The sequence below is a fragment of the Luteibacter sp. SVR4-7G genome, assembly GCF_056755555.1.
This window is the reverse complement of sequence record NZ_JBPGXO010000040.1, coordinates 1-40,628: the sequence shown is the minus strand read 5'-3', so window position 1 is coordinate 40,628 and position 40,628 is coordinate 1. Positions and strand designations below refer to the sequence as shown.

The window sequence follows — 40,628 nt, the reverse complement described above, 5'->3', positions numbered from 1 at the left end:
ATATTAGGCTTCGCGATGGAGCGGGCGCCGCGGGGATCGCGTGCCGTGATCCGTTAAGGAACGAGTCATTCTATGAACGACGTTGCGGCAGGGAACGGCGGTCTTGCGATAGCACTCCTCGAGGACGATCTCATCCTCCGGGACCGCATCCTCGTGCCACAGCTTGCCGAGTACGGCATGGCCGTCGAACCGCTCACGACGGCGGCCGAGCTCTACCAGCGCCTGGAAGAGCGGCATTTCGACATCGTTGTCCTCGACGTCGGCCTGCCCGATGAGGACGGGTTTACCGTGACGCAGCGGCTCCGGATCCTGCGGCCGCCAATGGGTGTGGTGATGCTCACCGGGAGGAACGACACGACCAACCGGGTGCGTGGCCTGAGCGAGGGCGCCGACGCCTACCTGACGAAGCCGGTTGAAATCGATGTGCTGGTTGCGACGATACAGAGCGTGGCCCGGCGCATTCTCCCTGCGGCGGCCTTCACAGACGTGAAGAGGTCCGACTGGTCGCTGGACCCCAAAGGCTGGCGCCTCGTCGGCCCGCACGGGGCCGCCGTCTTGCTGACGAAGTCGGAGCGAAAGTTCGTCGCTTGCCTGCTCGAGCACCGCGATGAAGTGGTCGATCGCGACACGCTTGTGTCCGCGATGACGACCGACGTGTACGATTTCGACCTGCACAGGCTGGACAACCTGCTCCACCGGCTTCGGCGGAAGGTGAAACAAGCGACCGCCACGCCGTTGCCGATCACAGCGGTCCACGGGGAAGGATATGTCTGGATTTCCCGCTCGTAGTACGGGCGGGGCGATCATTGCGGGGGGCAGGGCGATGAGCAACAGACTTTGGCGCTGGCTTCGTGACATTCCCGTCGCCAACGACATCGAACGGCGTAACGGCGCGTTCTTCCAGCTGTTCCTCGTCTATTTCGGCGTGACCCTGTTCACGGCCGAACCGCAGAAGTACTGGAACTCCGACGTCCAGCAATTTCTCCTCGCCAAGGTCTGGGGAAGGATCCTGCCCTGGCCGCGCGCCGGCATGTGGGTCGACATCGGCACCGACGTCGCGATGGCGGCGGTCTGTGTCGTGTGTTTCTGGGTGGTCAGGGAAGGACGGTTTTCCGCGGCCGTCAGATTGTTCCTCTCCTCATTGCTGGGTCTTCTGACCCTCAATTACATGGCCTTCGGGTCCACGTTGGGGACGCACTACTTCAACCTGACGATGATCATCGCCGCCCTGATGCTGGGCCGGCGCGCGCTGTGGATTGTCTTCGCCGCGATCGTGCTGAACTTTACCGTGGGCACCGTCGCGGATTCGTTCGCGCACTTTTACAAGGACGGTAAATTTGTCTTCGATGTCTTCCCTATCGCTTCCGTGGCGTTGAGCCAACTCGTGGTCGCCGCGCTCCTCGACCAGACGGTGAAGGCGCTGCGCGATGCCCTGGCCGAATCGGAGCGGAACGGCGCGAAACTGGCGGCCGAGATCTTGGAACGCGAGAAGACGCAGCAGCAGGTCATTCATCTCGAAAAGATGCGCGCGGTCGGGCAACTCGCCAGCGGCACCGCGCATGACTTCAACAACATCCTCGGTGTCATTCTCGGCTTTGCGCGGGAGCGACGGCGGCCAGGAGCGGGCGCGCCCGGGACCCCCCGCGAACGCGTCTTGTGCGACGCGCTTGAAGGCATCGACGTGGCGGCACGTCGCGGTGCCAGCATCAGCCGCAAGTTGCTGGACTTCAGCCGCGCCGAACCTGCTTCGTCGCAGTCGTTCGATGCCGTGCAGGCGCTGGAAGAGGTCCGGCCGATGCTGCGCCAGCTCCTTCCCGAACCCGTGCGCCTGGTCATCGAGGCACCGCCCGGTGACCTGATCGTCCGGTTCGATCGGGAGCAATTCGAGCTGGCGCTGCTCAACCTGGCGGCCAACGCGCGCGACGCCATGCCCGGAGGAGGCACATGCCGGGTCGAAGTGAGCCTGGAAGAGGGTAACTGGGTACGCGTGGCAATCGGGGACACCGGCGAAGGCATGTCCGAGGAAACGCGGCGCCGGGTGCTCGAACCCTTCTTCACGACCAAGCCACCCGGCGTCGGGACCGGGCTCGGCCTCAGCGTGGTCCACGGTATGGTCGAACGCAGCGGGGGGCGCATGACGATCGCGAGCACCCTGGGGCAGGGGACCACCGTCACCCTGTGGCTCCGAGAGGGTACGCGCGTCCCGTCGGCCCAGGCACCGCGCGAGGACGACGACATACGCGTGCTCCTCGTGGACGACGACGATGTGCTCCGGGGCATCCTTGTGTCCTCACTGGAGGACTATGGCTACCGCGTCGAACCCGCCCGGGACGGCCGCTCCGCACTGCGCTCGGCCGAGGCCATGCAGGAACCCCCGGATGTGATCGTGTGCGACCACCACATGCCCGACATGGACGGGGCGACCGTCATGCGCCGCCTGTGGGAGCGGTTCCCGGATGTCCCCGCCATCCTCATTTCGACCCATGCGCCGGTCGAACAAGGCGGTGGCGCGAGGGCAAGGACGTATCGTCTGCCCAAACCGTTCTCACCGGATCATCTCGCCAGAAAGATTTACGACGTCGTCGGCGGGCACAGGCCGTTATGAACGAAGGCCGCGGCATCCCTGCCGCGGCCCGTTCCCGATCAGAACTTGTAACTCACCTTGAGCGCGCCGGTGTCCGAGTCGAGGTGGTTGGCGGACTCGCCCGAATACTCGAGGCGAACATCCCAGTGGTCGCCCGTCTTCAGGTCCAGGCCGGCCGTCGTCTTCAGGCGCTCCTTCGGCAGGGTGCTGGACTGGCTGAAGTACACCGGCCCCGGCTGGTCGGCCAGCTGCATGTCGGTGCTCAGGCTGCCCTGGTTGTAGAAGGCCCCGCCGACGCCGGCATAGACCTGCAGCGTGGTGTCCTGGCCGATGTCGAACTTGCTGCCGGCTTCCAGCATCGGCGAGGCGCCGAGGACGTTGCTGCTGGATCCCGCCACCTTCATGTCGAAGGCGCCGCCACCCTGTTCCGTGTAGCTGTCCGAGTTGATGTGCGTGGCATGCAGATCGATGTACGGCTTCAGGTACCAGTGGTCGAACGCGAACTGGCGGCTGATGCGCGAGTGGATGCCCCAGTGCGTCACGTCGAACTTGCCCCGCGCGGTGCCACCGATGTCATAGAACGGGGTGTAGCGGGTGGAGCGATAGCTCATCTCCCCACCTTCCAGCGCGGCCGACACCAGCCAGTCGCTCATCTGGCGCTTAGCCACCAGCCCGGCGGTCCAGCCTTCGCCGCTCACGGAGCCCGCTGCCGCCGTGGCGCTCAGGCTCGTGTGGTCGGACGATACCGAGCCACCGACGAACCAGTCGTCAGCCACTTCCTTCTGTCCGCCAAGTTGGAATACCTGGCCGCTCTGGTGATAGCCGAAGCTGTCATTGGCAACATCCTGGTCCGTGCTGTTGCTGATCACGCGGCCCCATGCACAGTCGTGTTCACTTTGCGTCATGTCGCCGTCGAAGCGCGGGCAGCTGTTCATCCGTTCGACGAACGCATTGCTGGTCACCACATGGTTGACGCTGGCCGCCGCCACACCTTCGTTGCCAAGACCCTGCAGGGCAGACAGGTACTGCGTCGCATTGCTCACGGCCGACAGTCGGGCAAAGGTCTGTGCCATCGACTGGCTCACGCCATTCGACCAGACGCCATCCAGGTACGCCGCGCCTGACAGGAGGTTCGCGTTGCCGGCGATCCCTGAGGCCGTCTTCGCGAACCGTGACAGCTGGCTGGCCTGCACCAACAGGTCACCCTCGCCGTCGTAGGACGGCGTGTAATCGAACAGGTAGCTCGAGCCGGTATCGGTCACTTTCGGCAGCGGACCGGCGTAAGAGTTGGCACCCATGATGGCGACGGGTACACCGGGCGCCAGCGACTGCGGCTTCAGCACGACCGACGCATTTGCATTGAAATACAGGCTACCCTGCACATCCAGGTAACCCGCCAACTTGTTGTAGAAGTCGATATTCGTCTGTATCGCGCCCCATTCGGTGAGGCTGCCAGCCAGTGTGCTCGACGAATACATGCTACTGACCGCGCCGTTGACAACGATCGTGCCGAGGTTGATCGCCATGCCCAGATTGCTATACGTACCGGTGGCCCAGGTCCCATCGTTGTTCAAGGAGCCCGTACTGCCGAGGTAGAGGTCGCCAATGAGTGTCCCGCCCGCTTTATTGTTGACGACGCCATAATCCTGCACGTTCACAGCCGTGCCACCCGCATTGGTGATGGTGCCGCTGTTGTTCACCGTGCCATTGCCGTTCGTCGCATAGCCCATCAAGTTGATGGCGGGCGCCGAACTGTTGCCGGCGATCGTCGCATTCGAGTTATTGTAGATCTCTACATCGGTTTGATGGTTCTGCCCCTCGGCATCGACATAGATCGCGCTGGCTCCTTGCCCACTGGCCGACACCGTGCCGGAATTGCTGATGCCGATGCCGCTCGAGTCGCCGATGCCGCCGGCCGTGCCCATCACCAGGTTGCCGACCTGGGTTGGGTCCGCGCTGGACGTAGCCCAGGTGCCCCCGCCGCCGCCGATGCTCTGCGCAAAGATGGCATGCGCGCGTGCGCCCGTGGTGCTGATGGTTCCGACGTTGCCGACGTAGACCCCGCCGCCGTTGCCGGCGCGGCTTCTGTTGTCGTCCCCGTTGGTCGAACCCGGTAGTTGCGCCCACCCACCAGCGTTCGCGAGGTCTCCGCCAAGAATGCCGCCGCCGCCAACGCTTTGCGCCAGCACGCCATAGGCACCGGCGCCTGTCGTCGTGACGGTACCCCACACCGTCACCTGGACCTCGCCGCCATTGCCAGCCATCATCGGTGCGTCGAACGGATTGCTGCCATTGGCTTCGCTGAGGCCGACGATCCAGCCACCTCCACCGCCGATGGACTGGGCAAGAATGCCGTGCGCGTTGCGCCCGGACGTGCTGATCGTGCTGCCGACCCCCGTGGTCACCGTGACCTGGCCCCCGTTTCCGCATGTGTTGTAGGAAATACCGGTTTGGACAGGCGCACAAGCGAACCAGTTGGAATTGCTCACCTCGTTGCTGCCGACCCACACGCGGTGGTCAGCGCCGGTGGGATCGGCGTTCGGATTCGTCACGCCCATGGCCTGCCCCGCCGCGTTGGCGCCGGTCTGCATCACGATGGCCGTACCGCCACTGCCGCCAATGCTCTGCGCCACGATACCGACGGCATCGTTGCCGAGCGTCTCCATGTGGCCTCCGTGGTTGGCCGTGACGTCGCCGCCCGTCCCCAGCGTCAGGACACCGGCGGCGATGCTGATGGGCATTGGCTTGCCATCGGGCGTGTAATTGCTGGCGGTCATGACGGTTTCGCCGCCGCCACCGCCCACCGACTGCGCGTACATGCCGAAGCTGGCGTCGCCTGCGGTCGTCAACATGCCGCTGTTGGTGACCTGGACGGTGCCGCCGTCGCCCGCATTATCGGTACGCGAACCCAGGTTCATCACGAAGTTGGCCGTGTTGCCGCTGCTGGATTGCTGGGCATTGGTAGCAGTGGCTCCGGCGATACCACCGCCGCCGCCGATGCTCTGCGCGACCATGGCCGACGAGGCCGGGCCGCCCGTCTGGATCAGCGTGGTGTTGGTCACCGTTACCGCGCCGCCGTTGCCGGCAGCGGCGGGGCCCTGGTCGCCATTGGTGCCGCCACCTACGTTGAGCTCGGTGCTGACGACGCCGTCGTTGGCGTCGGAACCCGCAGGCGTGTGGCTCGCGGCATAGCTGAGGTAGTCGTTGCCGTAACGCGTGAGCGCGAAGGGATCGACATTCGAGAACGCGCCCGCCGTGAACGTTTCGACGCCACCGAGGGATTGGACGGCGCCCTTGAGTATCGTGCTGGCGGCGAGGTAACCGGACAATGTCAGGTCGGCGCTGGCTGGGCCGGCCGTGCTTCCGGTGCCTGCCTTGCCGCCACCACCGCCGACCGACTGCGCGAGGATGCCTGCCGAGTCGCCACCGAAGGTCACGATGCCGCCGTTGTTAGTGACGTTCACGGCGCCGCCGTTGGCCGCGGCGCTGCTGTTGCCGGTGACCGTGATGGTCTCCTTGATGCTGCCGCCGGCGCCCTTTTCCGTGCCGCCCTGGCTGCTGCCGCCACCGCCACCCACGCTCTGGGCGAAGATGCCGGCGCTGTTGTCGCCCATGGTCAGCATGTTGCCGTTGTTCGTCGCGGTGACCGTGCCGCCGGACGAACCGTTGCCGCCCGTGCCGCCGAGGTTCATGTTCAGCTGTGAGGAGCCGCCCTTGTACGGCCCGAGGAACTCGGTGGTCGCCTTGGCCGTGCCGCCGTTGCCGCCACCGCCACCGATGCTCTGGGCAAAGATGCCGTCGGCGCTGTCGCCGAGCGTCCATATCATAGAGCTCCCGTCGTTCGTCGCGGTGACGTTGCCTGCCTGCGCGGCGCCCCCACCACTACCACCGACGCTGGTGGTGACGGTGAGCGACGGGCCCGTCTGGGCACCGATCGTGAGCGCGCTGGAGTCGCCGCCGTTGCCGCCGCCGTTGGTGATGCTCTGCGCCAGGATGCCGTGCGAGGAGGCGCCAGCCGTCATGATGACTTCGTCGTTCGAGGCCGTGACGTTGCCGCTCGGCGAGCCGTCGCCGCCGTTGCCACCCACCGACGTGTTGATGGTCAGCTGCGGCACCTCGTTGGCGCCCGGCAGCTGGAACACATTGGATACGCTCGACCCACCGTTGCCACCGCCGCCGCTGATGCTCTGCGCCAACACGCCATAGGCATCCGAGCCGTTTGTCAGCAACTGGCCCCGATTCTGTACCGCCACATCACCCGCACTGCCGCCCGTGCCGCCCGAGCCGCCGACTGTGACCTGCACGTTCAGCATGTCGCTCGCGCTCTGCGCCATCGCCGCGCCGCCGTCGCCGCCACCGCCGCCGATCGCCTGCGCAACGATGCCCTTGGCGTGGCCACCCACCGTGTTGACGATGCCGAGGTTCACGACACCCACCTGTTCCATGCCGGGGAGGCCCGCACTGCCGCCACTGCCGCCGTTTCCGCCCACCGTGTAGTTGAACGCGCCCAGGCTGGTGTTCTGCGCCGAACCGCCCGTCCCGCCACCGCCGCCGATCGACTGCGCGACCAGGCCGCTCGAGTTCTGGCCGAGCGTGCTGACGATGAAGCCGGGCAACGTCGGATTGGAGTTCACCGCGGGCATGCCATTGAACAGGTTGACGATGCCCGCCACGCCACCGGCTTCGCCGTTACCGCCGATGGCGACACCGGCAAGCAGGGAGCCGGCGGATACCGCACCGCCTACGCCGCCGCCCCCGCCGATGGATTGGGCGATCACGCCGATGGAGTCGTCGCCGATGGTGGACACGAGGTTGGAGGGCCAGGTGGTGTTGCCGCTGTAACCGAGGTTGACCTGGACGTCGCCCGCTGCACCGCCCATGCCGCCATTGCCGGCCTTCTTGTAGAAGATGCCGCCAGCCCCCGCACCGTTGCCACCCGCGCCACCGACCGATTGCGCCACGATGCCCGCTGCGGCGAAGCCCGTGGTGCTGATGTTGGTAACGTTCTGCACCGTCACGTTGACGTTGCCCGCCGAGCCCGCGGCGCCACCCGAGCCAGCGCGGCTGGTCGTGCCGTCGCCAAGGCCGCCGGCGCCACCCACGCCGCCGAGGCTCTGCGCGAGCACGCCGGCCGCCAGGTCCGCAGCTTCCGCGGTGTTGCCGCTCGTGTCCACGACGACAACGGATCCCGTCGCCGCCGTCGGCGCACCCACGGCGCTGATGGTGCTGGTGAGATCCGAGTCGGCTTGTGCCTGGCCGAGGGATGCAGAAACGTCTCCACCATTGCCGCCAACGCCACCGTCACCGCCGTAGCCTTCACCGACGGTCGAAGTCGCGAGGGTACCGTCGCCGCCCTGGCCGCCTGCCGACTGCACCACCACGGCCGAGCCCTGCGATATCACGGAACCCATGCCGGTCAGGCTGTAATTTGCCGGGCCACCGGCGCCGCCCGCGCCGCCATTGGCACCCTTCATCTTGCCCGCACCCTCGGCACCGTCGGTACCCAGCGGCTCGGCCGCATCGCCACCGTTCGCCTGCAGAAGGACGGCTGTGGTGCCCGCCTGGCTGCCGTTCCAACCCGCCGTGCTCCAGATGTTCCAGTTCTGGGTGAATTGCACGCCGCCCGATGCACCCCCCGCGCCCGGCATGCCGGGGGAACCGAAGCTCGAACGCATCTTGCCGGCGGTGCCGCCCGTGCCGCCGAGGCTACGCAGCCACACCGCCGCATTGGGGTTGCCGGGCGTGGCGACGTTGTTGCTGGAGATCACCGCTTCCTGCATGTTCAGGTTGACCCAGCCGCTGTTACCGCCCGCGCCGCCCGGGCCGGTCGTGTCGCTGGAGTCATAACCCGTGCCGCCCGTACCGCCAATGCTGGCGAAATTGATGCTCGGGTAGATCAGCGTATCGGTGAACTCGAAGATGCCTGTCGCCTGTCCGCCTTGCTGGCCGGTCTGATCGGTGCCCGTCGTACCCACGTTGCTGATGATCCAGGGCGACGTGTCCGGCGCCGGAGCCGACTGTGCCGATGCCGCGGATGCCACGAAGTACCCGGCGGCGCCAACGGCGATCAGGCACGCGCCCACCGCGCGGAACAGCGGCCGGCGCGTCATCCGTTCAAGCGGGGGTGCTCCAGGCAGGTTGCCGGAAATGCGCATAGCCATGATCGAATGCTCCAAGGGGAAGAAAGCTCAAGAGCCATCATCCCGAAAGAGCGTGCGATGCGGTTTCGCTATCGAACGCGGGTTCGCCGGAAGTTCCGGATTCGCACGTTTAGTGTGGCGGTCGTCGCGACCCGTCACATGCCCTGACGGTATGCCGCTCGGATGTGCTACTCCGCCTAGATCGTCACCGAGTTCAAGCAGTACCGACGCTTCGACAGCGAACTGGACCTGAAGGCCTACGCGAAGATCGCTGGCTGGACCCGGCAACGGGTGCATGGATTCAGGGCCATGATCGCCCGCTGGTCTCAGAAAGGCGATCAGTGCCCATTGATTTCGGCCATCCGTGCGGTCCATTGCCTAGCTTCCTCGGAGTCATCGGCAGGGTCCGGGAAGCCGACGAAGAGGATGTGGTCTGGCTCAGTGGAGAAAACACGACCTTCCTCGTAATCCTCCGCGATCGCGATCGCGATCGTCTGTGGGATTCGCTCATCGCCGTTTCCATACACCCAAGCATCACCCCAGCGATGGAAGATGCCTTCCCGCCACGGTTCGCGTTCGCCGCTCTTGAACTTGCACGGTCTTGCCATCGTCGACTCCCCATGAATTGCGGAGCGAAACGAGAATCGCGGAGCGCGCCATAAGTGTAAGCCGTTGTCCTGATTGGTGGGCCCACCAGGACTCGAACCTGGAACCAAAGGATTATGAGTCCTCTGCTCTAACCATTGAGCTATAGGCCCCTGCGCCGGAGGGAGTTTAGCCGATGCGGCCAGTCGTGGCGAAGGGCTTCCAGGCAGCAGGCGCGTTGTAGGAGCGCATCTTATGCGCGACGGCTTTTCGCGCCTGTTTCCGGGGTTGCGCGTGAGATTGGAGGCACGGCGAAAGGCGGTCGCGCGCAGGCGCGCTCCTACAGGTGGCCTGCGGGTTTTCGGAGGGTGGAAAGGAAAACGCCCGCTTGCGCGGGCGTTTCGTCGTACATGTGTCGCGGTCGATCAGTCGATGTCGAGGAACGAGCGCAGCGTTTCCGAGCGGCTCGGGTGGCGCAGCTTGCGCAGGGCCTTGGCTTCGATCTGGCGGATGCGCTCGCGGGTGACGTCGAACTGCTTGCCGACTTCTTCCAGCGTGTGATCCGTGTTCATGTCGATGCCGAAGCGCATGCGCAGCACCTTGGCTTCACGCGGGGTGAGGCCGGCGAGCACGTCGCGCACCGTTTCCATGAGGCCCGTTTCGGTCGCCGACTCGATGGGCGAGCTGGCGTTGGTGTCTTCGATGAAGTCGCCGAGATGCGAGTCTTCGTCGTCGCCGATCGGGGTTTCCATGGAGATCGGTTCCTTCGCGATCTTCAGGACCTTGCGGATCTTGTCTTCCGGCATCTCCATTTCCTTCGCCAGTTCTTCCGGCGTCGGCTCGCGGCCGAACTGCTGGAGCATCTGGCGGGAGATGCGGTTGAGCTTGTTGATCGTCTCGATCATGTGCACCGGAATACGGATGGTGCGGGCCTGGTCGGCGATCGAACGGGTGATGGCCTGGCGGATCCACCACGTGGCGTACGTGGAGAACTTGTAGCCGCGGCGGTATTCGAATTTGTCCACCGCCTTCATCAGGCCGATGTTGCCTTCCTGGATGAGGTCGAGGAACTGCAGGCCGCGGTTCGTGTACTTCTTGGCGATGGAGATCACCAGGCGCAGGTTCGCCTCGACCATTTCCTTCTTGGCGCGGCGGGCCTTCGCCTCGCCCACGGACATGGCGCGGTTGATTTCCTTGATGTCGGTGAGCGGCAGGTACAGGGTGCGCTCGATCTGGGCGAGCTTCTCCTGCTCCGCGTCGATGGCTTCGCGGAAGTTCTTGATGTTCGGCGACCACTTCTGGCGCTTGCGCGACAGCTCGGCGGCCCACTCGAGGTTGCCCTCGTTGGACGGGAAGCTCTTCAGGAACTCGGCGCGCGGCATCTTCACCTGCTTGACGAAGATGTCCATGAGCACGCGCTCGTGGTGACGGATGTCGTTCACCACCTCGCGCAGCTTGCGCACGAAGCTGTCGATCAGGGCCGACGGAAGCTTGAGGTTGAGGAAGGCCTCCGACATCTGCTCGCGGATCTTCGCGACCTTCTTGTCGTTGATCTCGGCCTTGGGTGCGGCCTTCTGGAACTTGGCGTGCAGCGCGCGCAGTTCTTCCATGCGGCGCTTCACTTCTTCCGGATCGGGACCGGTCGGACCGGTATCCTCGTCTTCGGTGGCGGCCACTTCCTCGTCGTCGTCCGCGGCATCGGCGTCGACGTCGACATTGGCGTCGGCTTCGGCCTGGGCGGCGTCGGCGGCTTCTTCCAGGTCGGCGAAGCCGGCCAGGATCTCGCTGAGGCGGCGCTTGCCTTCCACGTGCTGGTCGTATTCCTCGAGCAGCAACTGGATGGTGAGCGGGAAGGAGGCGAGCGCGGTCTGCACCTGGCTCAGGCCTTCCTCGATGCGCTTGGCGATGGCGATCTCGCCCTCGCGGGTCAGCAGCTCGACGGTGCCCATCTCGCGCATGTACATGCGGACGGGGTCGGTGGTGCGGCCCACCTCCGCGTCGACGGCGGAAAGCAGCGCCACGGCTTCCTCGGCCGCGGACTCGTCGTCCGTGCTGACGCCGGGGGCGGCGCCATCGGAAATGGTGTCGGTGTCGGGCGCGGAATCGTGGACCTCGATGCCGACGCCCTTGAGCACCGCCATGATGTCTTCGATCTGCTCCGGATCGACGATGTCGTCGGGCAGGTGGTCGTTGATTTCCGCGTAGGTCAGGTAGCCCTGCTCCAGACCCTTGGAGATGAGCTGTTTGATTTCAGACTGTTGCTCGTGAGCTTTATTAGTCATGCCGACCGCCGCGGGTTACAGGAACCGATCAGTATAGTCATTTGATGATTTTTTGACCAGTTTTCAAGTGGATCGGGCTCGTCGGAGGGACGCAAGAATCGGGCCAGATGGCCGTTGCAGCCGGGGCGGTTCAGCGTGTCGACGAGGAGGATGCGGGGCCGGAGCCCCGAGCAGTGACGCCTCAGCGCACCTCCAGGCGGAAGGTGACCGGACCGTCGTTGATCAGATGGACCTTCATATGGGCACCGAACCGCCCGGTTTCCACCCCCGGGTGCGCCACGCGGGCCAGTTCGACCAGACGGTCGAACCAGCGCCGTCCCTCCTCGGGCGGCGCGGCGGTGGTGAAACTGGGGCGCATGCCCTTCCGGGTATCGGCGGCCAGGGTGAACTGGCTGACCAGGAGCAGGCCGCCGCCAGTATCGGCGAGGGCGAGATTCATCTTCCCCTCGGCATCCGAGAATATCCGGTAGCCGCGCAGACGCTCCAGCATGCGCACGCATTGGGCTTCGCCGTCGCCGGGTTCCACCGCGACCAGGGCGAGCAGCCCCGGGCCGATGGCTCCCACCGTCTCGCCTTCGACCTCGACACGTGCGGATTCGACCCGCTGGATGACTGCAATCATTTTGATCGGATAGCGTCGGTAGCGATGGAGGTCGGTAGCTTACGGGAGGAGCCGGGGTCGGGGGATGGGAAACGGGGGCGCCAGAGCCGTCGTATGCGCGATGGAGCGCCACCACTTCCCATCTCCCATCTCCTAAACTCCCGTCGATGCGTCCCGACATCTACCTCCTTTATCTGCTGCTCAGGCTCGTGAGCCTGTTCCCCCTGCGCACCGTCCATGCGGTGGGCGCCTGGATAGGCCGGCGCTCCCTGCGCGCGAACTCCCGCAGCGCGCGCTACAGCGAGGTCAACCTGCGCCTCACCCGCCCGGAACTGAACGACGCCGAGCGGAACGAACTCCTGCTGCGGACCATGGAGGAGTCAGGCAAGTCGGTCGCCGAAGTCGCCGCCATCTGGGGCGGCGGGGCGGAGAAGTCGCTGGGCCTGGTCCGCGAAGTGGTCGGCGGGGAGCTGTTCGCCGAGGCCCTCGCTTCGGGCAAGGGCGTCATCATCGCGGCGCCCCACCTCGGCTGCTGGGAGTTGCTGAACTACTGGCTGTGCAGCAAGACGCCCATGGCGATCCTCTACCGTCCGCCGCGCATCCACGCCATCGAGGCGCTGTTGCGCAAGGTGCGCGGCAAGCTCGCACCCGAACAGGTCCGGGCGGAAGGCGCCGGCGTGCGCACGCTGTTCAAGCGCCTGGGCGCCGGTGGCACCGTCGGCATCCTCCCGGACCAGAAGCCGCGCGAAGGGGAAGGCGAATTCGCCCCTTTCTTCGGCGTGGACGCGCTCACCATGGTGCTGCTGCCGCGCCTGGCGGCGCGCACCGGTGCGACCGTGCTCTTCAGCTTCGCCGAGCGGCTCCCGCACGGCGAGGGTTTCCGTATCCACGTGCTGCCCGCGCCCGAAGGCATCGACGCCGCCGACCTGCGGACCGCCTGCACGGCGTTGAACCGCGGCGTGGAGCAATGCGTCGAGCGCGCCTTTGCGCAGTACCAGTGGCATTACAAGCGCTACACGGCCCACGACCGGCCGGACCCTTACAAGGTCAACGCGGGCGCGAAAGCCTGTTGAGGAACACGGTCATTTCCTTCGCGGCCTGGATGTCGCCGCGGGAGGTGGCGGTGGCGATGCCGGAACGCCAGGCCTCCGCGGCGCCGGCCTCGTCGTCGATGGCGAGCAAGGCCTTGCCGAGCAGCTTCCACGCCGCCGAGTAGTGGGGGTCGAACTCGATCGCATCGCGGAAGGCCTGTGCCGCATCCGCGTAGGCGCCGTCGCCGAGCAGCGCGTTACCCAGGGAAAAACGCAGCAGGGCCCCGTCGCGGACGCCGCCGAGTTGCGCGCGCAGGCGTTCGACGAGGGGATCGGTCATCTCAGTGCCGTCCGCGTGCGCCAGTAGTCCTGCGGGTAGAGCAGGGTCGGTTGCTTCGGTTCCGGCGGCAGGCGTCCTTCCTGCAAGGCATACAGGGTGGGCGCGTCCCAGATCATCAGCCAGCCGGTGCGCGACGGCTGGATCAGCCGCGCATAGCGGAAGGCGTGGGCCGGCGGATGCTTCGCGTAGGAGATGATGACGCCGTCGGGATGATGGGTGGCGAAGTCGGCGAGGGTGTCGCCGTCGTGCACCACGTTGTCGTCGTCATCGTCCACCTGGGCAGGCATGCCCGGCTCGGGCCGGATCCTCGCGATCGGATGCATCAGGCGTCCGGCGAAATGGTACTGGCCGTTGTACGACACGCCGAGGTTGCCGATCGGGCGGCCCGCGGCATCGGCCTGCGCCAGGAACAGCGACGCCGGCGTCAGGTCGTAGCGATACCACAGGCCGAGGGTGAACAAGGCATTGAGCGCCACGGTGCCGATGAGTCCGGCGAACGCGAGCCGGCGCATCTCGCCACGGCCTCGGAGCAGCAGCAAGGCACCCAGCACGATGAAGATCACGCCGAAGAAGCGCGCATACGGCGCCATGCCCACGAGCCAGATGTTGTCGGGGTAGCGTGTCGGCACCACCGAAGGCATGGCAAACAGCAGGATGGCGAGGACGAACGCGCCGAGCGACAGCGGCCACGTGCCGAGTGCGTAATGCGAGGCCAGCCCCACATGCCGCTCGCGCAGGTCGGCCACCGCGGCCGCTACCAGCATGGTCGCGCCGGCCAGTTCGGGCAGCACGTAGTAGAGCTGCTTGCCGGTGATCAGGGAGAACGTCAGCAGCGTGGGCAGCAGCCAGACCACGAGGAAGCGCATGCCCGGTTCCAGCGGCTGGCGCATGAGCGCGACGAACAGCGGCACCACGACGAGGATGACCAGCAGGTTCCCCGTCCAGGTGGGAATCTGCGTCAGCGAGGACGCAAGGAGCAACAGCAGCGCGATGCCCGCCAGGCCGAGCGTGGCGCCCGTGGCGGAACGCCATGGCCGCCGGAACAGCGCCGTGGGCACGGCCACGATGCCACGCAGCCAGCCGCTCAGCGGGAAGAGGATCACCGGCAGGAACAGCAGGTAGTACCAGGCCGGTCGCGCATGGTTCTGCAGGTCTGCCGCCTTCGTGTCGACCACGCGGCCGGCGGTCTGGGTGAAGAACAGGCGCTGGCGGTACGCTTCGCCTCCTGTTTCAGCGGCGGGCAGGGCCCATGCGAGCAGGATCGCGAAACCGAGCAGCAGGCCGAGCACGCCGAAGCCATACCAGCGCGCCTTGTTCTGCCGAGCCCAGTCGTTCCACAGCGGACCGAACAGGAACGGGAACAGCACGTGCACGACCATCACCGGGCCCTTGGTGAGGAGGCCCGCGCCCACCATCAGGCCGAACAGCCACCAGCGCGGCGACGGACTCCTGGCGGTGGGCGTGAGGCAGAGCAGGGCGGCCAGCACCCAGACCACGAGGAGCACCTCGTACATGATCTGCAGGCCGAACAGGAACGAATAAGCCAGTGCCATCAGCAGCCATGGCGTGGCCCTGGCGACCCAGGGGTGCGCGGGGAACAGCCGCCCGGCGAGTACCGAGGCCAGCACCAGCTGCGTACCGCCGAAGATCACCTCGAGCACGCGCGGCCATACGTCGTTGACGCCGAACACGGCCCAGCCGGCATGGATCATCCAGAACAGCAGCGGTACCTTCTCGCTGTACGGTTCACCGTTGATATGCGGAACCAGCCAGTGGCCATGCGCCCACATCTCCCACGCGACGGCGAGCGTGCGTGTCGAGAACATCGGCATCGGGCCGTGCGCGAAAATGGCGAGCAGGGCCATCGCGGCCCATAGCGGGAGCCAGGGCCACAGGGCGCGAAGGTGTTCCGATCGGGTATAGGCGCTGTTGGACAAGGGCGTCGTCACCGTTAAAGGATCATAAATTCTAGCCGCACGATATCAGAGCAGAGCGTCGATCGCCGCGCGCAATCGCTCCGTGAACCCTGCCTGGTTCGTCTCGTACCAGGCGCGGGCGCCGTTCCCCAGCCGGCGCAGCTCGTCGTCGCTCATGGCGGCCGCGCGTTCGACGCAGGCCTCCAGGGCGGCTTCGTCGAATTGCCACAGCGCCGACGCGTTGAGCGTGCCGCTCCTGTGCGCCGCCACGAGGAGACCGCGCTCCGGCCGCACCAGCTCGTTCATCGGCGGAGCGTCGGTGGCGAGCACGACGGCACCGGCACTCATCGCCTCGACGATGTAATGGCCCCAGCCCTCGGCTTCGGAGAGGCACACATGGAAGGCGTGGGCGTTCTGCAGGCGGCGGATGTCCTCGATGTCGTCCACGTAGGCGACGCGATGGTCGAGGTTGGCGGCGGGTGCCGGCCGGTCGGGCCGGGCCGTGGCCGGCGACTGCAGCACGTGCAAGGTCGGCCACTCCGGATGGCGGCGCCATACGTCGAGCAGGCGTTCCGTGCCCTTCATCTTGCTGGCGCCTGCCAGGTGCAGGAACGTTCGGTCCCGTACGCCGCCTTCGCGGCGGCAGTCGACGCTCTGGAAGCCGATGACGTGCACGGGAAGCCCCTGCGCCGCGAAGGTGTCGCGCGCGACGGCCGTCTTGCAGAGGATCGCGTCGAAGCGGTGCAGCTGCTTGCGGTCGCGGCGCGACAGCCACTCCGGATTCGGTACCAGGGCATTGCGCCGCGCCAGCGGCAGGTACGCCGGGTGCACGTGCTCGAGGGTGATGCCGAGGTCGTACCGCCGCGGACCGCGGCCCGCCAGCCAGCGCAGGTGCATGGCGAACGCCTGCCGCCAGGCGCGCCAGGGCAGCCCGCGGCTGCGCCGCGGCACCGCGGTGATCGATACCGCGTGGCCCAGTTCGCGCAGCGCCGCTTCGAGCAGGCGGATGTCGTGGCTCAGGCCGCGCCCGTTGTCCCAGGCGATCAGGTGGATGCATGCCACGTCAGCGTGCCGGGACCGGCTGCCCGGAGGCGACGAGGACGCGGCCGATGTACACGGCCAATCCCAGGGTCAGGAAGAAGTACAGCGAGTGCGGCATGGCGCGATAGAACACGTTGTCGGTAAGACCGCATAGCGCATACATGCATACGGTGCTGAGTCCCGCGGTCGCCGGCATGGCGACGGCGTTGACGGGGTGCAGCGCGTGTTTGCCGAAGAACACCAGGGCGCCTCCGAACAGGATCATGAGTACCAGCAGCCCCGGGAAACCGCCGGTCACCGCCCACTCCAGGTACTCGCTGTGCGGGTGATCGTAGCGTTCCACCGTCGCGTTGACCTTGCCCTCGGCGATGCGCGCGCGCGCGTAGTCGCCGAACTGGTTGAGGCCCAATCCGCCCAGCGGATGTTCCGTCATGGCCATGGTCGCGGTTCGCCACATCTCGAGCCGCTCGCGCACCGCACCGGTCGCATCCTGCTCGCTGTACGTGGACATCTCCTCGGACACGGCGGCGAAACGGCTCAACACTTCGCCGTGCAAGGTGGCGGCGGCCGCCGCCGCGGTGCCGATGCCCAGCGCGAGGAACAGCAGGCCCTGGCGCCAGCGCCCGTTGCGGTACGACTGGACCAGCACGACGACGACGAACGCGGGAACGAACGCCAGCAACGGGCCGCGGCTCTGCGTCAGCAGGGCGCCATACAGGCCCAGCAACGCCAGGAATCCATGCAGCAGGCGCTCGCCGCGGCCGAGTTCGGTGCGCAGCGCCTGGGCCACCGCGATCAGTGACAGCACCAGGATGAACATGCCGAATTCGATGGCGCCCCACAGGCCGTTGTTGATGCCGTAGACCCGGTCGATGCCTTCGATGTAGTGCTGCTCGAGGCAGATGCCCCCGAGCACGCCCGCGGTCAGGCTGAATCCGATGCGCAGCACCGCCGTGCGCAGCGGCGCGGCGAAGTTGGCCGCGATGACGAGGAAGGCCAGGATGTGCGACATGACGTCGAACTCGCGCATGTCGACGCCATGGGCGAGGACGTTCGCCAGCCAGAAGGCGAAGGCGAGCGCGGCAGGCCCTATGACCCAGGCGGCACGGCGAAACGCCCGGCGGGTTTCCGGGTCCCGGCACAGGGCCCACAGGCCGGCTAGGAAGAGGATGGCGGCAGGGACCGATTTCGCCTTGACCGGGACCGCGAACGTGAGCGGCATGACTGCGATCAGCAGCGAGACGATCCAGATGCGCCACGGGTTGGTTTTTTCGAGCACTCGGCACCTTGCTTCGATCGGGACGGCACGGCGGCCACGCCTGCGGCGGCTGGGCCGCCGGTTGTGCGCGAGGGCATGGTACTTTAACTCACGGCCGATGCCGCTCGGGATCCACCGGCGTAAAGGCCGGAATTCAGCTTTCCCAGGCAAGCCAGGACCGACACCGCCCGATGAAGCTCCTCTTCACGAACTTCCACGAAGGCGATGGCGGAGGTCACACCACGTATATCCTGGGACTGGCGCGCGGGCTCGCCGGCCGGCACCAGGTGCACGTGGCGGCTCCGCCGGATAGCCGGCTGAATCGCGAAGCCCGGGCCATCCCCGGCGTCACGCTGCTCGACCAGCCCTTCCCGAACGGTCTTCGCCGGCTTGCCGCGCGGGCCCATGCGCGGCGCCAGCTTGCGGGCTACCTGCGCAGCGAGCGCTTCGACGTCGTCCACGTGAACGGCTCGGCTGACCATCGCCTGGTCATGTCCGCCGTCCGTGGCCTGCGTCCCCGCCCTGCCATCGTGCTCACCAAGCACAATTCCAAACCCTTGACCGGCATCGGCCATGCCTGGCGCTCGCGCTTCGGCACCGACCAGGTCATCGCGGTGTGCGAGTTCGTGCGCCGCCAGGTCATGGCGTCGCCGTATGCGCGTTGCCGCGTGGCCACGGTGTTCAACGGCGTCGACATCGAGCGCTTCGCTCCGCAGGCGGCCGATCCGTCACGGCGCGCTGGCTGGCTCGAACCAGGGGCGGCGACCCAGCCGCTGCTGATCGGCAGCAACGCAGGCACCGCCGATTACAAGGGCTGGATGGATCTGGTCGAAGCCCTCGCCCTGCTGGCGCCGGACCAGCGTGCCCGCCTGCGTGTCGTGCTGGCCGGAGGCGTGCCTAAGACCGCGGACTTCGCCCGGATGGAGGCCCTGGGCGTTGCGGCGCAGGTGCATTTCGCCGGAAGGCTGGGCGACGTGCGGCCGATGATCGCGGCGCTGGATGCCGGCTTCGTGCTGTCCTGGGACGTGGAGACGATCTCGTTCGCCTGCCGCGAAATGATGGCGATGGGCAAACCCGTGCTGGTCACTGATTACGCAGGCCTGCCGGAGAACATCCGTCCGGGCGACGATGGCTGGATCGTTCCCGCGCGCGATCGCGAGGCGATCGCCGCTGCCTTGCGCCGTCTGCTGGACGAACGCGATGCGCTGCCCGCCATGGGGCGCGCCGCGCGGCAACACGCGGAAGCGGAGTTCGGGATGGAGCGCTTCGTGGATGCCACCGAGGCCGTCTACGCGGCGCTGGTCCGCGACTTCGCGAGCAAGGCGTAGTACATCCCGTCGAGGTCGCCGTCGCCAGGGAGGACCTGCCAACCTACCGCTGCCGGCTGTCCCGCGGGAAGGGCGATGGGCAGGGCCTGCGCATCGCCGTGGCTGGCGAGGAACGCGCCAACGACGCCTTCGTTTTCCCGTCGGAGCAGTGAGCAGGTGACGTAGAGCAGGCGTCCGCCGGGGGCAAGCGTTTCCCAGCACGCGGCGAGGATGCGCTCCTGCTGCGCGACCAGCGCGTCGATATCGGCCGCCCGGCGATGCAGGCGCACGTCGGGGCGCCGGCGGATCACGCCGGTGGCGGAGCAGGGCGCGTCGATCATCACACGGTCGAACGGACGGCCATCCCACCACGCCGACGGATCGCCGGCATCGCCGACGATCACCTCCGCCTCGAGACCGAGGCGCGCGAGGTTCTGCCGGATGCGCGGCGCGCGCTTCGCCTCGAATTCCACCGCGAGCAGGTCGAGCGTCGCCCGCTCCAGCACGTGACACGCCTTGCCACCGGGCGCGGCGCAGGCATCGAGTACGCGCTGGCCGTCGGCCAGTTCGAGGAGGTCCGCGGGAACCTGCGCGGCGCCGTCCTGGACGGCGAACAACCCTTCCTCGAAACCCGGCAGGCGGGTGACGTCGGTGCTGTGCGGAAGGACGAGCGCGTCGGCGAGCCAGGGGTGGAGCTCTACCGTCTGCCCGGCGTCGCGCAGGCGCTCGGCAAGTTCGGCGCGGGTCGTGCGGCGCCGGTTGGCGCGCAGCATGAGCGGCGGTTCCGTGTTGGCGGCGGCCAATATGCCCTCGGCCTCGCCGGGCCAGTCGCGCGCGATGGTTTCGGCGAGCCAGGTCGGATGCGCGTGGCGTGTCGCGGGAACGGCGTCGAGCTCGGCCGACAGCGATTCGCGCTCGCGTTGCCAGCGCCGCAGCACGGCGTTGACCAGGCCTGCGAGACGTGGACGGCGCAACTCGCGCGCCGCCTCGACCGTCGCCGCCACGGCGGCGTAGCCCGGCAACTCGAGGATCTCCAGTTGGACCAGGCCGGTCACCAGCAGTGCGTGGATCGCCGGCTCGTTGCGCCGGATGGGTTTGTCCAGCAGGCGGTCGAGCGCGGCATCGAAACGTGGCCACCAGCGGGCGCCGTCGTTGAGCAGCGCGGTGAGCAAGGCGCGGTCGCGGGAATCGGGAAGACGCGGGAGCGCGCGGTTGGCCACATCGCGCAAGGAATGGCCGGACAGCGCGATCTCGGCCAACGCCTCGGCGGCGAGCGCGCGCACGGAGATGGCGCGGCTCACGAGGCGGCCTGCTTCAGCTCCGGGCGCGCATTGAGATAATCGGCAACGCCGATGCGTCGGCCTCCCGCGCGCTGCACGTCCGTGAGGCGCAGCGCCCCCTCGGCACAGGCTACGTCGATGCCTTCACGCGAAGCCGCCAGGATGCGGCCCGGCTCGGCACCGGCGACGCCGGGTACCGCATGCGCTGACCAGATCCGCAGGCGCTCGCCGGCGATCTCGGCTTCGGCCACCGGCCAGGGATCGAAAGCGCGGACCTTGCGTTCCAGCGAGATGGCCGGCTGCGCGAAGTCGAGGCGGGCTTCGGCTTTGTCGAGCTTGTGCGCGTATTCGACGCCTTCCTCCGGCTGTGCCCGCGGCACGAGCGTTTCGCCCGCCATCGTGCGGCGCAGGCCTTCGGCAAGCGCGTCGGCGCCGAGTAAGGAAAGGCGGTCGTGCAGGCTGCCACCGGTTTCCCCGGCAGCGATCGGCGTGCGCCGTTCGATCAGGACGGGCCCGGTGTCGAGGCCCGCCTCCATCTGCATGAGATCGACGCCGGATTCGGCATCGCCCGCGAGGATGGCACGCTGGATCGGTGCCGCGCCGCGCCAGCGCGGCAGCAGCGAGGCATGCACGTTCCAGCAGCCGAGGCGCGGAATGGCGAGCACCTTGCGTGGCAGGATGAGGCCGTAGGCGACCACCACCATGAGGTCCGGCGCATAGGCGGCCAGGCGCGCGCGATCCGCTTCGGCCTTGAACGACTCGGGCTGCTCGACCGGGATGCCGGCAAGCAGCGCCGCTTCCTTCACCGGGCTGGCGGCGAGCTTGCGGCCGCGGCCCGCCGGCCGGTCAGGCTGGGTGTAAACGGCAACGACCTCCGCGCCGGAGGCACGGCAGGCTTCGAGGCAGGGAACGGCGAACTCCGGCGTTCCGGCGAACACCACCCGCAGGGAAGGGTTCGCCATCGGTCAGGCGCTGGCCTTGCGCTGCTTTTCCATCCGCTTGAGCAGCATGCCGCGCTTCAACGGGGACAGGTAGTCGACGAACACCTTGCCGGCGAGGTGGTCCATCTCGTGCTGGATGCAGACGGCAAGCGGACCTTCGGCCTCGACGACGATCTCCTTGCCGTCCACGTCCTGGGCGCGAACCTTCACGTGCAGGGCGCGGGTCACGTCGGCGTAGATGCCGGGGAAGGACAGGCAGCCTTCCTGGTAGACCTGCTGGCCGTCCTTCTCGAGGATCTCGGGATTGATCAGCACCATGGGCTCGTTGCGGTCGTCGCTCATGTCGGCGACCAGCACGCGCTTGTGCACGTTCACCTGGGTGGCGGCCAGACCGACGCCGTTGGCGGCGTACATGGTCTCGTACATGTCGGCCACGAACTGCTTCAGTTCGTCGTCGAAGACGGTGACCGGCGCGGCGACGGTGCGCAGGCGCGGGTCGGGGAATTCGAGGATGGCGAGGGTGGACACGGTGTCACCTTGAACGTTCACGGGCCGTTGCGGCGCCTCGTCCGCGGATTTGCGGGCAAATCGGCGAAATCCAAGCAGCGGCGAAGGTAGGATGCCCCCGTATTCTAGCGCGGGGCACGTATTGTGCCCATTAACGATTCGGTTACACTCGCGACAGCACCGGGGAAGGGGGAAAACCCGCCATGATCAAGAAGTTCGCCATGCTGCTTGGCGGCATGCTTTTCACTGTGGCCGCTTATGCGGCAGCGTCCCAGCTTCGTCCCGACCACCCGGACACCTACACAGTGCGCAAAGGCGACACCTTGTGGGACATTTCGGCGCGTTTCCTGAGCAAGCCGTGGCTCTGGCCGGAGATCTGGCAGGCCAATCCGCAGGTCCGTAACCCCCACCTCATCTATCCGGGCGACGTGCTCAACCTGTCCATGTTCGGCGGCGGTCCGCGCATCGGCCTGCAGCCGCGCATCCGCACCGAAGGCGAGCCGGTCACGGCCATCCCGCTCAGCGAGCTGCGCATGTTCCTCAAGGAACTGCGCGTGATGAATGCCGACGAGGTCGAGCAGGCGCCGTACCTGGTGGGTTTCGAGGAGTCGCACCTGCGCGCCACGCCGGGCAACAAGATCTATGCGCGCGACCTCGACGCGGCGCAGCCGGGCCAGCGCTGGGCCATCGTCCGCCCGACCAACCGCTTCCGCGACCACGGCGGCAACGAGGGCGGCTTCGACATGCTGGACAATCCCTCGCACGGCTCCTTCGTGGCCGACGAACTCGACAGCGACGTGTCGATGGCACCGAGCCCGTGGCGCGAAGATTCGCGTCACGACACCCATACCGGCAAGGGCGACGACCGCGGCGTGGAAGTTTCCGTGATCGGCACGGCCGAGGTCATCGCGACCAACGGCGACGTCGCCAGCCTCGTGCTGGTGGATTCCACCCTCGAGGTCCGCAAAGGCGACCGCCTGATGCAGGTCGACGACAAGCCCTACGACCCCTATTTCTATCCGCATGCGCCAAAGGCGCTGCCGGCCGATGCACGCGTCATCGGCTTCACCGACGCGTTGGCTGCCGTGGGCAGCCGCCAGGTCGTGTCCATTTCGGCCGGTTCGGCCGATGGCGTCGACAACGGCACCACCTTCACGGTGATGAGCCAGGGCGAGACGATCGCCGACGAAGTGAGCGGCAACTACAACCGTCGCGACACCTCGCGCAAGGTGAAGCTGCCGGACGAGTACGGTGGCCATCTGATGGTCTTCCGTACCTTCGACCACGTGAGCTACGCCCTGGTGATGGACGCCCTGCGCCCGTTGAAGAAGGGCGACAAGCTGGTAGCACCGGAGTAAATCCCTCCGATTCTCCTGTAGGAGCGCGCCCTGCGCGCGACATGTTTTGAGGCCACGACCCCGAAGCTGGCGCGCCAACCGGGGAACTGGTCCGAACTGTGTGTCGTACCCGAAGCGGCCATAAACGCGCCGGACACGCTCCTCCATGGAGGAAACACCACCCAGCCAGTCGACATTTTCCGACAGGACGCCGCCGCCAGCCCCCTAAACTGCGCGGATGACCGATTCCGACCACGACCTGCGCGAGTGGCTGATCCTCCTGCGCATCCCCGACTTCAGCGCGCGGCGCCTGCGCGAGGGCCTCGTGGCCCGTGGCAGCGCGTCCGCGTTGCTGCGCTGGCTTCAACACCATCCGGAAGCGTTGGGCCCTGACGCACGAGACTGGATCGAACGCCCGGACGAGGCCACGCTGGCCCACGACCTCGCCTGGCTGGCTGGGGACGACCAGCGCATGCTCCGCTGCACCGAGGAGGACTTCCCTCCCCAACTCGAGGCCATCCCCGATCCGCCGGCGGCCCTGTTCGTGAAGGGCGACGCATCGCTCCTCCTGCGGCCCCAGGTGGCCATCGTGGGGGCCCGGCGGGCGCAGGAGCCCGGGCTCGCCAACGCCCGGCGCTTTGCGGCCGAGCTGGCCACGGCCGGCCTTCTGGTCACCAGCGGCATGGCCGACGGCATCGACGGCGCAGCCCACATGGCCGCCCTGGATGCCGGCCAGCCCACGGTGGCGGTGATCGCCACCGGGCCCGACCGGGTCTATCCTCGCAAACACCACGCGCTGGCCCGCCGGATCGCGGCACAGGGCGCCATCGTCAGCGAGTACCCGCCCGGCGTCCCGGCCCTGGTACACCAGTTCCCCCAGCGGAACAGGATCATCGCCGGCCTGAGCCTCGGCGTGGTCGTGGTGGAGGCCGGCCTGCGCTCGGGCTCGCTCATCACGGCCCGCTGCGCGGGAGAACAGGGCCGCGAGGTCTTCGCCCTCCCGGGCTCGATCCACAATCCGCTGGCCGAGGGCTGCCACTCGCTCATCGCCGAGGGCGCCCGGCTGGTCCAGCGCCCGGAGGAGGTCCTGGCCGCCCTGGCCCCCGCCGCGATGGAACTCGGGGCCGAGCTGCGGGCCCGGCTGGAGCGGGGCGGCACCGCAACCAGGCCCAAGACCGGCCCCTTCGACTGGCGCCAGGATGAGGAATATCGCCGCCTCCTCGACGTCATGGGGTACGATCCCGCCTCCCTCGACGCCCTTGTGGGCACGACGGGCCTCTCCCCGGGGGCGCTGTCGTCGATGCTGCTGATACTGGAACTCGAAGGCGAGATCGCGACCCTGCCGGGCAACCGCTACCAGCGTGTAGTCCGGTAGCCGCGGCTTGACAGCCGTCACGGCGATATGTTTCCAACTAAATATATACATACGCTGGGGTTCACTCGCCCCCGCGCTCCTCGGAATCGGTAACGCATGGCAAAGAACCTCCTCATCGTCGAATCGCCGGCCAAGGCCAAGACGATCAACAAGTACCTGGGAGCCGACTTCCAGGTGCTGGCGTCGTATGGCCACGTCCGCGACCTCCGGCCGAAGGAGGGCGCCGTCGACCCCGAGGACGGCTTCCGCATGGCCTACGAGGTCATCGACCGGAACGAGAAGCACGTCGACGCCATCGCCAAGGCGGCCAAGGCGGCCAGCAGCATCTACCTGGCTACCGACTTGGATCGCGAAGGCGAGGCCATCTCCTGGCACATCAGCGAGATCCTGCGGGAGCGTGGCCTGCTCGAGGGCAAGGACGTGCAGCGCGTGGTGTTCAGCGAGATCACGCCGAAGGCCATCAAGGAGGCCGTGGCCAACCCGCGCAAGCTGTCGCACGACCTGGTCGACGCCCAGCAGGCCCGCCGCGCCCTCGACTACCTGGTGGGCTTTAACCTCTCCCCGGTGCTCTGGCGCAAGGTGCAGCGGGGCCTGTCGGCCGGCCGGGTGCAGTCGCCGGCGCTGCGCATGATCGTGGAGCGCGAGCTCGAGATCGAAGCCTTCAAGGCCCGCGAGTACTGGACGATCCAGGCCAGCCTGACTCACCCCGACGGCGCCTTCGAGGCCCGCCTGGTCAAGCTGCACGGCAAGAAGTTCGAACAGTTCGACCTCACCAACGAGGTCGATGCCATGGCGGCGCGTGCCGCGCTGGAGAAAGCCGCCGGCGGCCGCTTCACGGTCGGCGAGGTCACCAGCCGCGAGCGCAAGCGCCGCCCGGCGCCGCCTTTCACCACCTCCACGCTGCAGCAGGAGGCCGCGCGCAAGCTCGGTTTCTCCACCAGCCGCACGATGCGCGTGGCCCAGGGACTCTACGAGGGCGTGGCACTCGGCAGCGAGGGTAACGTCGGTCTCATCACCTATATGCGTACCGACTCGGTGGCGCTTTCCGACGACGCCGTCGCCGAGCTCCGCGACCTGATCGGGCGCGAATACGGCAAATCGGCGCTCCCCGACGGGGTCCAGGTCTACAAATCCAAGTCGAAGAATGCGCAGGAAGCGCACGAGGCGGTCCGCCCCACCTCGGCCATGCGCACGCCGCGCAGCGTCGCCTCGTTCCTCAACGACGACCAGCGCAAGCTCTATGAGCTCATCTGGAAGCGCACCGTCGCCTGCCAGATGGTCCACGCCACCCTGAACACCGTGTCGGTGGAATTCCCGGTGGGCGATTCCGCGTTCCGCGCCAGCGGCACCACGGTGGTCGACCCCGGCTTCCTCGCCGTGTACGAGGAAGGCCGCGACCAGAAGACCGACGACGATGACGACCAGCGCCGCCTGCCGCGCCTGGCCCAGGGCGACGTGGTGCCGGTGTCGAAGATCGACGCCGACCAGCACTTCACCGAGCCGCCGCCGCGCTACTCCGAAGCCAGCCTGGTCAAGACGCTCGAGGAATACGGCATCGGCCGTCCGTCGACCTACGCCAGCATCATCCAGGTGTTGCTCAGCCGCGAGTACGTCCTGCTCGAGAGCCGGCGGTTCAAGCCGACGGACGTCGGCCGTGCCGTGAGCCAGTTCCTCTCCGGGCATTTCGCCCAGTACGTCGATTACGACTTCACTGCGCGGCTCGAAGACGAACTGGACGCGGTCAGCCGTGGCGAAGAAGCCTGGGTCCCGCTGCTCGAGCGCTTCTGGCAGCCGTTCAAGACGCTGGTGGACGACAAGACCGAATCCGTCGACCGCAGCGAGGCCACGGGCGCGCGCGAACTCGGCGCCGATCCGAAGAGCGGCAAGCCCGTGTCGGTTCGCCTCGGCCGTTACGGTGCGTACGCGCAGATCGGCAGCAAGGACGATGACGACAAGCCGACCTACGCCAGCCTGCGTCCCGGCCAGAGCATGCACACCATCACCCTCGACGAGGCGATGGAACTGTTCAAGCTCCCGCGCACGCTCGGCCAGTCCGACGCGGGCGAGGACGTCACCGTCGGCATCGGCCGCTTCGGTCCTTTCGTGAAGCAGGGCAGCACCTATGCCTCGCTCAAGCCGGAGGACGATCCGTACACCATCGAACTGCCGCGTGCCCTGCAACTCGTGCAGGAAAAGCTCGAGGCCATCGCCAACCGCACCATCCTCGACTTCGGCAACGGCGTGCAGGTACTCAACGGCCGCTACGGCCCGTACATCACCGACGGCGAAAAGAACGCGCGCATTCCGAAGGACCGCGATCCGAAAACGCTTACCGAGGCCGAGTGCGCGGAACTGCTCGCGGCGGCACCGGTGAAGAAGCCGCGCGGCGGCCGCGCCGCCAAGAAGACGGCGACGAAGAAAGCCGCGGCGAAGAAGGTTGCGGCCAAGGACGCGCCGGCGAAGAAGACCGCCGTGAAGAAGACGGCGGCCAAGAAGACCGCCAAGAAGACCACGGCCAAGAAGGCTGCGGCCAAGAAGACCGCGGCGAAGAAGACGGTGGCCAGCAAGACTGCCGCGAAGAAGACCGCGGCCACTAAGGCGACCAAGACGGTGTCGCGCGCGGCAGGCTGACATGCGCCGCTTCGATCCCTCCAGCATCGGCGCGGCCGCCGCGGTCCTGCGTGACGGCGGCGTGCTTGCCTATCCCACCGAGGCGGTCTTCGGCCTTGGCTGCGATCCGCACGATCGCGCCGCGTTCGAGCGCGTGTTCGCGCTGAAGGGACGGCCGGCGACGCAGGGTGTCCTGCTGATCGCCGCGAGCATTGAACAGGTCGAGCCCTACATCGACTTCGCGGCCGTACCGGATTCGGTGCTCGAACACGTGCGTGCCTCGTGGCCCGGCCCTAACACCTGGGTATTCCCACGCAGTGCCCACGTTCCCGACTGGGTCGCCGGCGCCCACGCCGGCATCGCCCTGCGCGTGACCGCTCACGAACCGGCGGCGGCCCTGTGCCGTGCCTTCGGTCGGCCGCTGGTGTCGACCAGCGCGAACCCGCACGGCGAACCGCCCGCCCGCGACCTGGCCACGCTGGAGCGCTACTTCGGCGACCGCCTGGATGCCGCGCTGGACGCCCCGCTGGGCGGCCTGGACCGTCCGACGGTCATCCGCGACGCCCTGAGCGGCGCTATGATCCGCGCCTGAGGAAGGGGGCCTGCCATTGTCGTCGAACGTTCATGAAATCACCGGGCGCCTTGCCGGCGCGCCCTCGCCGTTGCTCGTGGGCGCGTTGTCCCGGCCCATTGCGTGGCGCGATGGCCGGCTCGTCAGCGCCGCCACGTTCCTCGGTCACGTGCACAAGGTGGCGGCCCTGCTTCCCGAAGCAGACTGCGCGGTCAACCTCTGCGAAGACCGTTACGCCTTCCTGGTGGCCTTCGCCGCACTGATCGTGCGCGGGCAGGCCAACCTGCTGCCGCCTTCGCGCGCGCCGCAGGCGGTGGACGAGGTGATGGCGGGGCACCCGGGCTGCTATGCCATCGGCGAACTGGCGTTGTCGCCGGCGCCGGCCGGTTACCTGCGCATGCCGCCGCTCGACGACGACGTGGCGCCTCTCCACGAGGTGCCGATGATTCCCGCGGACGCGGTGGCCGCCATCGGCTATACCTCGGGGTCCACAGGCAGGCCGAAGCCGAACGTCAAGACCTGGAGCAGCTTCGTCGCCAGCAATGCAGGAAACGCGCACATGCTGGACAAGGCGATCGGCGGATCGTTCGACCTCGTCGCCACCGTGCCGCCGCAGCATATGTACGGCATGGAGATGTCCGTGTTGATGCCGCTGCTTTCCGAAGTCAGCGTGCACGCCGGGCGCCCCTTTTTCCCGGCCGATGTGGCGACCGCTCTCGGCACGATGCCGGAACCGCGCGTGCTGGTCACCACGCCGGTGCACCTTCGCGCCATCGTGGAATCCGGCGTTACCTTGCCGACGCTCGCCGCCTTCGTCTCGGCCACCGCGCCGATGCCGGTGGAACTCGCCGCGGCGGCGGAGCAGCGCTTCCGCGCGCCCCTCTATGAAGTGTTCGGCTCCACGGAAACCTGCGTCTTCGCCAGCCGGCGGACGTCGGTGGAAGAGGACTGGACGCTCTACGCCGGCGTCACCCTCCATCCGCAGCCGGACGGCACGCTCGTCGACGCACCGCAGCTGGCCGAACCGATCGCGCTGGCCGACATCGTGACGTTGCACGACGAAGGCCGCCGCTTCCGCCTGCGCGGCCGCAATACCGACCTCCTCGAAATTGCCGGCAAACGCGCCTCGCTGGGCGACCTCAACCGCCGCCTGCTCGCCATCGACGGCGTGCTCGACGGCGTGCTGTTCCAGCTCGACGAGACCGATGCCTCCGGCGTGCGACGTATCGCGGGACTGGTCGTGGCACCGGGCATGACGGAGCAGACCGTGCTCGCCGCGCTGCGCCAGGCGATGGACCCGGTCTTCCTGCCCCGCCCGCTGCGCCTCGTCGAAGCGCTGCCCCGCAACGAAACCGGCAAACTGCCCCGCGGCGAACTGCTCGCGCTCATCCGTCCGGCGCTTTGACGCCGCGGGTTCCCGCGGCTGCTGTAGGAGCGCGCACCGCGCGCGACAGCCTTTCGCGCCGGTCGGCACGCTCGCGCGTGCCCATGGCTCAAGCGGCTTCGCCGCATGGAACGCCACGGGCTCGGACATTTTTGTGGATGCCCCTTCCGCGGCAACGGATGCTCCCGGCAAGCCGGCCCGCTGCCGCGGGATAACCGGCCTAGCCGGCTCCCACAAGGTTCGACGACGCCAGTCGCCCGGTTAGAATAGACGGCTCGATATCCGGAGAGTCCCATGAAAGTCCTCGTCATCGGCGGCGGCGGGCGCGAACACGCGCTGGCCTGGAAGCTTGGCCAGTCCCCGCGGGTGGACGAGGTGATCGTGGCGCCGGGCAATGCAGGCACGGCCCGTGAGCCGGGAATGAGGAACGCTCCCGTGGCCGTCACCGATATCGACGGCCTGGTGGCGCTGGCGCGCCGCGAGGACGTCGGCTTGACCGTGGTCGGTCCCGAGGTGCCGCTGGTCGCCGGCGTGGTCGACCGCTTCGCCAACGAAGGCCTGCGCTGCTTCGGTCCGAGCGCCGCCGCCGCGCAGCTCGAAGGCAGCAAGGCGTTTGCGAAGGACTTCCTCGCCCGCCACGGCATTCCCACAGCCCACTATGCGGTGTTCACCGAACTGGCGCCCGCGCTTGCACACGTCCGCGAAAAAGGCGCGCCGATCGTCATCAAGGCGGACGGCCTCGCCGCCGGCAAGGGCGTGGTCGTGGCGATGACGACGGGCGAAGCGGAGGCGGCGCTCGAAGACATGCTCGGCCAGCAGGCCTTCGGCGACGCATCCTCGCGCGTGGTAATCGAGGAATTCCTCGACGGCGAGGAAGCCAGCTTCATCGTGATCGCCGACGGCAAGCACGCCCTGCCGATGGCGACCAGCCAGGACCACAAGCGCCGCGACGACGGCGACAAGGGCCCGAACACCGGCGGCATGGGCGCGTACTCGCCGGCACCCGTGGTGACGGACGAGGTGTCGGCGCGCGTGATGCGGGAGATCATCGAGCCGACGCTGACCGGCATGGCGGCCGACGGCATGCCGTTCACCGGTTTCCTCTACGCGGGCCTGATGATCGACAGGACCGGCGCACCGAAGGTCATCGAATTCAACGTGCGCTTCGGCGATCCGGAAACCCAGCCGATCATGCTGCGCCTGCGCTCGGACCTCGTGGACCTCGTCGAAGCCGCCCTCGACGGGCGCGTTGCCGATGTCCAGGCGCAGTGGGACCCGCGACCGTCGCTCGGCGTGGTGGTCGCCGCAGGCGGCTACCCGGGCAAGGTCCGCGCAGGCGATGCCATCGAAGGCACGGACATCGACTTCGGCCCGGAGGTGAAGGTCTTCCATGCGGGCACGGCGGAAGGCGCGGACGGCCGCCCGGTGACTGCCGGAGGGCGCGTGCTCGCCGTGTGCGCGCTCGGGAGCGACCTGGCCGAGGCACGCGCCCTTGCATACGCCGCGGTGGAACGCGTCCATTTCGCCGATGCGTTCTATCGCGGCGACATTGCGCATCGGGCGCTTTCGCGCACCTGAGCCTCTGCGAAATATCGGAGCTTCATCGTTGCTTGTCCTCGGCTGAGGGTGCACCGAGATGGCTGGGCACGTTCCGAGACGACTGTAGTCATCACCGAAAGACGCTCAGGTTTCCGCTGAACTCCGTCCCTGTTCGGCCATCATCGCTCGGCTACACTGGGCCATCTGAAAGGAACATCCCGGATGTCCCAGTTCTCCCTGCTCGCCAAACGGCGATTCGCACCGTTCTTCTGGACACAGGCGCTCGGTGCCTTCAACGACAACGCCTTCCGCAACGCGATGGTCATGCTGGTCGCCTTCCAGATGGCCTTGCCCGATGCCCAGGTATCGCTCTACACGAACCTGGCGCCGGCGCTGTTCATCCTTCCGTACTTCCTCTTTTCCGCCACGGCCGGACAGCTGGCGGAGAAGTTCGAGAAGACGCGGATCATCCGCTACGTGAAACTGTTCGAGATCGCCGCGATGAGCATCGCGGCATTCGGCTTCTTCACCCACCACGTGTCGCTGCTGCTCGTCGTGCTGTTCCTCATGGGCGTGCACTCGACGGTATTCGGCCCGATCAAGTATTCGATCCTTCCGCAGGCACTGGAGCGCAGCGAACTGGTGGGTGGCAATGCGCTGGTGGAGACGGGCACGCAGCTCGCGATGCTGATCGGCATGATCGTCGGCAACTCGCTCATGCTCATCGCAGGCTACGGCACGCTCGCTGCTTCGTTGACGACGATCGGCATCGCCTGCATGGGCTATCTCGCCAGCCGCGCGATCCCGTTGGCGCCGGCCACGGCGCCTGATCTCCGTTTCAACTGGAACCCGCTGAGCGAGACCTGGCGCGTGCTGAAGATCACCCACGAAGACCGCGCGGTGTTCAACGCCGTGCTGGGCATTTCGTGGTTCTGGTTCTTCGGCACGGTGATGATCGCGCAGCTGCCCACGTACACCCGGCACGTGCTCGGTGGCGATGGCTCGGTCAACACGCTGGTGCTCACCTTGTTCTCGCTGGGCACGGGCATCGGCTCGCTGATGTGCGAGCGGCTGTCGCGCCGTCGCGTCGAGATCGGCCTCGTGCCCATGGGCGCGTTCGGCCTCACCGTGTTCGCGGTCGATCTGTATTTCGCGCGGCCCGGCGTGACGCCGGGCGTGGCCCTGGACTGGGCAGCCTTCATCGGCGTCCCTGGCGCGTGGCGGGCGATGCTGGACCTGACCATGATCGGCGCCTTCGCCGGTTTCTACGTGGTGCCGCTGTTCGCTTTCGTGCAGAGCCGCGCGCCGCGCGACCGGCTGTCGCGCATCATCGCGGGCAACAACATCGTCAACGCGCTGCTCATCTGCATCGCCTCGGGCTTCGGCATCGGCCTGACCGCGATGGGCCTGGACGTGCCGACGATTTTCCTGATCACCGGCCTGATCAACATCGCCGTGGCCGTGTACATCTTCACCCTCGTGCCCGAATTCCTCATGCGCTTCATCACCTGGGTGATGGTGAACACGCTTTACCGCGTGCGCGTGGACGGGTTGAAGAACGTGCCCGACGAGGGCGCGGCGCTCGTCGTCTGCAACCACGTGAGTTTCATGGACCCGATGATCCTCATGGCCAGCGTGCGGCGGCCGATGCGTTTCGTGATGTATTACAAGATTTATGACATTCCCGTGCTGCGCTTCGTGTTCCGCACGGCGAAGGCCATTCCCATCGCGGGGCGGCAGGAGGATCCGGCACTGATGGAGCGCGCGTTCGAGCTCGTCGACGAAGCGCTGGCGAATGGCGAGGTGGTCTGCATCTTCCCGGAGGGCGGGATCACGCGAGACGGCAGCATCCAGAGCTTCCGCCCCGGCGTGGACCGCATCCTCGCCCGCCGGCCGGTGCCCGTCGTGCCGCTGGCCTTGCGCGGCATGTGGGGCAGCATCTTCAGCCGTCGCGACAGCGCGCTGCGCCGCGCCCGCCTGCCGCGGCGGTTCTGGTCGAGGATCGAACTGGTGGGTGGCGCGCCGCTTGCTGCCGGCGATGCCAATGCCGCGTCGCTTGAGGCACGAGTAACCGAACTCCGCGGCGACAAGGCCTGAAGACAGCCCCCGTGTAGGAGCGCGCCTGCGCGCGCTGAGCCTTTCGCGCCAGTCCAAAAACTTGCGCGCCAGCTCCAAGGCACGGCCCCAAAACATGTCGCGCGCAGGCGCGCTCCTACACCTAAGGCTTCAACGGGCTCCTGTAGGAGCGTGCCTGCGCGCGACCGCCTTTCGCGCCAGTCCAAAAGCTCGCGCGCCAGCTTCAAGGCACGGCCCCAAAACATGTCGCGCGCAGGCGCGCTCCTACATTTTGCGTTCGGCCAGGCGAGGCCGCCGATCGGACCTGCGGTCCTGTCAGGCGAACCAGGCGGCCAGGACGATCACCGCCACGACGGCCAGCCATACGACCAGCACGCGCCGGATGACCCGGCGGGCATCCTCCAGTTCGGCGATGGGATCGCTCACGTCCTGCACGTAGCCGTCGCCGGCTTCCACGTCGGCGTCGACGCCGGCACGCGCGACGGCGCCCAGGAAATCCGGTTCCAGCCGCGAGCGCGGGCTGCCCGAGGTGCGGTGCCACTGCTTCCAGGCGCCCATGACGGCATCGAAGTCGGACACAAGCGCCATCGCGAACACCATCAGGTGCGCGGGAATCCAGTCGAGGCCATCGGCCAGCTTGCGCGCCGCAGTGCGTGTGACGGCATCTGCCGCGAGCAAGGTATCGCGGGCGAGAATCTGGGCGAGGCGGTAGCCCAGCGCACCCGCGGGGCCGAGGAGGAAGAACCAGAACAGTACGCCGAAGCGCCGGCGCAGCGCGCCGTAGAACGCGGCCTCGACGAGGACCGGCGCGAACCAGCCCAGAGGCGCGTCGTCGTGACGCAGCGCGGCGATCGCTTCATCCCTGCGCAGCGTGTCGCGCGCATGCAGCACCGCGTCGATGTCGCTCTCGATCTCGCGCGGTCCCAGCGCGTAGACCAGCACGGCGATGGCGAATGCCAGCCAGCCGAGGTCGAAGAAGGGCAGGGAGCGGAGGATGCCGGCGATGAGGGCGCAGGCGACGACCGGTACGAGCAGCGCGACGGCGACCCGCCCGGGGCCGGACAGGTCCGCGAGCCGGTCCACCCAGAGGCGGAACCAGCGTTCGTCGCGCAAGCGGGCCAGCTGCGGCACGCTCCAGGCGATGACGAGGGCGACGAGTACGGCGAGAAGACGTAAAGCCATGGCAGACACGATCCGCAAGGTCGGTGCCGGGATTGTAGGCGAACGAGCGGCTCGCCTGTGGACCAAGGAGCCTGCCTGTCGACGGGAGCGAGCTTATAGACCGAGAGCCCAGCCTAGAGCCCGAAGCCAACCTGTGGGAAAGGCGCTGGCTCGCGAACGGAACTTGCCGCAAGCACCCATTCGCGCGCCAGCACGCTTCCCACATCGGTCAGGTCTGGCTGCTTGCCTGGGTCAGGTCGGCCTGCTTGCCACCAACTGGTTGAGGTCCACGCCGCGCAGACTGAGCCAATGCTCGATCAGGCGATACGACACGGAAAGCGGAGGCGGTACGCCGAGCTTGCCCGAGGTCATGCCCTGGACGATGTCGTCCACGGTGAACCAGCGCGCGTCTTCTAGCTCCTCGTCACGCAGGCGGATTTCACGGGTCTTCGCCGTGGCGGTGAAGCCGACCATCAGCGACGCGGGCAACGGCCAGGGCTGCGAGGAATGGTAAGTGGCATGCAGTACTTCGACGCCGGATTCCTCGCGCACCTCGCGCCGCACGGCATCTTCCAGCGACTCGCCCGGCTCGATGAAGCCCGCGAGCGTCGAATAGCGGCCGGCCGGCCAGCCGCGCTGCCGTCCGAGCAGGCAGGCGTCGCCGTGCTCGACGATCACGATGATCGCGGCGTCCGTGCGCGGAAAGTGCAGGTGGGCGCCGTCCGGATTCGTGCATTGCACGCGGTGGCCAGACGCCACCACGAGGGTGGGCGCGCCACACTGGCTACAGAAACGGGTCTGCCGCTGCCAGTGGGTGATGCCCTTCGCATAGGCGAAGAGCCCGGCTTCGAACGCGTCGAGCACCAGGCCGGCCTCGCGCAGCGACATGCGCCGGGCGCCGGTCACGGAAACGAAGAGTCCGGCCTGCGCCTCGTCGACCACGAGCGCGAACCAGGCGGTACCGCCGGAAAGGCCGAGGAAGGTGGAAGGGATGTCACCGAAGCGCTCCGCGCGCATCGCGGGCGACATCCACTGCGGCGACTCGGCCTCGGCGCGAATGAACGCATTGCCTTCGGCATCGAGCACCAGGAAGCGCGTACCGGCAGCGGCCTCCAGCTCTTCGATCCAGAGACGGTCTTCGCGGCGCTCCGCCATCCGGTCGATGTCGATCCCGGCGAAGACGTTCTCGCGGGCGCGCGTTGCCGCGGCCTTGTCGCGCTCCTGTTCGACGCTCACGCTCCCTCGCTCATGCGCTGAACGAGGAGCCGCAGCCGCAGGTGGTCTTCGCGTTGGGATTGCGAATGACGAACTGCGAGCCACTGAACGACTCGGCATAGTCGATCTCTGCGCCCGTCAGGTATTGCAGCGAGAGCGGATCGACCAGCAGCGTGACCCCTTCGCGTGCCACCGCCAGGTCGTCCTCGGCCTGCTCTTCGTCGAAGGTGAAGCCGTACTGGAAGCCGGAGCAACCACCTCCGCTGATGTACACGCGCAGCTTGAGGCCGGGGTTGCCTTCCTCTTCGATCAACTCGTGCACCTTGCGGGCGGCGGCCTCGGTGAAGACCAGTGGCGCGTTGCCCGAGCGATAGTCGGGCGCGCCGCTACCGGGAGCCATGGGGAATGGGTTGTTCATGCTGTCCATAATGGCGCCGTTCCCGGACAGGTCAAGCCTCGTCGAGCACCGGCGCCGCCGCGATGGCGGCCTGGGTCAGCTGGCGGATGGTCTGGGGCGCCTGGTGGACCATCTTGCCGTTCACTTGCGCCCCGGCGGCCATTTCCAGCACCTGGTAGTGCACGTCGCCGTCGATCCGGGCGAGCGGGGCGAGTTCCAGGCGCTCGGCCACGTGGATGTCCCCGGTGACACCGCCGTTGATCACGGCATGCGGTACCTCGATCCGGCCGACGACGCGGCCCGTCTCACTGATCGTGAGCACACCGTCGCTGCCGGCATCCCCGTGGATGGAGCCCTCGACGGTCCCGTCCAGATGGAGGGAGCCATTGAAGAGGACGTCGCCGCGCAGCGTGACGCCCCGGGCGATGAGGCTGGTGGCGGCAGCGCTCACGGAGGGCGCCTGGTTCTTCCTGTTATTGCTGAACATCGTTGGCCTCGTCGTTACGCAGGGCTTCGTTCCACGTCACGGTACCGGTGACCGGTTGATCGCCGGTGACAGCGGCGACCAGTCGCAGCCGGGTCGGCTTGAAGCCGGCCGGAAGGGTGAAGCTGCCCTGGATCTGCTGGAAGTACTTGAAAGAAAAGGGAAGGTCTGTCGTCTGGCTGCCCTGGCCCAGGGCCGGGCCCTCGAGCGTGGCCACCTTGTTGCCCTGGATGCCCTCGACCGCCAGTTTCAGCGTGCCCTTGATCACCTCGCCGCGGCGGGCGTTCTGGGTCAGGGTGACCACGAGGTTCCATGCGTTGGCGGTGCCTTTCACCGGCATGGTCCGGGCGCCCTGGATCTTCAGCCCGTCCCGTTGCCCGCCACCGCCGACCAGCCGCGAGTAGAAGGCCAGGTCCGTGCGCAGGCCGCTGATCTCCTCGTCGCGCTCGGCGAGATTCCGCTTGAGTTCTTTCGCGGCCACATCGGCCACCTGGCCCGCCCGCTGGAGGTTCGCCACCTCCTGCCGGAGGTCCTCGTTGTCGGCCTTGAGCTGGCGGACGAGACCGCGATCGCCCGCCACGGCGGGCACGCGCGCGGCGGCGAACCACGCGCCAAAGCCCACCAGGAGCAGGCTCACGGCCCAGCCCGCCACCAGGACGAGGCGCTTCCGGCGCTGGCTGGCCGCGTCGTCGAGCGTGCGCACGACGAACCTTGGCGGTTGGCGTGAAGCCATGGGCGGTTCCGTGGAGGAGGCGTGAAGACCGCGATGGTATAGCCCCCGCTTCCGCCTATGGTCAAGGAACCGTTCCCCACAACGGAAGAAAGCCGCCTTGCGGCGGCCTTCCTTCAGTCGTGCAGCGAGCCGACCTTGCTGAGCATGTAGCGCTCGGGGCCGATGTCGGAGATCAGGCTGAACTGGGTTTCCAGCCAGTCGATGTGTTCTTCTTCCTGGCCGAGGATGAACTTGAAGAGATCGCGGCTCACGAAGTCGTGGATGCCTTCGCTGTAAGCGATGGCTTCGCGCAGGTCCTTGGTGGCCAGCAGTTCGAGGTCGAGGTCGCCCTGCAGGGCTTCGACGACGTTCTCGCCGATGCGCAGCTTGCCCAGGTGCTGGAGGTTCGGCAGGCCGTCGAGGAAGAGGATCCGCTCGATCAGCTTGTCCGCGTGCTTCATCTCCTCGATGGATTCCTCGTACTCGTGCTTGGCCAGCTCGTTGTAGCCCCAGTCCTTGAACATCCGGTAATGCAGGAAGTACTGGTTGATCGCGGCCAGCTCGTTGTAGAGGACCTTGTTGAGGTATTCGATGACCTTCGCGTCGCCCTTCATGAGGGTCTCCCTGGTTGTTCAGGGCACGACTATACGTTGCCCCGCGGAGGCATGACGTAACGAGAATGAAGGCGCTTCGCGTCCGCGACTGGGACGCAGGGTGTCAGGCCGGGGAGGGCAGGAAGGTCAGGACCGACCGCGTGGCCTCCACGGCCTCGCGCAGGCACTGGCGGGCTTCCGGCTCACATGCGCCGCAGCAATCCGAACAGCCCGTGCGGGCCTGGAGTTCGGCAAAGGTCTCGACGCCCTCGGCCGCGGCGCGGCGGATGGCGTGGTCGGTGACGGCGTTGCACATGCAGATGTACATGGGCGCACATTCGAACGCGAATGCGAACGATTGTCAACTACGCGCCCGCGAGGGCATTCAGATCCCGGCGTCGCCGGTCTGGCGCAGGGCCTCGGCCTGCTGAGGGCACCGGCCCACCTCGACCCGGCAGACGGTTTCGACCGTGGGGGCGAACTGGCGCAGGGCGCGCTCGTAGACCTGGCGTTTGAAATTCACCACGTGGTGGGCCGGGTACCAGAAGTCGACCCAGCGCCACAGGTCGAACTCCGGTTTCTCGCAGGCGTCGAGCCGGAAGGCGTCTTCCCCGCAGGTCAGGCGGAGCAGGAACCAGACCTGCTTCTGGCCGATGCAGGTCGGCCGCTGATGGTGGCGCACGAAGCGGTTCGGCAGGCGGTAGCGCAGCCAGCCGCGGGTTTCCGCGAGGACTTCCACGTGCTGGGCGAGCAGGCCGGTTTCTTCCTCCAGCTCCCGGTACATGGCTTCCAGCGGGGTCTCGTCGCTGCGCATGCCCCCCTGGGGGAACTGCCAGCCGTCGCGATTGACACGGCGCGCCCAGAACAGGCGGCCGTCTCCGTTCAGGAGCACGATCCCCACGTTCGGTCGATAGCCATCAGCGTCAATCATCCGCCCTCCGCGAGCCCGGTTTCCGGCAGCAGGCCGGGTCCTCGTCCGGCCTGATTCAACCACAGCGCGAGAAGCGCGGGCAAGGCGCTACTTGAACGGAGAGCCAGCCGCGATTAAACTGCCCGGCCTTCGCGGCACAGCCCGCGGACGACCAGGTTCCACGGCTAGGTAGCTCAGCTGGTCAGAGCGCGGCACTCATAATGCTGAGGTCGGCGGTTCGAGCCCGCCTCTAGCCACCAAGACCAAAAGCCGCGCCCCAGGCGCGGCTTTTTTTGTGTGCATTGCGCGCTCCTACACCACGATAGGCTCGTCTTCAGGGGGGAGTGAAAGGTCCAGCACCGCGCGCGCCAGCTCCACCACGTTATGCACGCGCAGCTTGGCCATGAGGTTCGCGCGGTGCAGTTCGACGGTCTTCGGGCTGATGGACAGCTCGCTGGCGATGACCTTGTTGAGCTTGCCGCACATGATTCCTTCGAGGACCTGCGACTCGCGGCGCGTGAGCGACACGTCCGGCCGCAGCGCGGCGAAGCCGCTCACGGCGGGCTCGTCGCCGTGGCTTTCCGCGGGCAGCGGCATGAGGAACACGGCGTGGAAGGCGTCCGGCGGCACGTCGAGCTGCTGCCGGATCATCCGGTAGCGCCGGTGCGGCGCGTGCGCATCGCGCAGCACGAATTCGTCCGCCGTAGCGGTGGGCTGGAGGTGTTCGTCGAGCCAGGCCGGGCCGGCACGCCCCCGTGCCGTGCCGAATTCGCGCTGGAAGGCCGCATTCACCATCACAGTGCGCTGCCCTTCGAGGCGCCAGACGACGCAGGGCCACGGCAACGCGGCAAATACTTCCTCGGCCAGCCCGCACGCATGCGAGCCGTCGAGGGAATCACGAGCAAGGCACATCGATGCCTCCTGTGGGTACGCGTGGACGCCGGCGGGCACCCCTCTGCGCACGCCAGGCAGTTACCACTGCAACCGTTCTGTAATGAAAAGTCCATGAACCGGGCCGCCGGATGCGCCGAAGTGCGAACGCCGTCGTGAAGGCCCCGCTCCCCGGTCCCCGGCGCCAGGTCCGCTACAATGCGCCGCATGCGTATCTTCAAGACCTTCAACATCGAAGCGGCCCACCGTTTGCCGAATGTGCCTGAAGGGCACAAGTGTTCGCGGCTGCACGGCCATTCGTTCCGCGTGGAATTGCACGTGGAGGGACCTATCGACCCCGTGCTCGGATGGGTCATGGACTTCGGCGACCTCAAGGCGCGCTTCCAGCCGCTGTACGACCGCCTGGACCACCACTACCTCAACGACATCGAGGGACTGGAAAACCCCACCAGCGAGAACCTCGCCCGCTGGATCTTCGAGCGGCTGAGCCCGGACGTGTCCGGCCTGGCGAAGGTGGTGGTGCACGAGACCTGCACCTCGGGCGCCGAATATTCGGCACCGTAGGAGCGCGCCTGCGCGCGACATGTTTTCGCGCCTGTCCCCACGCTGGCGCGCCAGCTCCGGGGCACGGCCCCAAAACATGTCGCGCGCAGGGCGCGCTCCTACATAGCTGTCACCGCAACAATTCGCGGTTGCTGCGTTGCGGCGCGCGGGACTACACTCCGGCCTCCCCGTCCCCCACGGCCGCCTCGATGTCCGAAGTAAACGGTTACGCCGACCTCGCCCGATTCGTCGAGCAGGCCGCCGCTGCCCAGGCCCTGGCCTGGCGCGGCATGGAGCGCGTGGCCGACCTGCAACTGCAGGCGATGGAAGGGCACGCGCGCGCCGCCAGCGGGTTGATTGCCGACGCGATGTCCGTGGCCATGCAGACGGCGGCGTCGTTCGGCGTGCTGGCAGGTCAGCCCGCCAGGGGCTGAGCGCCAGCGCCGCCTCGACAACGACGCGACGCACGGTCGCGCCGGCGGGTGGTTTTGGCCTTTCGCAGCTTGTCCCGTCGTTTACGGCGCTGGTATACTTTTCCAGATTAAACCGTGGCCCGTTGAACCATCTGGTGCCGCCTTCGAGCGAAACCACGGGAGCCTCGCGTTGCTTAACAGTCTTGCAGCCGGTCGTCACCTTGCCACGCGCGTCGTCATCGCGCAGCTGGTGGTGGCCGTTGTCGCGGGACTCGCTTTTTCCCTGCAGGGACGTCCAGCCGCGCTGGCCGCCTTCGGGGGCGCCCTGATCGTCGCTATCGCCACCGCGCTGCTTGCTGCGCGAGCGTTCAGCGCGCTGGGTGGAGCGGGAGCAACGTTCATGCGGTTCCTCGTGGGCATGATCCTTCGCTGGATCGTCCTCATCGGTGGACTGGCTCTCATCCTGGTTCAGTGGAAGCTGCCACCCTTGCCCGCACTGGCGGGCCTGGTGGCCGGCTACGCGGTCAACGTATTTGCATTCAGATTCAAGGGTTGAGCATGGCGAGCGAACCGCAGGGCGGTCTGACCGAATACATCCAGCACC

At 67.4% G+C, this 40,628-nt stretch carries 34 protein-coding genes and 2 tRNA genes; 15 read left to right on the top strand and 21 right to left on the bottom strand.

All coding sequences use genetic code 11. From position 1 onward, the window contains the following. Window positions 1-72 precede the first annotated feature (72 nt). Both ACR9ZH_RS14665 and ACR9ZH_RS14660 read left to right on the top strand, forming a co-directional pair. Window positions 73-789, top strand: coding sequence for a response regulator transcription factor (locus ACR9ZH_RS14665; RefSeq protein ID WP_481291493.1), 717 nt, complete (start codon window positions 73-75; stop codon window positions 787-789). A 136-nt stretch (window positions 790-925) separates the two neighbouring features. Further along, complete coding sequence (locus ACR9ZH_RS14660) at window positions 926-2,605, top strand: hybrid sensor histidine kinase/response regulator (protein ID WP_481291492.1); 1,680 nt, start codon at window positions 926-928, stop codon at window positions 2,603-2,605. Window positions 2,606-2,643: 38 nt separating this feature from the next. Here the strand turns inward: ACR9ZH_RS14660 and ACR9ZH_RS14655 are convergent, their stop codons facing one another. The 5 genes from ACR9ZH_RS14655 to dtd all read right to left on the bottom strand — a co-directional run bounded on the left by ACR9ZH_RS14655 (window position 2,644) and on the right by dtd (window position 12,213). Then, window positions 2,644-8,745: a hypothetical protein gene (locus ACR9ZH_RS14655; protein ID WP_481291491.1), complete on the bottom strand. Its 6,102-nt coding sequence runs from the start codon at window positions 8,743-8,745 to the stop codon at window positions 2,644-2,646. A gap of 317 nt (window positions 8,746-9,062) precedes the next feature. Continuing rightward, window positions 9,063-9,332, bottom strand: coding sequence for a hypothetical protein (locus tag ACR9ZH_RS14650; protein WP_481291490.1), 270 nt, complete (start codon window positions 9,330-9,332; stop codon window positions 9,063-9,065). Between the two features lie 74 nt (window positions 9,333-9,406). Further along, window positions 9,407-9,482: transfer RNA gene (locus ACR9ZH_RS14645), tRNA-Ile, on the bottom strand. A 252-nt stretch (window positions 9,483-9,734) separates the two neighbouring features. Next, window positions 9,735-11,591 carry an RNA polymerase sigma factor RpoD gene (rpoD, locus tag ACR9ZH_RS14640; RefSeq protein WP_481291489.1) on the bottom strand — a complete coding sequence of 619 codons (1,857 nt, stop codon included), beginning with the start codon at window positions 11,589-11,591 and terminating at the stop codon, window positions 9,735-9,737. Between the two features lie 181 nt (window positions 11,592-11,772). Continuing rightward, window positions 11,773-12,213 (bottom strand): D-aminoacyl-tRNA deacylase, encoded by a 441-nt coding sequence (dtd, locus tag ACR9ZH_RS14635; RefSeq protein ID WP_481291488.1) that lies wholly within the window; start codon window positions 12,211-12,213, stop codon window positions 11,773-11,775. Between the two features lie 146 nt (window positions 12,214-12,359). On the opposite strand from dtd, the gene ACR9ZH_RS14630 reads away from it, so the two are divergent. Beyond that, entirely contained in the window at window positions 12,360-13,265 is a 906-nt protein-coding gene (locus ACR9ZH_RS14630; protein ID WP_481291487.1) for an LpxL/LpxP family acyltransferase, read from the top strand. On the opposite strand, the gene ACR9ZH_RS14625 is transcribed toward ACR9ZH_RS14630, so the two are convergent. Genes ACR9ZH_RS14625 through ACR9ZH_RS14610 form a run of 4 tightly spaced genes read right to left on the bottom strand, consistent with a single transcriptional unit; the run spans window position 13,240 to window position 17,799 of the window. Beyond that, a complete protein-coding gene (locus ACR9ZH_RS14625) occupies window positions 13,240-13,563 on the bottom strand; it encodes a tetratricopeptide repeat protein (protein ID WP_481291486.1) in 324 nt (107 codons plus the stop codon). The genes ACR9ZH_RS14630 and ACR9ZH_RS14625 overlap by 26 nt on opposite strands. Continuing rightward, the gene (locus ACR9ZH_RS14620) at window positions 13,560-15,500 is read right to left on the bottom strand and encodes an ArnT family glycosyltransferase (RefSeq protein WP_481291485.1); all 1,941 of its coding nucleotides are present in this window, start codon (window positions 15,498-15,500) and stop codon (window positions 13,560-13,562) included. The genes ACR9ZH_RS14625 and ACR9ZH_RS14620 overlap by 4 nt, the downstream gene beginning before the upstream one ends. A 45-nt stretch (window positions 15,501-15,545) precedes the next feature. Next, the gene (locus ACR9ZH_RS14615; protein WP_481291484.1) at window positions 15,546-16,541 is read right to left on the bottom strand and encodes a glycosyltransferase; all 996 of its coding nucleotides are present in this window, start codon (window positions 16,539-16,541) and stop codon (window positions 15,546-15,548) included. A 1-nt stretch (window position 16,542) separates the two neighbouring features. Continuing rightward, complete coding sequence (locus ACR9ZH_RS14610; RefSeq protein WP_481291483.1) at window positions 16,543-17,799, bottom strand: O-antigen ligase family protein; 1,257 nt, start codon at window positions 17,797-17,799, stop codon at window positions 16,543-16,545. 170 nt (window positions 17,800-17,969) lie between these two features. Here ACR9ZH_RS14610 and ACR9ZH_RS14605 point away from each other — a divergent pair, with 170 nt between their 5' ends. Then, window positions 17,970-19,106: a glycosyltransferase family 4 protein gene (locus ACR9ZH_RS14605; protein ID WP_481291482.1), complete on the top strand. Its 1,137-nt coding sequence runs from the start codon at window positions 17,970-17,972 to the stop codon at window positions 19,104-19,106. Here ACR9ZH_RS14605 and rsmB read toward each other — a convergent pair. The 3 genes from rsmB to def are packed head-to-tail and all read right to left on the bottom strand — an operon-like array spanning window position 19,067 to window position 21,834. Further along, complete coding sequence (gene rsmB, locus ACR9ZH_RS14600) at window positions 19,067-20,386, bottom strand: 16S rRNA (cytosine(967)-C(5))-methyltransferase RsmB (protein WP_481291481.1); 1,320 nt, start codon at window positions 20,384-20,386, stop codon at window positions 19,067-19,069. The genes ACR9ZH_RS14605 and rsmB overlap by 40 nt on opposite strands. Continuing rightward, window positions 20,383-21,327, bottom strand: coding sequence for a methionyl-tRNA formyltransferase (gene fmt, locus ACR9ZH_RS14595; RefSeq protein ID WP_481291480.1), 945 nt, complete (start codon window positions 21,325-21,327; stop codon window positions 20,383-20,385). Before fmt ends, rsmB begins: the two co-directional genes overlap by 4 nt. 3 nt (window positions 21,328-21,330) lie before the next feature. Then, window positions 21,331-21,834 (bottom strand): peptide deformylase, encoded by a 504-nt coding sequence (gene def, locus ACR9ZH_RS14590; RefSeq protein WP_481291496.1) that lies wholly within the window; start codon window positions 21,832-21,834, stop codon window positions 21,331-21,333. A 182-nt stretch (window positions 21,835-22,016) separates the two neighbouring features. Between def and ACR9ZH_RS14585 the strand changes: the two genes are divergently transcribed. The 7 genes from ACR9ZH_RS14585 to ACR9ZH_RS14555 all read left to right on the top strand — a co-directional run bounded on the left by ACR9ZH_RS14585 (window position 22,017) and on the right by ACR9ZH_RS14555 (window position 32,726). Then, the gene (locus tag ACR9ZH_RS14585; protein ID WP_481291479.1) at window positions 22,017-23,171 is read left to right on the top strand and encodes a LysM peptidoglycan-binding domain-containing protein; all 1,155 of its coding nucleotides are present in this window, start codon (window positions 22,017-22,019) and stop codon (window positions 23,169-23,171) included. A 217-nt stretch (window positions 23,172-23,388) separates the two neighbouring features. Further along, complete coding sequence (gene dprA / locus ACR9ZH_RS14580; protein WP_481291478.1) at window positions 23,389-24,525, top strand: DNA-processing protein DprA; 1,137 nt, start codon at window positions 23,389-23,391, stop codon at window positions 24,523-24,525. A 96-nt stretch (window positions 24,526-24,621) separates the two neighbouring features. After that, entirely contained in the window at window positions 24,622-27,156 is a 2,535-nt protein-coding gene (locus ACR9ZH_RS14575) for a DNA topoisomerase I (protein ID WP_481291477.1), read from the top strand. Between the two features lies 1 nt (window position 27,157). Further along, window positions 27,158-27,727, top strand: a complete 570-nt coding sequence (tsaC, locus tag ACR9ZH_RS14570) for an L-threonylcarbamoyladenylate synthase type 1 TsaC (protein WP_481291476.1) — start codon at window positions 27,158-27,160, stop codon at window positions 27,725-27,727. A 37-nt stretch (window positions 27,728-27,764) separates the two neighbouring features. Continuing rightward, complete coding sequence (locus ACR9ZH_RS14565; protein WP_481291495.1) at window positions 27,765-29,111, top strand: AMP-binding protein; 1,347 nt, start codon at window positions 27,765-27,767, stop codon at window positions 29,109-29,111. Between the two features lie 273 nt (window positions 29,112-29,384). Continuing rightward, window positions 29,385-30,668 (top strand): phosphoribosylamine--glycine ligase, encoded by a 1,284-nt coding sequence (purD, locus tag ACR9ZH_RS14560; RefSeq protein ID WP_481291475.1) that lies wholly within the window; start codon window positions 29,385-29,387, stop codon window positions 30,666-30,668. Window positions 30,669-30,851: 183 nt separating this feature from the next. Beyond that, window positions 30,852-32,726 carry an MFS transporter gene (locus ACR9ZH_RS14555; protein ID WP_481291474.1) on the top strand — a complete coding sequence of 625 codons (1,875 nt, stop codon included), beginning with the start codon at window positions 30,852-30,854 and terminating at the stop codon, window positions 32,724-32,726. 294 nt (window positions 32,727-33,020) lie between these two features. Here ACR9ZH_RS14555 and ACR9ZH_RS14550 read toward each other — a convergent pair whose 3' ends face one another. The 8 genes from ACR9ZH_RS14550 to ACR9ZH_RS14515 form a co-directional block, all read right to left on the bottom strand. Continuing rightward, a complete protein-coding gene (locus ACR9ZH_RS14550) occupies window positions 33,021-33,887 on the bottom strand; it encodes a beta-lactamase induction protein (RefSeq protein WP_481291473.1) in 867 nt (288 codons plus the stop codon). 231 nt (window positions 33,888-34,118) lie between these two features. Further along, on the bottom strand, window positions 34,119-35,102 hold the full coding sequence (nudC, locus tag ACR9ZH_RS14545; RefSeq protein WP_481291472.1) for an NAD(+) diphosphatase: 984 nt from the start codon (window positions 35,100-35,102) through the stop codon (window positions 34,119-34,121). 10 nt (window positions 35,103-35,112) lie between these two features. Beyond that, window positions 35,113-35,499 carry an iron-sulfur cluster insertion protein ErpA gene (gene erpA, locus ACR9ZH_RS14540; protein ID WP_481291471.1) on the bottom strand — a complete coding sequence of 129 codons (387 nt, stop codon included), beginning with the start codon at window positions 35,497-35,499 and terminating at the stop codon, window positions 35,113-35,115. A gap of 31 nt (window positions 35,500-35,530) precedes the next feature. Further along, window positions 35,531-35,965: a bactofilin family protein gene (locus ACR9ZH_RS14535; RefSeq protein ID WP_481291470.1), complete on the bottom strand. Its 435-nt coding sequence runs from the start codon at window positions 35,963-35,965 to the stop codon at window positions 35,531-35,533. Further along, window positions 35,952-36,695, bottom strand: coding sequence for a DUF6776 family protein (locus ACR9ZH_RS14530; RefSeq protein ID WP_481291469.1), 744 nt, complete (start codon window positions 36,693-36,695; stop codon window positions 35,952-35,954). Before ACR9ZH_RS14530 ends, ACR9ZH_RS14535 begins: the two co-directional genes overlap by 14 nt. A 113-nt stretch (window positions 36,696-36,808) precedes the next feature. Continuing rightward, the gene (gene bfr, locus ACR9ZH_RS14525) at window positions 36,809-37,288 is read right to left on the bottom strand and encodes a bacterioferritin (protein ID WP_167124965.1); all 480 of its coding nucleotides are present in this window, start codon (window positions 37,286-37,288) and stop codon (window positions 36,809-36,811) included. Window positions 37,289-37,391: 103 nt separating this feature from the next. Beyond that, window positions 37,392-37,595, bottom strand: coding sequence for a (2Fe-2S)-binding protein (locus ACR9ZH_RS14520; RefSeq protein WP_481291468.1), 204 nt, complete (start codon window positions 37,593-37,595; stop codon window positions 37,392-37,394). Window positions 37,596-37,652: 57 nt separating this feature from the next. Then, window positions 37,653-38,198 (bottom strand): RNA pyrophosphohydrolase, encoded by a 546-nt coding sequence (locus ACR9ZH_RS14515; protein ID WP_481291467.1) that lies wholly within the window; start codon window positions 38,196-38,198, stop codon window positions 37,653-37,655. 162 nt (window positions 38,199-38,360) lie between these two features. Between ACR9ZH_RS14515 and ACR9ZH_RS14510 the strand changes: the two genes are divergently transcribed. Next, window positions 38,361-38,437 (top strand) — tRNA-Met (locus tag ACR9ZH_RS14510). A gap of 52 nt (window positions 38,438-38,489) precedes the next feature. Here ACR9ZH_RS14510 and ACR9ZH_RS14505 read toward each other — a convergent pair. Beyond that, window positions 38,490-39,089: a LuxR C-terminal-related transcriptional regulator gene (locus tag ACR9ZH_RS14505; RefSeq protein WP_481291466.1), complete on the bottom strand. Its 600-nt coding sequence runs from the start codon at window positions 39,087-39,089 to the stop codon at window positions 38,490-38,492. 186 nt (window positions 39,090-39,275) lie between these two features. Between ACR9ZH_RS14505 and queD the strand changes: the two genes are divergently transcribed. From queD to ACR9ZH_RS14490, 3 genes are all read left to right on the top strand, one after another. Next, window positions 39,276-39,632, top strand: a complete 357-nt coding sequence (gene queD / locus ACR9ZH_RS14500) for a 6-carboxytetrahydropterin synthase QueD (RefSeq protein ID WP_481291494.1) — start codon at window positions 39,276-39,278, stop codon at window positions 39,630-39,632. Between the two features lie 188 nt (window positions 39,633-39,820). After that, window positions 39,821-40,045: a hypothetical protein gene (locus tag ACR9ZH_RS14495; RefSeq protein ID WP_481291465.1), complete on the top strand. Its 225-nt coding sequence runs from the start codon at window positions 39,821-39,823 to the stop codon at window positions 40,043-40,045. A 169-nt stretch (window positions 40,046-40,214) separates the two neighbouring features. Beyond that, window positions 40,215-40,580 carry an ATP synthase subunit I gene (locus tag ACR9ZH_RS14490; protein WP_166699949.1) on the top strand — a complete coding sequence of 122 codons (366 nt, stop codon included), beginning with the start codon at window positions 40,215-40,217 and terminating at the stop codon, window positions 40,578-40,580. Window positions 40,581-40,628: the final 48 nt, after the last annotated feature.

Excerpts from the sequence above, each read along its gene's own strand:
- ACR9ZH_RS14665 (WP_481291493.1), top strand. The coding sequence starts at position 73 with ATGAACGACGTTGCGGCAGGGAACGGCGGTCTTGCGATAGCACTCCTC.
- ACR9ZH_RS14655 (WP_481291491.1), bottom strand. The coding sequence starts at position 8,745 with ATGGCTATGCGCATTTCCGGCAACCTGCCTGGAGCACCCCCGCTTGAA.
- ACR9ZH_RS14650 (WP_481291490.1), bottom strand. The coding sequence starts at position 9,332 with ATGGCAAGACCGTGCAAGTTCAAGAGCGGCGAACGCGAACCGTGGCGG.
- rpoD (WP_481291489.1), bottom strand. The coding sequence starts at position 11,591 with ATGACTAATAAAGCTCACGAGCAACAGTCTGAAATCAAACAGCTCATC.
- dtd (WP_481291488.1), bottom strand. The coding sequence starts at position 12,213 with ATGATTGCAGTCATCCAGCGGGTCGAATCCGCACGTGTCGAGGTCGAA.
- ACR9ZH_RS14630 (WP_481291487.1), top strand. The coding sequence starts at position 12,360 with ATGCGTCCCGACATCTACCTCCTTTATCTGCTGCTCAGGCTCGTGAGC.
- ACR9ZH_RS14625 (WP_481291486.1), bottom strand. The coding sequence starts at position 13,563 with ATGACCGATCCCCTCGTCGAACGCCTGCGCGCGCAACTCGGCGGCGTC.
- ACR9ZH_RS14605 (WP_481291482.1), top strand. The coding sequence starts at position 17,970 with ATGAAGCTCCTCTTCACGAACTTCCACGAAGGCGATGGCGGAGGTCAC.
- fmt (WP_481291480.1), bottom strand. The coding sequence starts at position 21,327 with ATGGCGAACCCTTCCCTGCGGGTGGTGTTCGCCGGAACGCCGGAGTTC.
- ACR9ZH_RS14585 (WP_481291479.1), top strand. The coding sequence starts at position 22,017 with ATGATCAAGAAGTTCGCCATGCTGCTTGGCGGCATGCTTTTCACTGTG.
- dprA (WP_481291478.1), top strand. The coding sequence starts at position 23,389 with ATGACCGATTCCGACCACGACCTGCGCGAGTGGCTGATCCTCCTGCGC.
- ACR9ZH_RS14575 (WP_481291477.1), top strand. The coding sequence starts at position 24,622 with ATGGCAAAGAACCTCCTCATCGTCGAATCGCCGGCCAAGGCCAAGACG.
- tsaC (WP_481291476.1), top strand. The coding sequence starts at position 27,158 with ATGCGCCGCTTCGATCCCTCCAGCATCGGCGCGGCCGCCGCGGTCCTG.
- purD (WP_481291475.1), top strand. The coding sequence starts at position 29,385 with ATGAAAGTCCTCGTCATCGGCGGCGGCGGGCGCGAACACGCGCTGGCC.
- ACR9ZH_RS14555 (WP_481291474.1), top strand. The coding sequence starts at position 30,852 with ATGTCCCAGTTCTCCCTGCTCGCCAAACGGCGATTCGCACCGTTCTTC.
- ACR9ZH_RS14550 (WP_481291473.1), bottom strand. The coding sequence starts at position 33,887 with ATGGCTTTACGTCTTCTCGCCGTACTCGTCGCCCTCGTCATCGCCTGG.
- erpA (WP_481291471.1), bottom strand. The coding sequence starts at position 35,499 with ATGAACAACCCATTCCCCATGGCTCCCGGTAGCGGCGCGCCCGACTAT.
- ACR9ZH_RS14535 (WP_481291470.1), bottom strand. The coding sequence starts at position 35,965 with ATGTTCAGCAATAACAGGAAGAACCAGGCGCCCTCCGTGAGCGCTGCC.
- ACR9ZH_RS14530 (WP_481291469.1), bottom strand. The coding sequence starts at position 36,695 with ATGGCTTCACGCCAACCGCCAAGGTTCGTCGTGCGCACGCTCGACGAC.
- bfr (WP_167124965.1), bottom strand. The coding sequence starts at position 37,288 with ATGAAGGGCGACGCGAAGGTCATCGAATACCTCAACAAGGTCCTCTAC.
- ACR9ZH_RS14520 (WP_481291468.1), bottom strand. The coding sequence starts at position 37,595 with ATGTACATCTGCATGTGCAACGCCGTCACCGACCACGCCATCCGCCGC.
- ACR9ZH_RS14515 (WP_481291467.1), bottom strand. The coding sequence starts at position 38,198 with ATGATTGACGCTGATGGCTATCGACCGAACGTGGGGATCGTGCTCCTG.
- ACR9ZH_RS14505 (WP_481291466.1), bottom strand. The coding sequence starts at position 39,089 with ATGTGCCTTGCTCGTGATTCCCTCGACGGCTCGCATGCGTGCGGGCTG.
- queD (WP_481291494.1), top strand. The coding sequence starts at position 39,276 with ATGCGTATCTTCAAGACCTTCAACATCGAAGCGGCCCACCGTTTGCCG.
- ACR9ZH_RS14495 (WP_481291465.1), top strand. The coding sequence starts at position 39,821 with ATGTCCGAAGTAAACGGTTACGCCGACCTCGCCCGATTCGTCGAGCAG.